This is a genomic window from Inquilinus sp. CA228 (assembly GCF_052078665.1).
In the GTDB taxonomy this organism is placed as follows: Bacteria; Pseudomonadota; Alphaproteobacteria; order DSM-16000; family Inquilinaceae; genus Inquilinus.
The window spans coordinates 1-55014 of sequence record NZ_JBQJIK010000028.1 but is presented as its reverse complement, the minus strand read 5'-3'; the positions used below and the strand labels follow the sequence as shown (position 1 = coordinate 55014).

Below are 55014 nucleotides of genomic sequence, written 5' to 3'. Positions count from 1 at the left end.
GACTATTTCGAGGTCGGCCGCCAGACCGGCGCGGTCGTGGCCCGGGTGCTGAAGGGCGAGAAGCCCGGCGACATCGCGGTCAAGAACGCCAGCGGCACCGACCTGTTCGTGAACACGAAATCGGCCGCGGCGATGGGCGTCACCGTCCCGCAAGCGGTGCTGAGCCGCGCCAAGAAGGTGATCGAGTAAGCGTCCGGAGCCCCCTCTCCCGCCCTCGGGAGGGGGGCTTTCGGTCATGCGCCCCGATGCGGCCGTCCGGACATGACAGATCCGGACGGAGCCCGTATATCGGGACCTTCTCGTTTCCGCGGCCGCCGCCGGCCGCCCCGCAGGACGTGTTGATGAGTCTGTTCGCCTTTCTCGGCGCGATCGAAATCGGGCTGATCTTTGCCCTCGTCGCGCTCGGGGTGTTCCTGTCCTTCCGGGTGCTGAACTTTCCCGATCTGACCGTCGACGGCAGCTTCCCGCTGGGGGCCGCCACCACCGCCACCCTGATCGTCGCCGGCCTCGACCCGGTGCCGGCGACGCTGGTCGGGGTCGCGGCGGGTGCCTTGGCCGGCCTCGTCACCGCCTGGCTCCACGTCCGCTTCGGCATCCTGCACCTCCTGGCCAGCATCCTGACCATGATCGCGCTGTTCTCGATCAACCTGCGCATCATGGGCAAGCCGAACGTCGCCCTGATCAACCAGGACACGGTGATCGGCCTGTTCGCCTGGCTGTCGCCGGTGATCGAAGGCCTCGGCTTGCCCGCTCGGGCGACGCTGAAGGTGGTGGTGCTGGCCATCATCGTGCTGATCGTCGGCCTCGCCCTCGGCCGCTTCCTGACCTCGGAATTCGGCCTGGCCATGCGCGCCACCGGCGCCAACCCGCGGATGGCGCGGGCGCAGGGTATCTCGACCAAGCTGCACATCTATGTCGGCATGGCGCTGTCGAACGCGCTGGTGGCGCTGGCCGGCGCCCTGTTCGCCCAGACCGCCGGCTTCGCCGACGTCACCGTCGGCACCGGCACCATCGTCAGCGGCCTCGCCGCGGTGATCCTGGGCGAGACCATCTTCCGCACCCGCTCGATCGTGCTGATGCTGCTGGCCTGCGTGGTCGGCGCCGTCCTGTACCGCATCGCCATCGCGCTGGCGCTGAACACCAGCTGGCTCGGGCTGCAATCCTCGGACCTCAACCTGGTGACCGCCGTGCTGGTCGGCATCGCACTGATGCTGCCGGGCGTCCGCAATCCCTTGAAGACCCTGTTCCGGCGGAGCGCCTGAGATGATCAAGGTCCAGGACGTTCACGTCACCTTCGGCCGCGGCACGCCGCTTGAGAACCGCGCCCTGCGCGGCCTCGACCTGACCATTCCGACCGGCGAGTTCCTCACCGTCATCGGCTCGAACGGCGCCGGCAAGTCGACCCTCTTGAACGTGCTGAGCGGTGACGCGCCGGCGGAGCGCGGCCGGGTCGAGATCGACGGCGTCGACGTCACCCGCTGGCCGGCGCCGAAGCGGGCCGGCTTGGTCGCCCGGGTGTTCCAGGACCCGATGGCCGGCACCTGCGAGGCCCTGTCGATCGAGGAGAACATGGCCCTGGCCCATGCCCGCGGCCGGGCCCGCGGCCTCGCCGCCTCGCTCGACGGGCCGCGCCGCGCGGTGTTCCGCGACAAGCTGGCGGTGCTGGGGCTGGGGCTGGAGAACCGGCTGGGCGATTCCATGGGCCTGTTGTCCGGCGGCCAGCGCCAGGCGGTCAGCCTGCTGATGGCGACGCTGGCCGGGATGAAGATCCTGCTGCTGGACGAGCACACCGCGGCGCTCGACCCCCGCACCGCGGATTTCGTGCTGCGGCTCACCTGCCAGATCATCGAGGAGCAGCGGCTGACGGCGCTGATGGTGACCCATTCGATGCGCCACGCCCTCGACCACGGCAGCCGCACGGTGATGCTGCATGAGGGCCGGATCGCCTTCGACGTCGCCAATGACGACCGCAGCGGCCTGGACGTGCCGGACCTGCTGAAGCTGTTCAGCAAGGTCCGCGGCGAGCAGCTCGACGACGACGCCTTGCTGCTGGCTTGAGGTCTGCTACTTGCCGTCGGCGTCGAGCGGCCGGCCCCAGAGCAGGTGGCGGATGACCGGCATGAGCACCGCGATGCCGAGCCCGAGCGCCGGCCACTGGACCCAGAGGTCGTAGGGGTTGGTCATCAGGTTGATGACCAGCAGCACGGCGACGACGACGAGCGCGCCCAGGACCCGGCGGCGGAGGCTCTCGAAGGGCGAGTATCGACCCGGCGCCGCGGCCGAAGGCGAAGCCGCCTCCACCCGGTGCGCATCCGGCCCGATCCGCAGCGCATAGACCCGCACCGGGTCGGCGATGTTCTTCATCGACCGCGGACCGAGATCGGCAAAGCCGATCTCGATCTTGCTGCGGACCTGCTCATAGACCGCGCCGGACAGGCAGATGCCGCCCGGCACCGCGACCTCCTGCAGCCGCGCTGCGACGTTGACGCCGTCGCCCAGCAGGTCGTCGCCGCTGACCACGACGTCGCCGAGATTAACCCCGATGCGCAGGCGCATGCGGTCGTCCTCGGGCTGGTCCGAGGCCCAGACGCCGAGCCTGTCCTGGGCCGCGATCGCGGCCTGCACCGCGGCGAGCGCGCTGGGGAACTCGGCCAGCAGCCCGTCGCCCGCCAGGTTGAAGACGCGGCCGCCCTGCCCTTCGATCGCCGTCCGCAGGATCCCGCGGGCCTGGTCGAGCCGGGCCAGCGTGCCGGTCTCGTCGCGCCCGACCAGCCGGGAATAGCCGACCACGTCGGCGCAAAGGATGGCGGTCAGGCGGCGTTCCGGCGGGGACATGGACGGTCTCGCGGCGAGTCAGGGGGGCGGATCATACTGCACTGCGCGCCGCACCGCGAGACCCCCATGAACATTCCATGAACATGAACAGATGTTGCGATCTCCGAGGGCGATCGCCAATTCTGTAATCAGCATTCCATAAATGGCTTGACCGTCCGGCCGGTCTCCGACAGAAATTCTGTATCGTCGATTACAAAATAGAGATTGATGATGGACATCCGCAGCGTCGCCACCCGCACCGGCATGGTGGCAATCCCGGCCGAGCTGCAGGCCGATGTCGACCAGTTCCACTACGCGCCGGCGCGCCGGGCTGGGGATTTCGTCTTTCTCTCGGGCATCGTCGCCTGCAGCCGGCAGCCGCAGCCCCTGGACGCGGAGGGCTTTCGCGAGGAGCTGCGCCGGGTCTTCCGGCAGATCGAACGGCTGCTGCACGCCTGCGACGCGCGCCTCGAGGACGTGGTCGAGCTGCAGATGTTCCATGTGTTCGGCAGCGGTCGGCTGGCGCTGGGCAAGGCCGGACAGCTGGCGGCGATCGCGGCGGTGCGGGACGAGTTCTTCGCCGCCCCCTACCCCGCCGCGGTCGAACTGGCGGTGGCGGAGCTGAACCCGGATGGCGGGCTGGTCGAGATCAAGGCGACCGCCTTCGCGCCGCTGGGATCGCAGGACGGCCGGTAGCGGTCAGCCGACCTCGCCCTGCCGCCACAGCCAGGCGGCGCCGCGCACGCCGCTGCTGTCGCCGTGCTTCGCCTTCAGGATCGGCGTGGCGCATTCCCGGCCGAACACGATCGGCGGCAGGCGGCGCGGCACCTCGTCATAGAGCCGCGCGACGTTCGACATGCCGCCGCCGAGCACGATGGCGTCGGGGTCGAGCAGGTTGACGACATGGGCCAGGCCGCGGGTCAGCCGGCTGATGTAGCGCTCCAGCGTGGCCGAGGCGATCGGGTCGCCCGCCTCGGCCCGCGACACCACCTCATGCGTGGAGATCTGCTGCCCGGTCGCCCGGACATGGTCCTTGCCGAAGCCGGTGCCGGAGATCCAGGTCTCGAGGCAGCCCTGCTTGCCGCAGTAGCAGTCCGGGCCCGGCAGCTCCTCGGGCGTCGCCCAGGGCAGCTGGTTGTGGCCCCATTCGCCGCCCACGCCGTTGCCGCCGCGATGGGCGCGGCCGTTGACGGCGATGCCGGCGCCGGTGCCGGTGCCGATGATCACGGCGAAGACCAGCCCCTTGCCGGCCGCGGCACCATCGGTCGCCTCCGACACCGCCAGGCAGTTGGCGTCGTTCTCGCAGCGCACCTCGCGGCCGAGGGCGGCGCTGAGGTCCTTGTCGAAGGGCTTGCCGTTCAGCCAGGTGGAGTTGGCGTTCTTGACCAGGCCGGTCTGCGGCGACAGCACGCCGGGCATGCCGACGCCGACCGTGCCGCGCTCGCCCACCGCGGATTCGACCGCGCCGACGAGGTCGCGGATCGCCTGGACCGTGCCGTCATAGTGGCGCGGCGTCGGGATGCGCTGGCGGTGCAGCTCCGTCCCGGCATCGTCCAAGGCGATCGCCTCGATCTTCGTGCCTCCGAGATCGACGCCGATCCGCATACCCGCCTCCGCCCGCCATCAAGCCAAGAAAAGGGCCCTGCACCCGGGTGCAGGACCGCACCGTCCGCATGTGCCCGCGGCTACTTCGCCGCGAGCACCATGATCATCTGCCGGCCTTCCATCTTCGGCATCTGCTCGACCTTCGACAGGTCCTGCAGCTCGTCGCGCACCTTGACCAGCACGTTCATGCCGATCTCCTGGTGCGCCAACTCTCGCCCGCGGAAGCGCATGGTCACCTTGACCTTGTCGCCCTCCTCGAGGAAGCGCCGCGCGCTGCGCATCTTCACATTATAGTCATTGTCGTCGATGTTCGGGCGGAGTTTGATCTCCTTGACATCGATGACCTTTTGCCGTTTCCGCGCCTCGTTCTTCTTCTTCTGCGCTTCGAATTTGAACTTGCCGTAATCGAGAATCTTGCAGACCGGCGGCTCGGCATTCGGCGAGATCTCGACAAGGTCCAGCCCGGCCTGCTCCGCGGCCCACAGGGCCTCGCGCAGGGGCACGACCCCGATCATCTCGCCATCCGCACCGACCAGCCGCACCTGCGCCGAATCGATCTCGCGGTTCACCCTGGGCCCGTCGCGGGTCGGCAGGGCATTCGTTGGTAGTCTAGCTATGGATAGCCTCCGTCAATTGCTGCGACCCCGTCTGCACCTGCCCCCTCACAGATGTCAACGGGGATCGCGCCTCTGCCACAAGTTTATGAAGCGCCTCGCCCAGGGCAAGGACTTCCTGCGCCTCGCCGCCCAGGCGGCGCAGCGCCACATTCCGGTTCTCCGCCTCACGTTTTCCGACCACCAGCATCAGCGGCACCTTCTTCAGGCTGTGCTCGCGGACCTTGTAGTTGATCTTCTCGTTGCGCAGGTCGATCTCGGCGCGGATGCCGGCGGCGAGCAGCGCCGCATGCACCTCCTGCGCGTAGCCGTCGGCCTCGCCGGTGATGGTCGTGACCACCGCCTGGACCGGCGCCAGCCACAGCGGCAGCTTGCCGGCATAGTTCTCGATCAGGATGGCGATGAAGCGCTCCAGCGAGCCCAGGATCGCCCGGTGCAGCATCACCGGCCGGTGCCTGGCCCCGTCCTCGCCGACATAGGTGGCGTCCAGCCGCTCCGGCAGCACGAAGTCAAGCTGCAGCGTGCCGCACTGCCACGACCGGCCGATCGCATCCTTCAGGTGGAACTCCAGCTTCGGGCCGTAGAAGGCACCCTCGCCCGGCGAGTATTCGAACTCCCAGCCGGCCGCGGTCACCGCGTCGGCCAGGCCCTTCTCGGCCTTGTCCCAGATCGCGTCGGTGCCGGCGCGAACCTCCGGCCGGGTCGCCAGCTTGACCGAGACGTCGTCGAAGCCGAGGTCGTCATAGACCTCCTCCAGGAGCTCGCAGAAGCGCCTCGCCTCCTCCGTCACCTGGTCCTCGGTGCAGAAGATATGGGCATCGTCCTGGGTCATCTGGCGCACGCGCATCAGCCCGTGCAATGCGCCCGAAGCCTCGTTGCGGTGGCAGCAGCCGAACTCCGCCATCCGGATCGGCAGGTCGCGATAGCTGACGATGCCCTGCTTGTAGATCTGCACATGGCAGGGGCAGTTCATCGGCTTGATGCCGTACATCCGCTCCGGCGAGCCGTCCTCCTTCTGGCCGATCGCCACCTTGAACATGTTGTCGCCATACATGTCCCAGTGGCCGGACGCCTTGAACAGGCTGGAATCGACCAGCTGCGGCGTGCGCACCTCCTGGTAGTCGGCGGCATCCAACTTCGCCCGGATGTAGGATTCGAGTGTGCGGAACAGGGTCCAGCCCTTCGGGTGCCAGAACACGCTGCCGGCCGCCTCCTCCTGCAGATGGAACAGGTCCATCTCGCGGCCCAGCTTGCGGTGGTCGCGGCGCTCCGCCTCCTCCAGCTGGTGCAGATGGGCGTCGAGCTCCTTCTGGTCACGCCAGGCGGTGCCGTAGATCCGCTGCAGCATGGCGTTGCGGTGGTCGCCGCGCCAATAGGCGCCGGCCACCTTGGTCAGCTTGAAGCCCTGCCCGACCCCGCCGGTGGTCGGCATGTGCGGGCCGCGGCACAGGTCCAGCCAATCGCCCTGGCGGTAGACCGAGATCGGCTCGCTCTCCGGCAGGTCCTCGATGATCTCGGCCTTGTACTTCTCGCCCTTGGCCTTGAAGAACTCGATCGCCTGGTTGCGGTCCCACACCTCGCGGGTGAAGGGGGCGTTGCGGCCGATGATCTGGCGCATCTTCGCCTCGATCGTCGCGAGATCGTCGGGCGTGAACGGCTCGTCGCGGGCGAAGTCGTAGTAGAAGCCGTTCTCGATCGCCGGGCCGATCGTCACCTGGGTGCCGGGATACAGCTCCTGCACCGCCTCCGCCATGACATGCGCGGCGTCGTGCCGGATCAGCTCCAGCGCCTCGGGCGAGCTGCGGGTGACGATGCCGATCTTCGCGTCCCGGTCGACCACGGTCGACAGGTCCGACAGCTTGCCGTCGATGGTCAGAGCGATCGCCGCCTTGGCCAGGCTCTTGGAGATGTCGCCGGCGATGTCGGCGCCCGACATCGGGCGGTCGAAGCGGCGGACCGCGCCGTCGGGCAGGGTGATGGCGATGCCGCCAGGGCTCGACAGCTCGGCCATGAGTCTATCCACGTTCTTTCGTCCGGAGAGGGCGAGGCACTGTAAGGGTCGAGGAAGGCCTGTCAAGCGGCCCGGGCAGCAGGATGCTCATGCGGCCTGCGATGGCGACGACTGGCGCATCACCCGCGGCGGCTTGATCGGCCGCTTCGGGGTCAGGCGCCAGCGCTTGTGCAGCCACAGCCACTGCTCGGGCCGGGCGCGGATCCAGCCCTCGACCACCCGGTTCAGCCGGATCACCCCCTGCTCCACATCGGCCTTGCGGTCACCGGTGCGGGGGATGCCGAGCGGCGGCTCGATCACCGCGCGGTAGCGGGCGCCACGGGTGCGCTCCACCCGCATCGGCAGCAGGGCGCAGTTGAAGTGGTAAGCCATCTCGACCGCCGCCGGCGAGGTCAGGGCGTCCTGGCCGAGGAACGGCACCTTCAGCCCGCCGGTGTAGCGCTGGTCGACCATCACCCCCAACACCCCGCCGTTGCGCAGGATGCCGAGCGCCCGGCGGGCGTCGTTGCCGGCCATGCGCTTCTCCAGCAGCTCGGACCCCAGCGACAGGCGTGTGCCGCGGACCAGGCGGTCGACCAGCCGGTTGTTCAGCGGCCGCACGAAGATGGCCAGGGGGGCGCCATGCCGGGTGGCGACGATCGGGCCGGCCTCCCAATTGCCGTAGTGGGCCAGCGCCATGATCACCGGCCGGCCGCCGGCCCGCGCGGCCTCGTAGTGCTCGACACCCTCGACGGTGATCCGGTCGGCCCGTCGTGCCTCCGCCCGGCCGAGCGCCGGCAGATGCGGATATTCGCCCATCACCCGGCCGAGATTGTCCCACATGCCGGTGAGGATCGCGCGCCGCTGCGCCGCCGTCAGCTCCGGCATCACCAGCTGCAGGTTGCGGTCGCCGTGCCGGGTGGCGCCGATCCGCATGCCGATGGTCCGCGCCGCCCAGGAGCCGAAATTCGAGGCGACGTCGATCGGCATGCAGCGCAGCAGCCCGTAGACGACGTAGACCAGGGCCGCCTGCAGCGGATGGATGACATAGCTCCGGACCAGGCGGGGCCATGCCTTCCGCAAGGGGTTCAGTCTGTCGCGCAGTCCGCTCATCGGAGGAAATCGGGGATCGGGATTCGCTCAACGCGAAAATTTGGGAATGTTGCTGGAAAAAGGCAAGTTCGCGGCGGGCGGTGGGAGCCATGCGAAGACGGCCGGTCCGCCGGGCGCGGCGGCACGTCGCTTGAGCCGGACCGGACCCGCATGCTAACCCGGCGGTCAAGCGAACGGAAACACTCCCCGATGGTCAACGTCATCTGCGCGAAATGGGGCCCGAAATACGGGCCGGAATACGTCAATCGGCTGAAGTCGATGGTCAGCCGCAACTTGGCGCGGCGGCACCGTTTCGTGTGCTTCACCGACGACCCGACCGGCCTCGACCCCGATGTCGAGCACTTCCCGATGCCGGTGCTGCAGGTGCCGGAGCCGCACCGCAACCTGCCCTGGCGCAAGGTGACGCTGTTCGGCCAGCCGCTCGGCGACCTGGAGGGGCCGACGCTGTTCCTCGACCTCGACATCGTCATCGTCGACAGCCTGGACCCGCTCTTCGACCATCCGGGCCGGTTTTGCGTGATCCACAACTGGACCCATCCGGACCGCCGTGTCGGCAACACCTCGGTCTACCGGTTCGAGATCGGGGCGCATCAGGACGTGCTGGACAACCTGGTCGCCAACCACCGCCAGATCTTCGCCCGCTACCGCAATTCGCAGACCTATGTCTCCGACCACATCGGCGAGATCACGTGGTGGCCGGACGCCTGGTGCGTGAGCTTCAAGAAGCACTGCATGCCCGGCGGCCCGTTCGGCCTGTTCAACTGGTTCATGACCCCGCGCCGCCCGGACGGGGCCCGGATCGTGGTGTTCCACGGCGACCCGAAGCCGGAATACGCGATCAGCGGCCATTGGCCGGGGCGCTGGTCCAAGCATGTGCGCCCCACCCCCTGGGTGGCCGAGCACTGGGGTTGAGAGACCGTCCGGAAACGGGCCGATGATCGGGCCGGCCGACATCTCCGCGCTGCGCTGCTGGATCGTCAGCGAGAGCAAGGCCGGAACCATCGCCCAGTGCCGCGGCGTGGCCGAGAAGCTGGGTGTCGCCACCGAGACCCGGCTGGTGCGGCGTCCCGATCCGGCGAAGTCCGGGCTGGCGCGGCGCCTGAACCGCCGCTGGATCCATATCCGCAATGTCCATCTGAACCGGATCCGGCCACCCTGGCCGGACCTCGCGATCTCCTGCGGCCGGCAGGCGGAACCCGCGGTGATGGCGGCGACGCGCCGGTCCCGCGGCTCGATCTTCACCGTGCATCTGCAGATCCCGACCGTCGGCTTCGACGGGTTCGACCTGTGCTTCGTCGGCCGGCACGACTGGCGGCCGGAGTTCGACGGCCGCGACGACGTGCTGCCGATGGTGGGCGCGCCGCACCGCGTCGACGCGGCGCTGGTCGCCGGCCACCGCGCCGCGTCGGAGCAGCGCTTCGGCGCCCTGCCCGGCCGCCGGGCGGCGGTGATGATCGGCGGCCCCAACCCCGGCTACGGCTATTCCCCCGCGCGCATCGACGCCCTGGTCGCCCAGCTGCGCGGGCTCCAGGCCGAGGGATGGAGCCTGCTGGTCACGACCTCGCGCCGCTCCGATCCCGCCGTGCTGCCACGGCTGCAGCAGGCGCTGGCCGGCGACCGCGGTTTCGTCTGGGACCGCACCGGCGAGAACCCGTATTTCCAGTACCTGGCGATCGCCGATGCCGTGCTGGTGACGGTCGATTCGATCACCATGACCTGCGAGGCGGCCTCGACCGGGATGCCGGTGTTCTCGATCCCGCTGGACGAGACGCCCGGCCCCTATCTCGGGAAGTTCCACCGCTTCCACCGCGACATGCAGGAGACGCTCGGGCTCACCCGGCCCTTCACCGGCACGATCGAGCCCTACGCCTATGCCCCGCTGGACGAGGCCGGCCGCATCGCCGGCATCATCCGCGAGCGGATCGCCGCCGATCGGCAACGCCGCGGATCATAGTCAGCCCTTCCACCGCGCCAGGCGGCGGCGCCAGCGGCGGCGCGCATGGTCCAGCTGCTCGCGCAGCACCCCGCGCGGTGTCACCGCGGCCGGCAGGATGAAGGGTTCCGCGATCGCCTGCGGCACCCGGTCGTGCGGCAGATCGAGCAGCCGGGCGAAGGGCTCCCCGGTCGCGATCTCCTCCGGCGTCCACTGGCACCAGGCCAGGCGCTCGAACACCGGGTCGCGCTCCGGATAGGCCGGGTGGTCGACATCGGTGCCGCGCCGGCACAGCTCGTGGCAGATCACGGTCGGCCCGCAATAGAAGGCCGGCACGCCGGCGATCAGACCCTTGATCGCGGCCGTGCTGGTCCAGGTCACCGTGCACCAGGCGCCGCGCAACTGCTCTTCCAGCGGCACCGCCGTCTTACGTGTCCGGCGCAGCACCGGGCGCTGGGTCGGCAGGGTCAGGCTGTAGTCCCAGCCTTCGGGCATGCGCCGGAAATCCTGGTCGGCCCCCTTCAGCTTCTGGCCGATCACCAGGACGTGGTTGCCGCCGCGGCTCCAGTCGCGCATCGGCACGTCCCAGCCGCGCCACCGCTCCGGCCCGCCCGGCGGGAACCGCCCCTCCCCGTTCCAGCCGTCCAGCGCCACCTGGAAGAAGCGCCGCGGGCCGATCGGCGACAGCCAGCCATTTTCCATCACGATCGCCCGGCCGCCGACCGCCTTGATGGTGCGCAGCGCCGCCAGCCGGTCGGTGCCGAGGAAGGGCGACCAGCATATCAGGACGTCGTCCGGGCCGGCGTCGCGGTCGGGCATGCCGATCGTGACCGGGCCCAGCCGGCGCGCCCCGGCCGCCACCTCGTCATAGGGCTTGACGTTGGCCTGGCCGGGGGACGGCGGGTCGCCGAGGACGATGAAGATGCGCATGCGCCCCTACCCCGGCGTCAGGACATGCCGAGCCGCCGGCGGACCGGATGGTCCCCCGGCAGGCGGAGGGCCAGGTCGCGCACGCGGCCGAGCAGCGTGTAGCGCGGGCGGACCGCGGCCGGTTCCTCGAGCCGCACCGGGGCGCCGTCATGCGGCAGGTCCAGCAGCCGCCCGAGCGGCTCCCCGGTCGCGATCTCCGCCGGGGTCCACTGGCACCAGGCGAGGCGCTCGAACACCGGCTGGCGGTCGGGGTAGATCGGCGCCTCGACGTCCAGGCCGGACTTCGACAGCTCCGGGCACAGCGTGTTCGGGCCGCAATGGAAGGCCGGGATGCCGGCGACCAGCCCCTGGATCGCTGCCGTGCTGGTCCAGGTCACCGTGCACCAGGCGCCGCGCAGATCCTCCGCCAGCGGGCGCGCCGCGCCGGGCATGCGGCGCAGCACCGGCCGGCGGGTATCGAGGCGCAGGCTCTGGGCCCATCCCGGCGGCATGCGCCGGGCATCGCTGATCGACTGCGCCTTCTGGCCCAGGACCAGCACATGCCCGCTCTGCCGCTGCCAATCCAGCAGCCTCACGCCCCAGGCGGCCCAGCGCGACGGTCCGCCATCCGCAAACCGGCCGGTGCCGTTCCAGCCGTCGAGCGCGAACTGGAAGTGGCGGACGCCGCCCGGCGGCGACAGCCAGCCATTCTCCAGGATCACGGCCCGGCCGCCCGCCGCGCGCACGTCGCGGACCGCCGCCCAGCGCTTGGACAGCCGGAACGGCGACCAGGTGATCAGCACGTCCCCGGGCTCGAAGCGTTCCGGCAGCTCCGCCGCGGTCGACCCGAAGCGCTCGCAGGCGGCGATGCATTCGCGCCAGGGCTTGCGGTCGCCCTGGGGCAGATAGACGAAGAAACGAAGCGCGGCTGGCATGTTACAAATTTGTATCCGACAACTCGCCGGCCGGGGCAAGCCCCGCGCTCAGGTGCCGGGGCCGGAGACGGGGCGGCGCCGGATCCCGACACCGGTCCGCTCGATCGCCGCCATGATCAGCGCCCGGTGGATCTCGCTGTATTGCGGCCGACGGGAGGGGATCACGTGATCCTCGGAATCGCCGACATCGGGCCGCGGCATGCAGACCGGCGTTCCGGCGACCGGGATCAGCCCGGTCTGCCGGGCGACATCGGCGATGGCCGCGGCATAGCCCTGGGACTCCATGCATTGCGGGTTCAGATAGGGGCCGCTGGCGTAGAGGCAGGTCAGGCTCTGCTCGCGGCAGAATTCGCCGATGCGGCGCAGCGATGCGGCCGCATCCTTGCGCACCGCGCGAGGCTCGTAGGTCCGCGGATACAGCGGCGCGCCGAACCGGGCCGGATTCTGCGGCACATAGTCGAGCCGGGCGATGGCGGGGTCGATCGCCTCGCCGGTCGCCGCCGCCTGCAGCATCCCGGCCGGGATGTCCCAGGTCGCCAGCGAGGACAGCATCTCCTGCGGCGGCACGTCGGCGAGGTCGCCCAGCGTCTCGGCGGTGTAGAGCGCGCCGGGCCAGGACGGCCTGCGCCGCATCATGTCCAGCGTCTGCATCACCACGACGACGCGCGGCCGGGTCTCGCGCACCGCGCGCTTCAGCATGTTCAGCGTGCCCTCGAAGCCATAGGTGCCGACCAGCGGCAGCGACATGACCGAGAGGCCGAGCCGCCGGCTCCAGTCCCGCGCATCGATGCCGTTGCCGAGCGAGCTGTCGCCGACCAGCAGGATGTCGACCTGCCGGGTGTCCTCGATCTTCTCGATCTGGTACCGCAGCAGCTCGGATTCCCGCCATTCCGACAGGCCGTTCTGCATGCCCCACAGCGACAGCGCGCAGATCGCCACCACCAGCGCCACGGCGGCCGCGGCGCCGGTCAGCAGGTAGCGGCGCGCGTCAGAAGCGGAAATAGATGAATTCGGAGACATCGTTCAGCTTGAGGATGCAGGCGGCGAGCAGGAGGCCGATGGTGGCCGCGGCGACCGGATGCGGCCGCCAGGCCGGGACCAGGCGGCCGAGCGCCGGCGGCTCGATCCCGTCGGCATAGCCGCGGGTGGGCAGGCCGACGCCGTAGCGCCGGAACAGCGTCTGGATGTTGGGCAGGCACAGGCACGCCACCAGGCCGGCCGCCCCGGCCGCCAGCGACAGCCAGACGTTCCACGCCGTGCCGGGAAGCAGCGCGCCGAGAATCGTCTCCAGCGTCGCCGAGGGGGCATAGTCCAACGCCGGTTCGTGCAGATCCCCGGCGACACCGAACAGCCCGGCATAGATCCGGCCGGCGGTGGCGATGTCGGCGGCCCGGAACGGCACCCAGGCCAGGATCACCGTCACCGTGGTCAGCAGCCAGGCCAGGGCGGCCGGCAGCGGCACGTGGAACCGGCTGCCCCGCCAGGTCTGGCAGGCGACGATCAGCAGGCCGTGCAGCGCCCCCCACAGGATGAAGGTGAAGCCGGCGCCATGCCAGATGCCGCCCAGCAGCATGGTGATGAAGACATTGGCATAGCGCCGCGCCGGGCCGTGCCGGTTGCCGCCGAGCGGGATGTACAGATAGTCGCGCAGGAAGCGGGACAGGGTGATGTGCCAGCGCCGCCAGAACTCGACGATCGACAGCGACCGGTAGGGCGAGGCGAAGTTGATCGGCATCTGGATGCCGAACATCCGGCCGAGGCCGATCGCCATGTCGGAATAGGCCGAGAAGTCGAAATAGATCTGCAGCGCATAGGCCACGGCCGCCGCCCAGGCGTCCAGCAGCCCGGGCTGTGCCCCCTGCGCCGCGGCGTTGAACACCGGCGAGGCGATCAGGGCGAAGCTGTCGGCGACCAGCACCTTCTTGGCCAGGCCGATGGTGAAGATCGAGAGGCCGACCGCCAGGTCGCCGAGCCGCGCCGTCCTGGCGCCGCTGGCGAATTGCGGGATCAGCTCGCGGTGGTGGACGATCGGGCCGGCGATCAGATGCGGGAAGAAGACGACGAACAGCGCATAGCGCGGCAGCGGCCAGGGCTCGCCCTCGCCGCGGGCGACGTCCACCAGATAGGCGATCTGCTGGAAGGTGTAGAAGGAGATGCCGACCGGCAGGGCGATGTGGATCGCGATCCCCGGCCAGCCGAAGGCGTCCGCCGCGGTCTGGGTGACGAAGCCGGTGTATTTGAAGACGAACAGGAACAGCAGGTTGCCGCCCACGGCCAGCCGCATCCAGGCCCGCCCACGCGGCGTCAGGCGGTGGCGGTAGATCACCCCGGCGAGATGGTGGTTGAGCACGATCGCCGCGAGCAGCAGCAGCAGTTGCAGCTGGGCGGAGGCCCCGTAGAACACCAGCGAGGCGGCCAGGAGGGCGGCGATCGCCCAGGAGATTCCGGCAAAGCGGCGCGCCGCCATCCACAGCGCATAGGTCAGCGGCAGGAACAGAAGAATGAAGGCGTAGGAGTTGAACAGCATGGACGGCGGGAGACCTCGGACGGCCCGAGGTCATCCGCTCGGGCGGCCAGATAATGCACAAATCGTACGATTGATCCACCGGGACCGACGATTCGCGGCTTCCCTACCCGATCAGGCCCCTACCCGATCAGACGTTCCGCGATCCGGTCCAGCGGCTTGCGGCCGGCCACGGCCGCCCGCACCCGTCCGGCCATGGTCCAGGCCGAGGGCACCGCATCCGGATCCAGCAGGATCTCGGGCCGGCCGTCATGCGGCAGCGACAGCAGCCGCGCGAAGGGTTCGCCGGACCGGATCTCCTCCTCGGTCCATTGCATCCAGGCATGGCGGCGGAACACCGGCTCGCGGTCGGGATAGATCGGGTTGTCGACGTCGAGGCCGCGCCGCATCAGCTCGCCGCAATTGATGTGCGGCCCGCAGGTGAAGGCCGGGATGCCGCGGATCAGGGACTTGATCGCGACCGTGCTGGTCCAGGTCAGCGTGGCGAAGGCCTCGTCGAGCTGCCGGTCCAGCGGCGCCTCGGTGAACCGCGTCCGTCGCACCACCCTGCGGCTGGTCCTGGGCGCGACGCTCTGCGCCCAGCCGGGCGGCATGGCGCGGGGGTCGAGGTTGATGCCCTTCGGCCGCTGCTCCACCACCAGGATGGTCTCGCCGCCGCGGCGCCAGTCGCTCAGCGGCACGTTCCACGAGTCCCAGCGGCTGCCGTCGCCGGCCGGGAAGTCGCCGGTGCCGTTCCAGCCATGCAGCGCGAGCTGGACGTATTTGCGCCCCTGGACCGGCGACAGCCAGCCGTTCTCGCCGATGATCGCCCGCCCCCCGGCCGCCCGGATCTGGCGATAGATCTCGCTGCGGAAGGTGCCGCGAAACGGCGCCCAGAGGATCGCGATGTCGTCCGGCTCGAACCGGGCCGGCGTGCTCATATGGACGGTGCCGAGACGGGCCGCGCCTTCGGCGAGCGCCGCGCCGGGCTTGCCGATCGTCACGCCCCAGAACACGAAGATCCTAGCCATGCGTGCCGTCGCCGCGAGCCTCGGCATAGATCGCGTGGGGCTGATCGAGGTCCAGCGCGTAGCCCGCCTCGACCGCCGAGGTCGCGCGCGAGAACACCGCCCCCTCCTTCAACGCCCCCTTCGCCGACCAGATGAAGCTGTCCTCGCCGAACGCGACATCGACCAGGCCGGCCGGCATGTGCTGCCACCGGATCCGCGGCTTGAGCCGCCGGCGGATGACATAGAGATAATAGATCGCCGGCTGGTCGACATGGTCGGTCGGCCGCATGTGCAGCGCCCGCCAGACGACGGACGCCAGCTTCTCGCAGAAGCCGAGCGATTCCTTGGAATGGCTGACGCCGACGGCACCGGCCATCACCCGGCGCCAGACCCTGCGCTCGCCGAGCCGGAAGTGCAGCGTCACGTCGGCCCGCTCGATCATCCTGAAGACCTGGCCGAGCGGCCGGCGGACGATGCCGTCGATGTCGACGCACAGGATCGGCGCCTTGCAGGCCAGCAGCAGGTGATGCAGGACCAGGAACCGCGCCGCCGAGAAATAGACCGGCCTGGGCAGGGACAGCCGCCGGTAGGAATCGTCCTCCCAGGTGAAGGACAGCCTCACATGGCACAAGGTCCGGCGCATCCGGTCGATATGGTCGAGGGTCTCCTGGCAGGGACCGTACAGATGGATGTGGATGTGGAGCGGCTCCGCCAGCTGTTCGGCGGACAAGAGGAAACTCGGCGCGAATTTCTTGTAGTAGCCGTCGTCACACCCGCAAAACAGAACCCCCGGCGTCCCCATGTCTGGTGTATTGCCGCGAATTCTCAAACGATAGTCCTTGACGGCGTCCCTTGCCTGCGTGTCGGTCAAATTTTCCAGAAGAACGGAAAAGGACAATCGCTTTAGAAACCATCGGGACAATCTCTTGAGTGAATGACCGCTCATGACGTCTTGTCCGAAATCCTGTGTCCTTTGAGGCGGCGGCGATCGTCTGTCACCTCCCGCTGCTGGTGCACCACTCACCGACAGGCTAGCGGCACGAGAAATACCACACTGTGCCCGGCATCACATCCGCTTTGCGGCACTCCGGCCTTCCGCCCATCACCGGCGCATTGTGGGACGGAACTGGGGGCAGGATCATGGCAAGACCGTGAATTTCGCGCGGCCCTCGATCACCCGGACTCGCGCCAATACGCTTCCCGCCGCTCCAGGACCAGATCGGCGCCCCGGCTCCGGCCCTCCTCCTTCCGTCCGCCCTTGAGATGGTCCATGAACCGGCCGAGGGGGGAATTGATCAGCACATGCGGCACTTTCAGGCCCAGCCCGCCGGCGATGTCGTAGGATCTGTGGCCCCGGCGCTCGGTCTGCTTGCGGACGATGTCGAACAGGTAGGAGTCGTGGAACTCGTATTCGTGGAACATCTCGTCCCGGGTGTAGAGCCGCTCGAACTCCGCGAGCATCTCCCGCGTCGCCGGATGTCTCAGATTGTAGGCGACGAAGCCGCACTCGGAATGGATGCGACGGCGCAGATAGCCGACGAAGCAGTCGGCCGGGATGAATCCCTCGATCTCGTCCCGGCCGACATCGGCGAAGAATCGGGTGTCGGCATCGATCCAGATCAGCACGTCGATATCCGCGGCCGCGGCGGCGTGGAAGATGGCGAAGCTCTTATGCGCGAACCGCACCGCATTCCAGCGGTACCCTTCCCCCCAGCGCTTCTCGCCGAGCTTGAAGCGCAGCTTCGCCAGATCGTAGCTCAGCCGGAAGCGGGGGCGCCGGGTCAGCCCATGGGCCAGCGGATTGTCGGCGTGGCGGTGCTTGAACGCCGCCAGATCCGGCGAGCTGTCGATCAGATCGCGCACCTCGATCCGGCGGCCGGAGAGCTTGGGCGCGAAGCCTTCGCTATACAGCAGAAGCGGTACCTCGACAGGCCAGTGGCGATCGAAGCTCTCGACCATGCGCTGCCCATAGGCCTCGTATCCTGCGGCGTTGCAGGTCGTGACCACAGCGAACCTGCGCCCTTGCCCGGCAAGCCGAACAGTCATGCTGCGTGTTTCTTTAAGAACAACCCCAGTTGGCGGCGAGCATAGTGACTCCTGCAAGTTTCAGCGACCCCAATTTTTGCGATTTGAATGGCCGTTAATATCTACTCCGATAACCAACATCACGAGACGGCGCAACTGCGGGTCATCCAAGCGGAAAGCCATCCTAGGCCGCATCGGCGCGCTCGCGCCCGCCGGCACCGTCACGCCACCGGCCCCGGCGTCGCCAGGACCGCGTCATAGTCGGCCCGGTCCAGCCCCATCACCGCGCCGCCGCGGCCGGCATTGCGCAGGATCCGGCCCTCCGCCTCGAAGGCCCGGCGCAGGATGCCGAACTCACGCCCATAGATCTCGTCCTCGGGGCGGACGTACTGATTGGTCTCGCTCTGCCCGGCGGCGTAGAAATAGGTGGTGTCCTGCGCGTAGTCGAGATCGACGCCGAGGATGTAGGCCTCGGCGAAGCCCATGTAATGGGCGATCTGGGCGGCGAACAGGATCACCGTCGAATCATTGCCCAGCCCCTGCCAGGGATGATGCCGGAAGCCCTGCTTGCGCAGGCCGCCGCGATAGCCGGGGAAGGTCACCACACGCTCGGCCGGCGGCCGGAACTCCGGCCGGGCGGCGATGGTGTCGCGCACCAGATAGGTGCCGACCGGCAGGGTCGAGACATCGGCCTTGATCCGGTCCCAGCCGCGCAAGTCGCTCAGCACATAATAGGGAATCGGCGCCGGCAGCCCGCGCTCCAGCGCCTTGTAGCCCTTCTTGACCACGAAGAACTGCTCGCCGGCCAGCTTCGACAGATCGAAGTCGAGCAGCGAGGGCGCATTGCCGAGCAGGAAGCAGCGCTGGCCGCGATGGCGGTCCTTCAGCGCCATGATCCGGCGGGTGCGGCCGGGCGCGGCCAGGGCGCCGGCCAGGGCGTAGGTCTTGGCGAGCAGCGGCAGCATCGCGACCTCCTCAGCCCTCGGCCGCCGCGGGCGCGCCCAGCAGCTCCCGGTAGACCGCCAGGGTCGAGCCGGTCATCGCCTCCTTGGTGTAGTGCGCCGCGACCGTGGCGATCGCCCGCTCCGCCATCCACCCCCGCTCCTCCGGCGTCAGCGACAGCGCATGGTCGATGGTGGCGGCCAGGGCGTCGGGATCGCCCGGCGGCACCAGCCAGCCGGTCTCGCCCTCGGCCACCACCTCGGGCGGGGCGCCGATATTGGTCGCGATCACCGGCCGGCCCAGCGCCATCGCCTCCACCACCACCCGGCCGAAGCCCTCGGGATCGGTCGAGGCATGCACCACCACGTCGGACAGCATGTAGGCGGCCGGCATGTCGTCGCAGTGGTCGACCAGTTGCACCACCCCGTTCAGCCCCTTCGCCGCGATCCGGTCGATCAGCTCCTGCCGGTAGCCGCTGCGGCCCTGGTCGCTGCCGACGATCAGGCAGCACAGGTCGTGCCGGCCGAGCCGGGCCAGCGCGTCGATCACCACGGCCTGGCCCTTCCAACGGCTCAGGCGCCCCGGCATCAGCACCAACGGCCGGTCGTCCGGCACCCGCCAGGCGCGAGCCAGCTTGATCATCCGCTCGGCCGAGACCGCCTCGATCGCGAAGTGCCGCAGGTCGACGCCGCGCGGGATGGTGCGGATCCGCGCCGGATCGGTGCCATAGCTGTCGACGATGTAGCGGGCGACATAGTCGGAGATCGCGATCACCCGGTCGCCGCGCCCCATGATCGAATTGTACAGCCGCTTGGCCGCGCTGTGCTGGTTGTAGGGCGCGTGCACGGTGGTGACGAAGGGGATGCCCAGGCGCCGGCAGGCGGCATGGGCGCTCCAGGCCGGGGCACGGCTGCGGGCGTGCACCAGGTCGATTCCGCGATCGCGGATCAGCGCCTCGAGCCGGCGGATGTTGCGCCAGATCGTGACCGGGTTCTTGCCGGCGAGCGGCAGCGCGACATGCTCGGCCCCGGTCCGCGCCAGGTCGCGCAGCAGGGCGCCGCCGGCCGAGGCCACCAGCGCCTTACCGCCTGCCGCCTCGATCGCCGCGGCGACATCGACGCAGCCGCGCTCCGCCCCGCCGGTGCCGAGCGCCGGCAGCACCTGCAGGATGGTGCGTCCGCGCAGGTCGACCGGGGCCGCTGCGTCGGTCGCGTCGTCATGTGGCAGGAGTTGAGTGGTCACGGGATCCGATGGTACCGGGCGAACGGGGCGCGCACCCTACATCAGCGGCCGGGGGCGCGCCATGACCCCGCTGCGCGATCAGGCCTGTCTCCAGCGCAGGGACATGCAGGACAGGCCGGCGTCGAGCTTGCCGGTCTCCGCGACCTGCAGCGGCACCACGCGGTAGCCGAGCCGGTCGAGCGCCTCGGCGGTGCGCGGGAAGGCGGCGCCGACCAGCACCACGTCGTTGACCCGGAGGGCGTTGGCGGCCGCGTCCTCCCCCTCCGACACACGGACCACGCGCATCCCGGGGAAGAAGCCGGCCAGGGCCTCGGTCGCCAGCACGGTCTCGCTATCGAGCAGCGAGCACGCGGTCTTGAAATGCAGCACGCCGGCCGGCGGCGTCACCACCTCGGCTTTGCGGCCGAGCTCGGCGAGCAGCGCCGCCAGCGCCCCGGCGCCGCGGGCGTCGGTGCGGGCGGACAGCCCGATGATCACGGCGCGCGGCGTCACCAGCACGTCGCCGCCCTCGGCGAAGCCGGCCTCCAGCGCCAGCACCCGCTCGAACCGGGCGGCCAGGGCCGCGGCGATCTCCGCCGCCTCGCCCAGCCGCGACGGCGCGCCGGGGCGCAGCAGGATGGCGCCCTCGGGGAAGGTCAGCGCCGGATCCTCGACGAAGACGGAATCGGGGAAGCCCTCGAGCGGCGGCAGCACCTCGACCGCCACGCCCGCCTGCTCCAGCGCCGCGACATAGGCGGCATGCTCGGCCCGGAACCGGGCCATGTCGGGCGCGCCCCGGTCGACGGCGCGCAGCCCGTCCACCGCGGACCCGGCAGGCTGGCGCGCCAGGGCGCGATCGAACCGGAACACCTCGGCCATGCTCAACTCTCCCAGCTTCCCTGCCCTTCCGGCGGCACCGACTCTATCGCGCCGCCCGGCCGGTCGCCATGCCGGAAGCGGTGTAAAAAATCGCGCATTTGCCCGCTTGCCGAAGCGGGGCCTCATGGTTATTGTCCCGCCTCCAGCGGAGGGGTGGCCGAGTGGTTGAAGGCGCTCGCCTGGAAAGCGGGTATACGGTGTTGAGCCGTATCAAGGGTTCGAATCCCTTTCCCTCCGCCATCCTGCTTCGCGCTCACGCGCTTCGCAGGACTATCGCCTCTCCTCATCGCGAAGCAGGATGCCCTCCGTAGCTTCAGCGAAGGAGGGCCGCCGATGTTTTATGTCTACCTTATCGAAAGCATTTCAACACAGGGGCAGCGCTACGTCGGAGTGACCGCCGACCTCAAGCAGCGTCTTCAAGACCACAATTCTGGAAAGTCGATCCACACTTCAAAATTCAAGCCGTGGCGGTTGACGACCTATGTCGCGTTTAGCAATCGAGCCAAGGCAGAAGCTTTTGAGCGCTATCTCAAGTCTGGTTCTGGTCACGCTTTCGCTAACAAGCGCTTGTGGTAGTATACTCCGTCGTCGGAACGAAATATGCATGCTTAAGTGCATATGAACCATTTTTCATCGGCTGTCGACGTCGCGCAGTGAGAACCACACGCCAATCGCCTAATGAAAGATAGTCTCTATTTTCATAGGTAGATTCTGGCAAGGAGGAAGCAATGGACCTTAGCACTCGTCTTGTCGATCTTCAGAAAAAAGTCACCGCTCATAGAGAAATTTTACTAACAGAAGAGGCAGCGAAGACAGCTCTTGTCATGCCATTTATTCAGGCGTTGGGTTACGATGTATTCAACCCTGGGGAAGTTGTGCCGGAATTCACTGCGGACGTCGGAACAAAAAAGGGCGAGAAAGTTGACTATGCCATTTGCAATGGCGGAAAAGTTTCCATTCTGATCGAATGCAAGCCTTCCAGCGCAGAGCTAAGCCTCAATCACGCTAGCCAGCTCTTCCGGTATTTCAGCGTCACAGATGCGAGATTAGCGGTCCTGACCAATGGTGTCGTGTATCATTTTTACTCGGATATAGATCGTCCTAACAAGATGGATGAAAAGCCATTCTATACTTTTTCTATCGAAGCCATCAAACCATCAGACGCAAAAATACTTGAGAAATTTGGAAAATCTTCGTTTGATATCGACCAGATCGTCCAGGAGGCAGGCAATCTAAAGATGCAGTCTCAGCTCAGAAAGGAGCTGGAAAAGGAGTTTAACGAACCCTCGGAGGATTTCGTCCGCATACTGGCCTCACGCGTTTATGGCGGACGGCTAACACCAGCAATCAAGGAAAGCTTCAGCAAGATACTGCCGGCAGTGATCGCCAGCCTGATCCGCGATCTGGTGAATGAGCGACTTTCTTCTGCCCTCAATGCCGCGGCTCCTGAAATCCCTGACGTTGTTGACAGCAACCCGGACGAAGCTGTGATGACAACACAGGAAGAAATTTCAGGCTTCCACATTATTCAAGCAATCGCCTCGCGGCTCACCAACCCAAAGCGCGTCGTGATCAGAGATGCGAAATCCTACTGCGCCGTGTTGCTGGACGACAACAATCGCAAGACCATCGCACGGCTGCACTTTAATGGGGTGACGACCAAGCTCCTTGGGCTATTCGACGGCAAGGAAGAGACCAGGCATTCGCTCTCCGATCTGACCGAGATCTACCAGTATATGCGCCAGATCGAGGCGCGGATTCGGGAGTTGGATCCGAGCATTCCAGTGCCATCTCAAGGCTGATAACCTCTTCCGGCAACCACGTTATCAGCCGACCGGAGCGCCAAGGATGCCCCGCACTCTAGAAGGCCGTTGCGCCTGCGGATCCGTGCGGTATCGGCTGCTGTCGCCGCCGATGTTCGTGCATTGCTGCCACTGCTGCGACTGCCAGCGGCAGACGGGCAGCGCCTTCGTGCTCAACGCCCTGATCGAGGCCGACCAGGTCGAGCTGCTGTCGGGAGAGCCTGAGCCCGTCGCCGTGCCGACCGACAGTGGCAAGCCGCATGTCATCCATCGCTGCCCCGCCTGCCGCACGGCGCTGTGGAGCACCTATAGCGGCCGCACCGCAGTGCGCTTCGTCCGCGTCGGCACGCTGGACGACCCGGCGGCGCTGCCGCCCGACGTGCACATCTTCACCCGGTCGAAGCTGCCCTGGGTGGTGCTGCCGGAGGGTGTCCCCGCCTTCGAGGTCTACTACGAGACGGAGACGCTCTGGCCCCAGGCCAGCCTGGACCGTCGGCGCGCCGCCCTCGGCGGCTGACCAGCCCCGACGGCCTCAGGCAAAAGCCGGCCGGGCGCCCTCGCCCATCCCGCGCGGCAGCGCCGCCACCGGCAGTTCCACCGGCGCCGGGGCGAACAGCAGGTCGGCGCGCGCCGCGGCCCAGGCCTTGTCCTTGGCCAGCGCCGCCGGGCGGTTGTCGGTGCGGCACAGCATCAGGGCGCCGGAGGGGTGCCGCCACAGGTCGAAGCCGAGCAGGTCGGGGAACTCGCGCAGCGCCGCCTGCAGCAGCGCCGCCGGGCCCTCCGCCGCCAACAGCCGCCGTGACAGGGTGTTGCGGTAGAGCTTCAGGCCATCCCGTTCCCGGACTTCCCGCGTGACCGCCATTTCCGGTCCCTCCTCTGCCCAGGGCCGCAACGCCTCGCGGCCCGATGGAGAGAACATAGTGCGAACACGGCAGGACGTCCAGCAAAAAGGAACATTTCGGGAACTGGCCGTTTCGTTCAAGCCGCGCGGCCCGGTCTGGCGCAAAATGCCGGGCCATCAATCCCGGAGGTCCGTCATGAGCCGAGCCCTTCCCTCCCGCACCCTCAGCGTCTGGATCGACCGCGACCCCGACGCCGTCTATGCCTTCCTGTCGGTCCCCGAAAACTTCATGCAATGGGCCAGCGGCCTCGCCGACTCGCTCGAGCGCGACGGCGACGGCTGGGTCGCCGACACGCCGGAGGGCACCGTGCAGGTCCGTTTCACCCCGCCCAACGCGTTCCGCATCGCCGACCACTGGGTCATCCCGCCGAGCGGCGCCGAGATCGCCCTGCCGATACGGGTGCTGGCCAATGGCGGCGGCAGCGAGGTGACGTTCCACCTGTTCCGCCAACCGGAGATGGACGACGCCCGCTTCGCCGCCGATGCCGAATGGGTCGAGCGCGACCTGGCGACGCTGAAGCAGGTGCTTGAGAGCGCATAGACGAACGTCGAATACGTCCCGCGGCGGCGCGGCTGCTAAAGTTGCACGATAGCGCGTCGTACTATAGGGGCGTTCGTCCTCACAAAAATCGGCGCGTCGACCACAATGATCAGGGAGGATGCGCCGATGACCGCTGTATCAGATGGCGAACTTCGAATACCGATCCGAACCCTCAGCAGAGCCGAGGAACGGAAGGTCATATTCGCATCGTCGCTGGGAACGGTGTTCGAGTGGTATGACTTCTACCTCTACGGTGCGCTCGCCACGTCGATCGCCAAGAACTTCTTCTCCGGCGTCAACCCGACCGCGGCCTTCATCTTCACCCTGCTGGCCTTCGCCGCCGGCTTCTTCGTCCGGCCGTTCGGCGCGCTGGTGTTCGGACGGCTCGGCGACCTGGTCGGCCGCAAATACACCTTCCTGGTCACCATCGTGATCATGGGCGTGTCGACCTCGGCGGTCGGCTTCCTGCCCGGCTACGAGGCGATCGGCATCGCCGCGCCGGTGATCCTGATCCTGCTGCGGCTGGCGCAGGGCCTGGCGCTGGGCGGCGAATACGGCGGCGCTGCGACCTATGTCGCCGAGCATGCGCCGCAGGGCAAGCGCGGCTTCTACACCGCCTGGATCCAGACCACCGCGACGCTGGGCCTGTTCCTGTCGCTGATCGTCATCCTGGCCTGCCGCATGTCGATGGACGCCGCGACCTTCGACGCCTGGGGCTGGCGGATCCCGTTCCTGGTCTCGATCATCCTGCTGGTGGTCTCGATCTGGATCCGGCTGCAGCTCAACGAATCGCCGCTGTTCCAGCAGATGAAGGCCGAGGGCAAGGGCTCCAAGGCGCCGCTGACCGAATCCTTCGCCCGCCGCGGCAACCTGAAGCTGGTGGTGCTGGCCCTGTTCGGCCTGACCGCTGGCCAGGCCGTGGTCTGGTACTGCGGCCAGTTCTACTCGCTGCTGTTCCTGACCAACACGTTGAAGGTCGACGCCCAGACCGCCAACCTGCTGGTCGCCGGGGCGCTGCTGCTCGCCACGCCGTTCTTCCTGGTGTTCGGCGCCCTGTCCGACAAGATCGGGCGCAAGCCGATCATCATGGCCGGCTGCCTGCTGGCGATCCTGACCTACTTCCCGCTGTTCCAGGCCCTGACCCACTACGCCAACCCGGCGCTGGAGGCGGCGCAGGCGTCGTCGCCGGTGAAGGTGATCGCCGACCCGGCCGAATGCAGCGTGCAGTTCAACCCGGTCGGCACGTCCAAGTTCACCAGCTCCTGCGACATCGCCAAGGCCGCGCTGGTCAAGGCCGGCGTGCCCTACAGCAACGAGGCCGCACCCGCCGGGTCGAAGGCCGAGATCGACGTCGGCAGCACCCGCATCACCGCCTATGATGCGACCGCGGCGGATGCGGCGACGGCGGGTCCCGCCTTCACCAAGGGCCTGGGCGACGCGCTGAAGACCGCCGGCTACCCGCCCTCGGCCGATCCGGAGCAGATCAACCACTTCATGGTGCTGCTGATCCTGTTCGTGCTGGTGCTCTACGTCACCATGGTCTACGGCCCGATCGCGGCGCTGCTGGTGGAGATGTTCCCGACCCGGATCCGCTACACCTCGATGTCGCTGCCTTACCACATCGGCAATGGCTGGTTCGGCGGCTTCCTGCCGGCGACCGCCTTCGCCATCGTCGCCGGCACCGGCAACATCTACAGCGGCCTGTGGTACCCGATCATCATCGCCGGCATCACCCTGGTCGTCGGCACCCTGTTCGTGCGCGACACCAGGCACGTCGATATCCGGGAGACCTGATCCGGCGGGAGACCTGATCCGGAACACTTGTATCGGCCCGGAGGCCGCGCCCAGAATGGCGCGGCCTCTTTCTTTGGACCGATATGACTGATGCGACCGTCGTTCTGATCGCCGACGACCACCCGCTGGTGCGCCGCGCCTTGGCCGAGACCCTGGCCGAGGTGATGTCGCCCGCCCCTGCCGTGATCCAGGCCGGCAGCTTCCCCGAGGTCCTGGTCCTGCTCGGCGACCGCACCGTCGACCTGCTGCTGCTCGACCTGTCGATGCCGGGCATGAACGGCTTCACCGGCCTGGCCGCGCTGCGCGCCGCCTTCCCCGCCGTCCCGGTGATCATGGTCACGGCCAATGAGGAGCCCGCCGTGATCCGGCAGGCGATGGAGTTCGGCGCCTCCGGTTACCTGCCGAAATCGACGCCGCTGGCCGAGATCGGCGACGCCATCGAGAGCGTGCTGGGCGGCGGCGTCTGGTTCCCCGAGGCCGCGACCGGGCCGTCCGGCACCGCGCCGGAACGCAGCGAGATGAGCCGCCGCGTGGGCGAGCTGACGCCGCAGCAGCTGCGGGTTCTCGTCTTGCTCACCGAAGGCAAGCTGAGCAAGCAGATCGCCTTCGAGATGTCGATCACCGAGGCCACGGTGAAGGCCCATCTGTCGCAGATCTTCCGCAAGCTCGGGGTGCAGAACCGGACCCAGGCGGTGATCGCGGTGCGCCGGAGCGGCCTGCTCGACCCCGCCGGCGGTCACTGACCGCTCAGACCGCCGGCATTTGCCGCACCGCCAGGCGCTGCACCAGCAGCGCCCGCAGCGCCGCCGGCTTGAGCGGCTTGTGCAGCAGCGGCAGGCCGCGGGCGCGGGCGGCGGCCTTCAGCGCCTCGGTGCGGTCCGCCGTCACCAGCGCGGCGGCCAGCGGATGGCCGACCGCCGCCTCCAGCGCATCGAGGACCTCGAGCCCGGTCTCCATCCCGGCGAGGTGATAGTCCAGCAGCACCATGTCCGGCGCGCGGCCGAGCGGCAGCAGCGCCTCCTTGGCCCCGGCCGCGTCGGTCGCCGCCAGCACGGTGCAGCCCCAGCCCTCCAGCAGCAGCCGGGTCGCGGTCAGGATGGCGTGGTCGTTGTCGACGCAAAGGACCAGGCGCCCGGCCAGGTCGGTGGCCGGCGATCGCGGCGGGCGCGTCTCGGCCGGCCGGGCCGCGACCGGTGTCTCCGACAACGGCAGCACAACCTCGAACACGCTGCCGCGGCCAGGCCAGGAGCGCACCGCCACCTGGTGGCCGAGCCGCGCCGCGATGCGTTCGACGATGGCGAGGCCGAGCCCCAGCCCCGCCGGCTCGTCCTCGCTGCCGGAGCCGAGGCGCCGGAACTCCTCGAAGATGGCGGTGAGCTGCTCCGGCGGGATGCCCGGCCCGGTGTCCCAGACCTGGATCACCAGGACACCATTCCGCCGCCGGCAGCCGACCAGCACCGTGCCCTGCCGGGTGTAGCGCACGGCGTTGGCGACGAAGTTCTGCACGATGCGGCGGACCAGCGCCGGATCGGTCAGCACGGCCGCGGTCGAGCGCGCGACCTTGAGGCGCAGGCCCCGGCGGCGCGCGATCGGCTCGAACGGCAGCGCGGCCATACGCAGGATCTCGTCCACCGCCACCGGCCGCGGCTGCGGCTCGACCGCGCCGGCGTCGAGCTTCGAGATCTCCAAGAGGGCCTGCAGCAGCTCCTCCACCGTGCCGAGCGAGCTGTCGATATGGCCGACCAGCGCCCCCTCGGGCCGCCGGCCCAGCCGCTCCGCCAGGGTGGCGGTCAGCAGGCGCGCGGCGTGGAACGGTTGCAGCAGGTCGTGGCTCGCCGCCGCCAGGAAGCGGGTCTTGCCGAGATTGGCCGCCTCGGCCGCCGCCTTCGCCGCCGCCAGCGCCTCGTTCAATGCGGTCAGCTCGCTTGTGCGCTCGGCGACGCGGCGCTCCAGCGTTTCGGCGGTCTCGCGCAGCACGGCCTCGGCCCGGCGCTGCTCGGTGATGTCCTGGTACAGGGTGAAGAAACCGATGACGCGGCCCTGCTCGTCCCGGTGCGGGATGTAGGTGCCGCGCGCCAGCTCGGCCCCGGCGGCGGCGAAGCCGATCTCGAACACCTGGCGCCGCCCGGCCAGCGCCGCGTCGATATAGGGCTTCAGCCGGCCGTAGCGGTCCTCGCCCAAAGCGGTGCGGATCGACAGGCCGTTGCTCTGCCCCCGCTCCAGCCCCAGCGCCTGCTCATAGGGGCGGTTGGTGAAGCGGTAGCGCTCCTCCCGGTCGACATAGGCGATCAGGACCGGGACGTTGTCGGTGTAGATGCGGATGCGCCGCTCGCTCTCGCGCAGCGCGTCCAGCGTCGTCACCCGCTCGGTGACATCGGTGCAGACCAGGACGAAGCCGCCATCCGGCATCGGGTTGGTCTGCAGCTCCAGCACCCTTCCGTCGGCGCCGCGCCGCTCATGGCTGTAGGCGCGCCGTCGCCGGTCGGGGTCGCGCTGCTCTTCCAGCAGCACCGAGAGGTCGAGCCCCGGCGCGCCGCCCGGTGCCGCCAGCGCCTGGAGCGGCATGCCGATCGCGACCTTCGGCTCGGCCAGGCCGAGGATCTCGACGAAGCGGCGGTTCCAGCCGGCGAGGCGCAGCTCGCGGTCGAACACGCCGATGCCCTGGCCGATGTTGTCGAGCGTGGCGCTCAACAGGTCGCGGTTGAAGAGGATCGCTTCCGACGCCTGGCGCAGCAGGGTCTGCGACCGGCCGATGGTGGAGCGGTGCCGGCGCATCGTGGCGGCCACCATGATGCGGGCCGAGGCGGCGCCGATCGCCCCACTCAGCAGCCGCTCGGTGTGGTCGGCCAGGTCGCGGTCGCGCAGCGCCGCCACCGGCCCATCGAAAGCCAGCTCGGCCCGGTCCGGGCCGATGAAGCGGGCGACCAGGGTCTTCAGATCGTCGAAGGCCGCGGCGCGGTGCGCGGCCTGCGGCCGCTGGCCGGCTTCGACCGCCGGGCCGATGAAGGCCTCCGCCTGCTCCCGGTCGCGCTCGCCCGCCTGCGCCAGCCGCGACACGCCGACCAGCAGCGCAGTGTTGAGCGCCAGGCTCCAGAAGGCGCCGCGGGTCAGGGCGTCGACATCATCGCCGATCCCCCACAGCGCCCCGTCGATTCCGAACAGCGGCACCGCGGACACCCAGTCGACCCCGGTCAGGGTCGGCGCCAGGAAGACCACGACCCAGACCAGGAAGCCGCCCGCCATGCCGGCGAAGGCGCCGTGGCGGTGCGCGCCGCGCCAGTACAGCCCGGCGATCAGCGCCGGCCCCAGCTGGGCCACGGCGCAGAAGGCGATCAGGCCGATCGAGGCCAGCGGCAGGCGCCCGCCGATCTCGGCGTGATAGGCATAGGCCAGCAGCAGGATGCCGAAGATCGCGATCCGGCGGATGCGCAGCACGGTGGGGCCGAGGTCGCCGTCGCCGCGCGCCGCCATGCCGCCGCGCAGCAGCAGCGGCAGCACCAGCTCGTTGCTGATCATGGTGCTGAGCGCCACGGTCTCGACGATCACCATGCCGGTGGCGGCCGACAGCCCGCCCAGGAACACGGCCAGCGACAGCAGCGGGTCGCCCGCCTGCATCGGCAGGGCCAGCACGAACAGGTCGGGGTCCGTCGTGGTACCGAGCAGCAGCAGCCCGGCCACGGCGAAGGCCGGGACGAACAGGTTGATGGCGCCGAGATAGGCCGGGAACAGCCAGCGCGCCGTGCGCAGGTCGGCCGCCCGGCCGCTTTCGACCACCCCGACATGGAACTGCCGCGGCAGGCACAGGAAGGCCAGCGCCGACATCACCGTGATCGACACCCATTCCGGCCCGACCGAGAAGCCCTCCAGCCGCGCCTGCAGCGCCGGCACCGACAGCAGCCGCGCCGCCAGGTCGCCCGGGCCGTCGAACATGGCGAAGGTGACGAACGCCCCGGCGGCGAGGATCGCGCCCAGCTTGACCAGGGATTCGAAGGCGATCGCCAGGATCATGCCCTGGTGCCGCTCATTCGCCTGGACGTGGCGGACGCCGAACAGGATGGCGAAGACCGCCATGGTCAGGGCGACATGCAGGGCGGTGTCGGTCCACACCGGCGCGCCCCCTCGTCCCCCCGGCCCGGTGGCCAGCGCGCCGAAGCTGAGCGACACGGCCTGCAGCTGCAGCGCGATATAGGGCAGCACGCCGACCAGCGCGATCAGGGTCGCCACCGCGGCGATGACGCGGCTCTTGCCGTAACGGGCGGCGATGAAGTCGGCGACCGAGGTGATGTTCTGCTCGCGCGCCACCCGGGTGATCTTCTTCATCATCGGGAAGCCGAGGGTGATCACCAGGATCGGCCCGACATAGATCAGGGTGAAGTCGAGCCCGTGCGACGCGGCGCGGCCGACACCGCCATAGAAGGTCCAGGAGGTGCAGTAGACCGCGAGCGAGAGGGCATAGACCGCCGGCTCACGCAGGCCGGAGCGCCAATAGGCCGGGCTGCGGTCGCCGATGAAGGCGACGGCGAAGAGCAGGCCGAGATAGCCGAGCGCGATCAGCCACAGCAGCCAGTCAGCCACCGCCCGCTCCCCGCATCCCGTGCTCGTTCCTCCCGGTCATGGCGCCAGCATAAGCCGGCAAGGGCCGCGCGCCGAGCGTTTCGGCGGGACTCAGCCGAAGAAGCGGGCCGGGCGGAAGGTCGCCAGCTCGGGCCGAGTGGCGCCGCGCAAGACCTCGTCGGCCACGGCGGCGCCGAGGACGGCGGCCAGGGTGACGCCGCTATGGGTCACGGCGGCGTAGTAGCCTTCGACCTGCGGCAGCAGGCCGACGGCAGAGTAGCTGTCCCTCGGCAGGGCACGGATGCCGAGGCGCACCGCTTCCAGCTCCACCGGCCCGATCGCCGGCAGGATGGCGCGGGCGCGCCGCAGCAGCTCGCGCATCTCCGGCAGGTCGACGCTGGGGCGCGGCGCCGTGGCCGGGTCGAACTCGTCGTCGTTGCGGCAGACCAGCAGACGGCCGGCGCCGTCCGGCCGGATGTCGCAGCCCGGCGCCTTCAGCAGGCGCTCGAGCCCGACCGCGACCGGCGGGGTGAAGGCCAGCAGCCCGGCGGTCGGCGCCAGCGGGATCCGCAGCGCCGGGTCGAAGCCGGCATCGTCGGCCCAGCGGCCGGTGCAGTTGACCACCAGGTCGGCGCCCTGCATCCGGCCATCCGCCATGGTCACGCCGGTGACCCGGCCGGACCGCAGCTCCACCCGCTCCACCCGGGCGCCGATCTCGACCCGCGCGCCGAGACGGCGGGCGGCGGCGAGCATGGAATGGGCATAGACCACCGGGTCGACCCAGCCCTCCTCCGGGAACCAGGCGACCGGCGCGTCGCCCACCGCCGCCGGATCGATGTCGGGCGCCAGCTCGCGCAGCTGCGCCGCCGAAATCCATTCGGCGGCATAGCCCCAGTCGCGCAGCCGCTCGAAGCGCCGGTGCTGCTCCGCCTGCCCCGCCTCGTCCGCCCATTCCAGGCTGCCGTTCAGGTGCAGCCAGGGCGTCGCCGCGAACTCGTGGCGCAGCGCCGCATGCGCCTTCATCCCGGCGACGTTGAGGTCGTGATAGGCCCGCGGCGTCTTGCCGTGCGAATTGACCCAGGCGAAGCTGGTGCCGGAGGTGCCGGCGCCGATCCGCGTCGCCTCCAGCACCGTGACCGACGCGCCGCCCTGTGCCAGGCCAGCCTGCGCCAGGCGGTACGCCACCGAAGCGCCGATGACCCCCGCGCCGATCACGATGATGGAAGCCATCTTCTCAACCCTCAGTTCTTCTTCGTCTCTTCCAGATAGAACCGGCCGAGCGGGTTCTGGCCGAAATTCTCGATGTTCTTGCGCGACACGCTGAGATACGGGCTGTAGTACAGGTCGATCCAGTGGGCGTCGGCCTTGGCCATCTTCTGCAGGTCGACATACATCGCCTCGCGCTTGGCCGGGTCGGACTCGACCCGGGCTTCGGCCACCAGCGCCTTCACCCGGTCGTTCTGGTACCGGGTCATGTAGTTCAGGTTGGTGTCGTGACCCAGCACGAAGGTCGTCTTCTGGTCGGGGTCGATGATATCGTTGGTCCAGTAGTTCATCGCCATGTCGTAGTCGCCCGCGACCTCCATGTCCCAGGTCTGGCTGGGGTCGACCTTCTGCAGATTGGCGGTGATGCCGACCTTGGCCAGCTGCTGCTGCACCAGCACCGACACCTGCTCGTCCACCGTGTCGCCGGTCTGCACGAGGTAGGTCAGGGTGACGTTGTCGACGCCCGCCTGCTTGAGCAGCGCCTTCGCCTTCTCCGGATCATAGGGCCGGGCGCCGTTCTCCGCGGTGTAGTACAGCGCCCCCTTCGGGATGTAGGAGTTGGCGATGCTGCCGGCACCGAAGGTCACGGTGTCGACGATCGACTTCTTGTCGATGGCGAAGTCGATCGCCTGCCGCACCTCGAGCTTGTCGAGCGGCGGGTGCGAATGGTTCAGCAGCAGGTGGTCCTCGCGGGTCGAAGGGTCCTTGTGGACCATCAGGTTCGGGTCCTTCTCCAGCTCCGCCACCTTGGCGAAGGGCACGAAGATCGCGGCGTCGAGCTCGCCGGCCTGGACCTTCAGCATGCGGGTGTTGTCGTCGGGGATCGAGATCCATTCGACGCCGTCGAGGCTGACCTGGTCGGCCTGCCAGAAGTTGGGGTTCTTCTTCAGCACCACCTTCTCGCCGCGGCGCCATTCCTCGACCTGGAAGGCGCCGGAGCCGACCGGCTTCTCGGCAAAGGCGTCCTCGCCCGCCTTCATCGCCTTCTCCGAAACGATCGAGGCGCCGGGCATCGCCAGCGTCGCCAGGAACGGCACCATCGGCTGGTTCAGCGTGATCACCAGCGTGTGGTCGTCCTTGGCCTCTGCCGTCTTGATCACCTTGTAGGTGTCGCTCCACAGCGACCCGGGGTCGTCGCGGATGCGGGTCAGCGAGAAGGCGGCGTCCGACGCCGTCACCGGGCTGCCGTCGGAGAATTTCGCGTCGCGGATCTTGAGGGTGTAGACCGTGCCGTCGTCGGAGACGGTCCAGCTTTCGGCCAGGCCGGGCACCAGCGTCTGGCCGGATTTGTCGACCCGCACCAGCACGTCGAAGACATTCGAGAACACCCAGAAATCGACGTTCTGCGAGGTCTTGATCGGGTCGAAGGTGGTGCCGTCCTCGCGCCGGCCGATGGTCAGCACGCCTGCCGCCTCGGCCGCCGCGCCGCCGGCGACCAGCGCCGCCAGGAACGCGGCCGACGCGATCCCGAGATGTCTCCTGGTCCTTATCATCGTGAGCCTCCGTTGTTGCCCCGTCTCAGTTTGCGGGGATTGCAGGATAGAGATGGCAGGCCGTGAAGCGCCCGTCGACCGGCCGCAGCGCCGGCGGCGCCCCGGCCCGGCACTCCGCCATGGCGAAGGGGCAGCGCGGATGGAAGGCGCAGCCCGGCGGCAGGTCGAGCGGGCTCGGCGGCTCGCCGCCCAGCAGGTCCGCGGGCAGTGTGCGGTCGGGGTCGATCTCCGGGATCGCCCGCACCAGCGCCTGGGTGTAGGGGTGCTTCGGCGCGGCGAACACCGCCTCGGCCGCCCCCTCCTCCACGATCCGGCCGAGATACATCACCGCCACCCGGTCGCACAGCCGGCGGACCACGGCGAGGTCGTGGGCGATGAAGATCAGCGCCAGGTTCATCCGGGCCTTCAGCTCGATCAGCAGGTTGATGATCTGGGCCTGGATCGAGACATCGAGCGCGGCGACGCATTCATCGGCGATGATCAGCCTCGGCTCGACCGCCAGCGCGCGGGCGATGCCGACGCGCTGGCACTGGCCGCCGGACAGCTCGACCGGGCGGCGGCCCGCATGTTCCGGCCTGAGGCCGACCAGGGTCAGCAGCTCCGCCACCCGCGCCGGGATGCGGTCGCGCGGCACCTTGCGGTGGACCCGCAGCACCTCGGCGATCGCCTCGCCCACCGCCATGCGCGGGTTCAGCGCGCCATACGGGTCCTGGAAGATCATCGCCGTCTCGCGGCGCAGGCGGGCGACGCCGGCACGGCCGCCCGACGCCACGTCGGCGCCGCCGAAGCGGATGGCGCCGCCGGTGATCTCGCCGAGCCGCAGGATGGCGCGGCCGAGCGTGCTCTTGCCGCAGCCGGATTCGCCGACCAGGCCCAGCGCCTCGCCCGGCGCCAGGGTGAAGGAGACGCCGTTGACCGCCCGCACCAGCCGCGGCGAGCGCCCGGGCAGCGGCAGGCCGCCGGCGCGGAAATGGACCTCGAGGTCCTGGACGTCGAGCAGCGTCATGCCGCGTCCCCCAACGCCCGGTGGCAGGCCGCCATATGGCCCGGCTCCGGCCAGGACGGATCCGGCCGCACCGCCGTGCAGCGGTCGAAGGCGCGGTCGCAGCGCGGGTGGAAGCGGCAGCCGGAGGGCAGATCGGCCAAAGCCGGCGGCTGGCCGGGAATGAAGGGTAGCAGGCCGGCGCTGCCGCCATGGGCGGGCTGGCAGGCGATCAGCCGGGCCGTGTAGGGGTGCCGCGGCGCCGCCAGCACGGCCCGCTTGGCCCCCGCCTCGCACAGCGTGCCGCCATACATCACGGCGATGCGGTCGCAGCTTTGCGCCACCACGCCGAGGTCGTGGGTGATCAGGATGATGGCCAGGCCGCGCCGGTCGCGCAGGTCCAGCAGCAGCCGCAGGATCTGCGCCTGCACGGTGACGTCCAGCGCCGTGGTCGGCTCGTCGGCGATCAGCACCTCCGGGTCGCAGGCCAGCGCCGTGGCGATCATCGCCCGCTGCCGCATGCCGCCGGAGAACTCATGCGGATAGCCGCCGGCCCGCCGCTCCGGGTCCGGGATGCCGACCTGGCGCAGCAGGTCCACGGCGGCGGCCCGCGCCTCGCGCTTCGAGGCGCCGCGGTGCAGCCGGATGCCCTCGGCGATCTGGTCGCCGATCCGCATCACCGGGTCGAGATGGCTGGACGGGTTCTGGAAGATCATGCCGATCTCGCGCCCGCGCACCCGGCGCAGCGCCTCCGGCTCCAACGCCGCCAGGTCGCGGCCCTTGAGCCACACCGAGCCGCCGGCGATGCGCAGGCTCCCCGGCAAGAGGCCGATCAGCGCCCGGCAGGTGACGCTCTTGCCCGAGCCACTCTCGCCCACCAGCCCGATCACCTGCCCTGCCTCGAGCGCGAAGGAGACGCGGTCGACGATGGTCGTCACCTCTCCCGCCCGGGTCAGGGCCACCGACAGGTCGCGCACCTCCAAGAGCGGCGCGGTCATTCCTTCACCCCGAGCCATTCGCCGAAGCCGTCGCCGAGCAGGCTGAAGCCGAGCGCGATCACGGCCAGCGCCACGCCCGGGAAGGCGGCGATCCACCAGGCACGGATGATGAAGTTCTGGCTTTCCGCCACCATCAGCCCCCATTCCGCCGTCGGCGGCTGCACCCCAAGGCCGAGATAGCTGATCGAGGCACCGAGCAGCATGGTCAGCACCACGTCGGACATCGAGAACACGATCGAGCTGACCATCGCATTCGGCAGGATGTGCCGGGCCATGATGCGGAGATGGCCGTAGCCGAGGCTGCGCGCGGCGGTGACGAAATCGCTGGCCTTCAGCACCAGCACCTGGGCCCGGACCAGCCGGGCGTAAGAGACCCAGCCGACCAGGGCCATGGCGATGAAGAAGCTGCCGAGGCCGGGGCCGAGGATGGCGATGATCGCCAGCATCAGCACCAGGAAAGGAAAGGCGATGACGATGTCGACCACCCGCATCACCACGACGTCGACCCAGCCGCCGAAATAGCCGGAGACGCAGCCGACCGCGGTGCCGAGCAGGAACGGGATCAGCACGCCGAATACGCCCATCATCAGGTCGATCCGGGCGCTCCAGATCATCCGGGACAGCACGTCGCGGCCGAAATTGTCGGTGCCGAGCCAATGCCCCGGCCCGGGCGGCAGCAGCGCGTTTGCGGTGTCCTGGGCGATCGGGTCGTAGGGCGCCAGTACGGGCGCCAGCAGCGCCGTCAGCACAAAGAAGCCGACGATGCCGGCACCCCACCACAGCGCGCCCGGCACCCGCGGCAGCCTGAGCCTCAGCCGCAGCCGGGCGGTGGGCGTGCCGGCGACGGCGCTCACAGCTTCACCCGCGGGTCGAGGGCGACGGTCAGGATGTCGGCCAGGAAGTTCACCGTGACGCTGGCCACGGCGAAGGCCATGGCCACGCCCTGCACCACCATGTAGTCGCGGGTGAAGATGCCGCGCACCAGCAGTTGGCCCATGCCGGGGATCGAGAACACGTTCTCGATGATCACGGTGCCGCCGATCAGCCAGCCGATGTTGACTGCCAGCAGGTTGATGGTCGGGACGATGGCGTTGGGCACGACATGGCGCCAGAATACCATGCCCTCGGGCAGGCCGCGCGCCCGTGCGGCGGTGGCCTGGTCGGAGCGCAGCTCGGCGATCATCGCGGCCCGCAGCGTCCGGGTCAGCACCGCCGACAGCGCCAGGGCGATGGTCAGCCAGGGCAGCACCAGGTGGTGCAGCCGGTCGGCCCAGTCGTCGCCGTAGCCCGCCACCGGGAACAGGCCCAGCGTCACGCTGAACAGGAGGATCAGCATGATCCCCAGCCAGAACGGCGGCAGGCCGAGCCCGGTGGTGGAGACGATGCGGATGGCGTGGTCGGCCAGCCGGCCGCGGCGACGCGCGGCGATGGCGGCGAAGGGCACGGCGATCAGCAGCGACAGCAGCACAGCGCCGAACACCAGCAGCAGGGTCGGCTCGATCCGCTCGGCGATCAGGCGCAGCACCGGGACCCTGTACAGGATCGACCGGCCCATCTCGCCCTGGGACAGGTTCTGCAGGAACAGGCCGTATTGCGTCCACAGCGGCTCGTCCAGCCCGAACTGGGCGCGGATCCGGGCGATCGCGTCCGGCGTCGCCTTGGTGCCGAGCAGCACCCGCGCCGGATCGCCGGGGATCGAGCGGATCAGCACGAAGGTGATGACGCTGATGCCGAACAGCACCGGGATCAGCTGCAGCGGACGGGTCAGGACGAAGCGGAAGCGGTGCATCGACGGTCAGCCTCTTCCCGCGTTCAGGCGAGGCCGGCTCTCCCCCTCACCCTCCCGCCGCCTTCGGCGTCGGGCCCCGCCCTCTCCCCAAGGAGAGGGAATCTTCACCTCTCTTTGGGGAGAGGTCGAAATCGCGTCAGCGATTTCGGGTGAGGGGGCGGCTCCGGCCCATCCGCCCTGCGGACAGTCCGGCATCAGGCGGCCCGGTTCTGTTCGAGGAAGTCGAGCAGCACCGGGTAATAGGCGTGCGGCTCCTCGTAGAACGGCATGTGGCTGGAGTTGGGGAAGACATGCAGCCGGGCGTTCGGCAGCGCCAGCTTCATGCGCAGCGCGCAGGCCGGCGTCAGCTCGTCATGCTGGCCGCAGGTGATCAGCACCGGCACGGTGATCCGGCGCATGTCGGGCAGCCGGTTCCAGTCCTTCAGATTGCCGGTGTAGAGGAACTCGTTGGGGCCCTGGATGGTGCCGTAGGGGCCCATGTTCCAGTCGTCGAGCGACCGCTTGACCGGCGCCGGCCAGTGGTCCAGCCGGCAGACATGGCGGTGGTTCAGGATGGTGATCGCCGCCTGGTACACCGGGTGGTCCAGCGTGCCCTCGGCCTCGTGCCGCTGCATCATCGCCACGGTCTCGGGGCCGAGCGCCGCGCGCAGCCGCTCCAGCTCGCCGATCAGATGCGGGATGTCGGCGGCGGTGTCTTCCAGGATCACCGTCTTCAGCGCCTCGGGGTGGGTCAGCGCGTATTCGACGCCGAGCCAGCCGCCCCAGGAATGGCCCAGCAGATGCACCCGGCCGAGGCCGAGCGCCTGCCGCACCGTCTCCACCTCTTCGACATAGCGGGTGATGGTCCACAGCGACGGGTCGGTCGGCCGGTCCGACGCGCCGGTGCCGAGCTGGTCGAAGGCGACGACGCGGTAGCCCTGGTCGATCAGGCAGGAATGGGCGTCGCGCAGATAGTCACAGGGCAGCCCCGGGCCGCCGTTCAGGCACAGCACCGTCTCCGGCCCCGAGCCGAAGCTGTAGGCCACCACCTTGTGGCCATCGACACGAATCTCGTCCCGCCGATCCGGCGCGATCTCCCGCCACATCCTGCCATCCCCGTCATGATCTTTTTTGCGTCGCGAAACGCTAGACTGATCGGACAAATCAGACAAGACGGCCGACAGGGAAGATCATGACCCGCGGTCGCCGTGCCGACGCGCTTGATCGGCTCGATCCGACGGCCCGCACGGGCAACGTCGAAAAAATCGCATGGCATCGTCCGTTTGGAGGATGGCGACGTCGCGGAACCGCCCGATGATGTCGGCCTATTCTGCATGGCCCTTTCTCGAGAGCTCATTTCCAAGGAGGCATATCATGATGCTGGACGCCGTTCTGGGGCGCGCGCATTCCGCCGTCGGCCAGGGGATTCGCTACAAGCTGGGCAAGGGCGGCATGAACCCGGGCTCGCCCACCCCGGCCGCCGGCGGGCAATGCGACTGCACCGGCTTCGTCGCCTGGTGTTTCGGCTTCAGCCGGATGATGACCGAGCACTTCTACGTCCGGTTCAACAACGGCTGGTTCGAGACCACCGCGGTCTGGACCGACATCGGCAAGAGCACAGGGATCATGGAGGAGAGCCAGAGCCGGCCGGGCGCCGTGATCGTCTTCCCGGACAGCAACGGCCATCAGGGCCATATCGGGATCATCCTCGACGACACCCACGTCGTTCATTGCTCCAAGGGCAACGACACGAGGTTCGGGGATTCGATCCAGGTCACCGACCTCGCTGTCTTCCAGAAGCCCAATCGCCGGATCGGATGGCTGGTCGGTCTCAACTGAATCGAGATCGAAACCACGTCGGACGGCTCTGGCTCGCCGGGCCTGGCTTCGCCCCGATGATCGCGAGCGCCCCCGGCACCGCTTCGGTCCGGACGGCCTGGAGACCAAAAGCCGCAAGCGACGACCGGATCGTCTCGACGGTTCGGTCCGCCGGCTCGTCGTAAATGATCCAGACCTCCCCTCCCGGGCGCAGGCTGCGGACGACATGCGGCAGGGCCAGGCCGGGACGGGTCCAGAAGCTGTTCGCGCGGATGGCAAAGATCCGGTCGAAGCCGCCCGGCTCCACCGGCCCGTGCTCGATGTCGCCCTTCAAGATGCTCACCCGCCCGGCCGCTATTGCCGCCGCGTTGACGGTCCGCGCCCGCGCCGCGGCGGTGTCGGAGCGGTCGATGGCGACCACGGTCGCGGTCGGCGCGCGGGTCATCACCGCCTGGATCGCCTGGCCGGTGCCGCAGCCGATCTCCAGCAGCCTCTCCCCCGGCCGCGGAGCCAGCAGGTCGACCGCGGCCAGGATGCGCGGAGAGACCGGCCCGGTCACGCCTTGCCGTAAACCGGCACGATCGCGCCACGGCCGACCTTATTGGCCGGCGAGGACAGGTGCAGGATGGTCGCCGCCACCTCCTCCACCTTCGGCCAGGCGGCGGGGTCGGCCTTGGGCATGGCGGCGCGGTTGGCCGGGGTGTCCATGATCGAGGGGGCCACCGCGTTCACCAGGATGCCCTGCCCCGCAACCTCCTGCGCCAGCGCCACGGTCAGGGCGGCCAGCGCCGCCTTGGACGCGGTGTAGGCGGTCATGCCGGCGCCCTGGCGCCATTCCAGCGCCGGCCGGGCCGCGACATTGACGATGCGGCCGCCGCCCTGCCCGATCGCCGCGACAGCGGCACGGCAGCACAGGAAGGCGCTGATCAGGTTGGTGTCGAGCTGCCGCTGCAGCATCGACTTGTCGGTGTCGCCGACCGGTGCCATGGCGAAGCCGCCGGCGACATGGATCGAGGCCCAGAGTCCGGGCAGCGCCCCGTAGAACGCCGCCACCGACGCCTCGTCGGTCAGGTCCGGCACCGGCGACAGCACCACCCGGTCATGGCCGCGATGGGCAAAGCGGCGCGAATCCTTCAGGTCGCGGACCGGGACGTGGCAGGTGGCACCGGCCTCGAGCAGCAGCCCGACCACCGCCGCGCCGAGCGCGCCGGTGCCGCCGGTGATCACGACATGACGATCCTGGAACTCCATGAAACCTCCTCAGCCCGGGCGGCGATCCTCGAGGATCATCGCCGATGCCTTCTCGGCGATCATGATGGTGGGCGCGTTGGTGTTGCCCGAGGTGATGGTCGGCATGATCGAGGCGTCGGCGATGCGCAACCCCGCCAAACCGCGCACCCGCAGCCGCTCGTCGACCACGGCCAGCGGGTCCCGGCCCATCTTGCAGGTGCCGACCGGGTGGAAGATGGTGGTGGCGATGTCGCCCGCCGCCCGCATCAACTCGGCCTCGTCCTGCAGCGCCGGGCCCGGCCGCAGCTCCTCCGGCGCATAGCGGGCCAGGGCCGGCGCCGCGGCGATTCGCCGGGTCAGCCGGATGGCGTCGACGGCCACGAGGCGGTCCGCCTCCTCCGACAGGTAGTTCGGCCGGATCGCCGGCGACGCCGTCGGGTCCGGGCTCTTGATCCGGATCGAACCGCGGCTGTGCGGCCGCAGGTTGCAGACCGAGGCGGTGAAGGCCGGAGTGCTGTGCAGCGGCTCGCCGAACCGGTCGAGGCTGAGCGGCTGGACATGGTATTCGAGATTGGCCGTCTCCTGCGCCGCGTCGCTGCGGGCGAAGGCGCCGAGCTGGCTCGGCGCCATGCTCAGCGGGCCGCTGCGGAACAGCGCGTATTCGACGCCCATGCCGATGCGGCCGAGCAGCCGGTTCGCCCGCTCGTTCAGGGTCGGCACGCCCTTGACCTTGTAGACCAGGCGCAGCTGCAGATGGTCCTGCAGGTTCTCGCCCACCCCCGGCAGGTCGTGCACCGGCTGCACGTCGTGCGCGGCCAGGAGATCGGCCGGGCCGATGCCGGAATGCTGCAGGATGGCCGGGGAGCCGACGGCGCCGGCGGCCAGGACCACCTCCCCCGCCGCGGCATAGGCCTCGGTGCCGTCCGGCCGGCGGAACACCACGCCGGCGACGCGCTTGCCCTCGAGATGCAGCTTCAGCACCTGGGCGTGGGTCTCGACCGCCAGGTTGGGCCGCTTCAGCGCCGGCTTGAGGAATCCCTTGGCCGTGGTCCAGCGGATGCCGCGGCGCTGGTTCACCTGGAAATAGCCGCAGCCCTCGTTGTCGCCGGTGTTGAAATCCTCGGTCGGCGGGATGCCGGCCTCGGCCGCGGCCTGGCGGAAGGCGTCGAGGATTTTCCAGGACAGGCGCTGCGGCTCGACCCGCCATTCGCCGCCGGCGCCGTGGAAGGCCGAGCGGCCCTGCCAATGATCCTCCGACCGGATGAAATGGGGCAGCACGTCGTCCCAGCCCCAGCCGGCATTGCCGAGCTGCCGCCACTGGTCGTAGTCGCGCGCCTGGCCGCGCATGTAGATCATGCCGTTGATGGCGGAGCAGCCGCCCAGCACCTTGCCGCGCGGATAGTTGATCGCGCGGCCGCCCAGCCCGGCCTCGTGCTCGGTCTTGAAGCACCAGTCGAGGCGCGGGTCGCCATGGGTGTAGAGATAGCCGACGGGAATATGGACCCAGATGGTGCCCGGCTTGCCCCCGGCCTCCAGCAGCAGCACCGAGGCCTTCGGGTCGGCCGACAGGCGGTTGGCCAGCACGCAGCCGGCCGAGCCGGCGCCGACGATGACAGTGTCGAACGTTCCGATCGTCCGCGTCATCGGCCCGCCATCTGCTTCAGCACCATCCCAATCCGTCCCGGTTCTTGGCCTTCTGCGCAGATCTTCCTACAAGGCCGGCAGCCATACAATGCGCCCGCGACCCCGGCGAAGCTCGACGGGCCGGGCGGCCCGCGCTAACCATTCGCAAGCGACACTGCGAGAGACAGGCCATGGCCAGCGACGTCGAAACCGTGACCGCCACCCTGGACTCGCCGCCGCGGCAGCGCATGGCGGCGCATCTGGCGGCGATCGGCCGCGGCCCCGGGCGGTCGCGGCCGCTGACCGAGGCCGAGGCGCAGGACGCCTTCGCCATCATCCTGTCCGGCGAGGCCGACCCCATGCAGGTCGGTGCCTTCCTGCTGCTGGAGCGCTATCGCGGCGAGACGGCGGCCGAGCTGGCCGGCATGATCCGCGCCGCCCGCGCCGTGGTCACTGCCGCCCCGGCGACCCGGCCGGCTCTCGACTGGCCGTCCTACGCCGCCGGCAAGACCCGCGGCGCGCCCTGGTTCCTGCTGTCGGCCCTGCTGGTCGCCCGCGCCGGCCATCCGGTGCTGATGCACGGCATCAATGTCCGGGTCACCGAGGGCATCGAGACCGAGGATGCGGTGCGGGCGCTGGGCCTGCCGGTGGGCGAGACCCCGGCCGAGGCGGCCCGGACGCTCGACACCGCCCGCTTCGCCTATCTGCCGCTGCGCGCGGTCAGCCGCACTTTGACCGAGCTGATGGAGCTGCGGCCGGTGCTGGGGCTGCGCAGCCCGGTCAACTCCGCCGCCCGGCTGCTGAACCCGTTCGCGGCCAAGGCCAGCTTCGTCGGCGTGTTTCACCCGGCCTATCAGGATCTGCACCGCGACACTGCGGGCCTGCTGGGCCAGAGCGACCTCTGCGTGGTCAAGGGCGCCGGCGGCGAGGCCGAGCGCACGCCCTTGAAGGCGCTGTCGCTGCAGCGCCTGGTGGCCGGCGAGGCGCTGGACGAGACGGTGCCGCCGATCGTCGGCGAAGGCCGCGGCGAGCGGCTGGCGCGCCACGACCTGGAGCATTTCCGCGCGGTCTGGACCGGCGCCGCGGAGGATCCCGCGGCCGAGGCGACGGTGGTCGGCACCGCCGCCGTCGCTCTGGCGGTGATCGCCGGCGACAGCGGCGACGCCGCCCATGCCCGCCACCTGGAGCGGGCGACGGCGCTGTGGCGGGAGCGGAACGGCTAACCCGCCCGCCCCGCCTTGTACTGCTCGATCGCGCTGGTGATCAGCCGGTGGTCGTCCTCGTGCGGCAGGCCGGAGACGCCGATGAACCCGACCACCTGCGCGCCGATGCGGATCGGGAAGCCGCCGCCATGATCGATCATCGGCGTGCGCACCGACGGGCTCTCGGCCAGGGTCCGGCCGCGCGCCTTGAGCCGGTGGTGCAGCCACAGCGTGCTGTGGCCGAACTGGCGGACGGCGGCCGATTTCAGGTCGAGCCAGATCTGGTTGTCGGCCGCGGTGCCGTCGAGCGAAGCGGCGAACAGCACCCGGTCGCCGAGCTGGATGCGGATCGCGACCGGCGCCGGCGCCGCCTCGACCAGCGTCCGGCCGATCGCCCAGGCCTCGGCGAAGTCGAAGCGGTCGAAGGCCAGCCGCGCCTCCTCGGCCTCCAGCTCGGCGGTGCGGGCGGCATGGTCGGTCATCGGTCCCTCCTCGAATCTCCTGGACCGATCCTGCCACAGCCGCGCCGCCGATGCGCCATGGCGCCGCCGTCAGTCCCCGTCGCGCAGGGTCAGCGAGCCGTCGGTCAGCCGGCAACGCAGCACCGTCGCCGGCCCGACCGGCTCATAGGTCGACGGGTTCAGATGCTTCAGGCTCAGCTCGGCGGTGTTGTCCGGGAAGATCCGCAGCCGGATGTATTCCAGCGACATGGCGCCATTCGCCGCCTCGAAGGCATGGGTCTCGGAGGTGGCGATGAATTGCGGCGTCAGGTTGTAGGTGCTGAAGGTCGGCACCGCGACCACCGGTGGGCCACCGGCGCCGGAGGGGTCGAGGCATTTGGCCAGGTCGATGATCACGCTCGGCTTGTCGCCCTCGCGCAGCTCGCGGTCGAGCTTGGCGTAGTCCCAGCCGGCCCGCGCCGGCGCCGCGGCGGTGAGCAGGACGAGCAGCGCCGCGGCCGAGGCGCGGCCGAACGGATGACGGGTCATCGGCAGCGAGTCCTTCCGGTGGATAGGGCGGCCGGACCTCCGGCCATGGGACGGCGATCCTATCCGATTCGCGCCGATGGCGGGCCGCGGAGGACACGGGCGGCCGGACCTCTGCCCGGCCGCCCGCTGTCGTCAGGCGTCCTTGTCGGGATCGATCGGCCCGAGCTCGATGACGACGTCGGTCGGTTCGGGCTCGTGCGGTGCCAGCGTCGTCCGCTCGGCATCCGCCCAGCTGGCCAGCTTGATCACCTGCCCCGCCGGAGCCCCGGCCGGCGGCAGTTCCACCGCCTCGAGGATGTAGAGGCCCTCGCCGTCGAGGAGGAAAGTGTGCTCGCCGAACATGGTGCTCAGCTGGGACATGGCTGGATGGTTGTCGGGCAGGGCCTGGGCCCCGAACCGGGTCACCGTCCGGTCGACCAATGCGGTGTTGAGCTTCATCGCGTGCTCCTGTCGATGGAGCCGCCCCTCGAGGCGGCCTGTCGATCGGGTCGCGCCGGGCCGCATGCCACGGCGCGTCGCGGGACCTCCCACACTCGGGGTGGTGCGATATCGGCCGTCCGCACGACTTACCTAAGTGCTGCACAGCATCCTGCAACCCCGGCGCAGCATTGTTATGATGGGCGCCATGATTCGATCGAACCGAGACGCAACGCCATGAAGCCGGAGGATCTCGACAGGCTGCCGCGCCATCTCGACCCGCGCCGCGATCCCTGGCGCCCGGCGATCCGGCCGCTGCCGCCGGGCCGCGCGGTGGCCGCGATCGGCGACGTGCACGGCCAGGCTGACCTCTTGCAGGCGATGCACCGGCTGGTGGCGGCGGAGTTCGCGGCCCTGCCCGGCGGTACCGGCTGCACCCTGATCCATCTCGGCGACCTGGTCGACCGCGGCCCGGAGAATCTGCGGGCCCTGGCCCTGGCGCGGCAGGGCGTCGCGGGCGCCGAGACGATCACCCTGCTCGGCAATCACGACGACCGCATGCTGGCGCTGCTGGACGGCGCCACCGATCACAACAGCCTGCAGTTCTGGCTGAGCTATGGCGGCGAGCGGGTGCTGGCCGAATGCGGCGTCACCGATCTCGACGGCGACTGGCGCGCCCGGGTGCGGGCGGCGATCGGGCCCGACCTGTTGGGCTGGCTGCGCGGCTGCCCGGTCACCCATCGGATCGGCGACCTGGTCTTCGTCCATGCCGGCATCGACCCGCAGCGCCCGCTGGCGGAGCAGGACCGCCGCACGCTGCTGTGGATCCGCGACCCGTTCCTGGACTGGCCCGACCCCTTCCCCGAGGGCGTCGCGGTGATCCACGGCCACACCCCGGCCGACCGGCTGGACCTGGACCACCCGCACCGCATCGACGTCGACACCGGCGCCTTCGCCACCGGCTGCCTGTCGGCGGTGCTGATCCATGGCGACCGGATGCGCGGCTTGCGGGTCTGGCGGCTCTAGGGTTCGCCGTCGACCAGCCGCTGCAGCAGCGGCGCCATCAGCCTCGCCAGAGCCTCGGGCTCGGCCTCGGCCAGCGCCGGCAGGCCGATCACCTGGCGCATGATCTGGACCCCGGCGACGAAGGCCAGGATCAGCGCCGCCCGCTGCGGCGCCAGGTTGCCCTGCAGCGCGCCGGCCAGCACGGTCTGGTGGCCCTGCTCGATCTGCTCGCAGGCGATCTCGGCGGCGCGCCGGCTGGAGGCCGAGTGGATCATGATCAGGAAGCCGTCGAGCGGCGTGGCGCCGGTGCGGGTGATGTCGACCAGGGCCTTGGCGATGGTCTCGCCGAGCCGGGGCGACGCCAGATTGGCCGGGGTCAGGATCGTCGGGTCCGCCATGGTCGCCGCGACTACCTCGGCGAACAGCCGTTCCTTCGAGCCGAAATAGCGGTTCACCAGCATGGCGGTGACCCCCGCCCCGGCCGCGATCTCGCGCACCCCGGCGCCGTCGTAGCCCGACCGCGCGAAGGCCTGCCGCGCCGAGGCCAGGATCGCCTCGCGGGTGGCCGCCGCGTTCCGCCGACGCCGGGTGCCGGGTTGAGTGTCCGTCTTGGTCATCGCTAATCACACACTTGTAGACTTATGGCCTCCCTCCAATGTATACGGCCGTAGATTTTGGACACAATGGCCTCCGGAGACGAGATGACCGAGACAGTCCTGGTGACCGGCGGAACTGGCTTCGTCGCCGGCTGGTGCATCGTCGAGCTGCTGAACCGCGGCTATGCCGTGCGCACCACCATCCGCAGCCCGGCGAAGGAGCTCGCGGCCCGGGCGGCCGTGGCCCGCGGCGGCGCTTCGGATGACGGGCTGAGCTTCGCCATCGCCGACCTGACGGCGGAGGACGGCTGGGACGCCGCGATGGCCGGCTGCGATTATGTCCTGCATGTCGCCTCGCCCCTCGGCGGCCCCGACCCGGCCGACCGGAATGCCTATGTCGGCCCCGCCCGCGACGGCACGTTGCGCGTGCTCCGGGCCGCCGTGGCGGCCGGGGTCAGGCGCGTGGTGATGACCTCGGCGGCCGCGACCGCCCGGCCGCCGCTGAGCTCGGACACGGTCAGCGACGAGACCATGTGGGCCGACCCGGACGACCCGCAATTCGACGCCTACCGGGTCTCCAAGATCCTGGCCGAACGGGCCGCCTGGGATTTCATGCGCCAGGAGGGCGGGACGACCGAATTCGCCACCGTGCTGCCCGGCGCGGTGTTCGGCCCGATCCTGGCGGCGGAGACTCTCGGCTCGGTCCGGATCATCGAGGGGCTGACGCAGGGCCGCCCTCCCGTGATTCCGCCGCTCGGCTTCTGGGTCGTCGATGTCCGCGACCTCGCCGACGCCCATATCCGCGCCATGACCACGCCCGAGGCCGCCGGCGAGCGCTTCATCGCCGCCGGCGAGTTCCTGTGGATGGCCGACATCGCCCGGGCGCTGCGCTCCGGCCTCGGCGCGCGGGGCCGCAAGGTGCCGACCCGCACGCTGCCGGCCTTCATCCTGCAGCTGCTGCTGCCGTTCCAGCCGCAACTCAAGCCGCTGGCGCCGCTGCTCGGGCGCCAATTCAGGCTGACCTCGGAGAAGGCCCGACGCGTGCTGGGCTTCACTCCTCGTCCCGCGACCACCACGGTGGTCGACTGCGCCGAGAGCCTACTGGCTACGACGGGTCCGGCTCGAGCGTGAACAATTCCTGCGACATGCGCACGCCGCGCAGGGCGTAGCGGCCGACGCAGACCAGCCCGGCCTCGGCCCCGCCCGCCGCCGCGGCGAAGGCGGAAGAGACCAGCATCGGCTGGTCCGCCGACCGGCACATCTCGGCGATCCGGCTGGTCTCGTTCACCGCCGGGCCGACCACGGTAAAGTCGAGCCGGTGGGCGCTGCCGATATTGCCGAAGAACACCTCGCCGATATGCAGCCCGGCATAGATCTCGGTCACCGGCTGGCCGGCCGCTTCGCGCTGCGGGTTCAGCATCGCGATCGTGGCCCGGGCCCCGCGCACCGCCTCCAGCGCCGCCCGGCAGGCCCGGGCGCGGGCCTCGGCCCCGCCATCCTCCGGCCGGAAGATCGCCAGCACGCCGTCGCCGATCAGCTTCAGCACGTCGCCGCCCGCCTCCTGCACCGCCGAGATCACCGCATCGGCATAGTCGTTCAGCAGCGGAATGATCTCCTCCGGCGGCGCGTTGTCGGAGATGCGGGTGTAGCTGCGCAGGTCGCTGAACCACAGCACCGCGTCGATCCGGTCGGCGACGCCGCGGGCGATGCGGCCCGACCACACCAGGTTGCAGGCGTCGCGGCCCAGATAGGTCTCCAGCAGCGTCGAGGCCATCCGCGCCAGGGTGGCCGCCTTTATCGCCATGGCCAGGCCGGGCAGGACCTTGAGCAGCCCGGCGATCTCCTCGTCGCTGAAGCCGCCGGGCTGGTCCGTGGTCCAGGCCGAGAACAGCCCGTCCCAGTCGGCGATCGCACCCTCGGGCTCGAAGCGGTTGAGGACGCCGAGATAGTCGGTCATCCCCTCCTCCTGCGACGTGGCCACCGCCGGGAACTCGACGCAGCTCTCCGCCGTCACCCGCCGGCGCATCCATTCCTCGCCGGTGTCGATCAGGTGGAAGAACGGGCTGGCGCGCCACTTCTCCTCGCGCTCGCCGGCGGTGGTGCGGCCATAGCCGGTGAAGCTGGCCTCCTCGCCGCGGCGCCAGCGCACGGCGTTGCCCTCATAGATCGGGTGCAGCGTGTCGATCACCAGCAGGCCGCCGGCGACCGGCAGGCCGGCGAACACGGCCCGGGCGCAGAAGCCGGCCAGCAGCTCGGTCTCCGACAGGCCGATCAGCCCCGCCTCGGTGGTCCAGGCGGACAGTGCGGTGAGCTTGGATTCGTCCATCGATTCTCCTCGACCGGAAGCTTTACACGAAGCGGAGGGCCGGTGCAGCGGCGGCACGCTGTCCTCGGGCCGGCCGCCATCCGGCCTTGTTCCGCCGGTCACACCCGGACCGTCATGGCATCATGCCGGGTTGGTATGGGCCAACCCCTGGTGTCCCGCCGATCCTGACCGTATCTCAGACTCGTATCCGAAGATGGAACCCGCGGGACGGCCCCGGCGCGTCGTCGCCACCCGCGCGAAACCATCCTCCCCCCTCAGTTGTGGTCCATCATGGCAAACCGTTCGAAACGGCTGACGCTTGCCGAGTGGCTGTTCTTGGTCACGGAAGCGAATCCCGAGCTCCTGGGAGAGTTCAGGCCCGATCCGCCGGGCAGAGATCTTCCACCCTATGTTCCTCGGCGAGCGCCCAGATACGTGCCGAGCGGACGGCCGCGCGTGAACTTCAATGGCCAGGTGCAGGACGGAGAGAACCCGATCGTCTGCCGCCATTTCGCCTACGCCTACTTCGAATCGCCCGATAAGGCGGACTTCCTCGAAAAGATGCAGGAGGATATCGACATCTGGGCCAACTTCGACGGAAGAACCGAAGAGATCGAAAAGGACACCAATGACCTCGCAAATTCCACCCCCGAGACGGCCAAGCACATCGTCGACTCGGAGAACTTTGGATTCTTCATCGGCGATATCGCGAAGCAGATGCGCACCACCGGCGTCGGATCATCGAACATTCTCCTGACGACGTCGCTCCATCAGATGGCGGTCAACATCTCAATGGATGCGGGGGATCCGGAAATTCACGTCAAGATCTACGATCCCAATATCACGACGGACGACAATGAATTCGTTTTTTACAGTGCAGACGATATGCAGGACATCGTCTTTACGGACCTGGTGCAGGGCGGTGAACAGTATTTTGGGAGGGATGACAGGAGCATGATGGCCATGTGTAAGAACATTGAGCTCGAAGCCCCATCGGCCCTGACCTATATCGACACGGGAGACCGCCCGGCCCCGTCGCAGGCATTCGTTATGACCTGCGCCTTGACCAGCGGCCTGCCGTCAGTCGTGCGCGCGCTCGGCCAAACATGGGCGGGGCATGAGAAGGCCGTGTTGGATCTCGGTCTTCTCCTGGCCCTGAACAGGAACGGCCATCCCGCCCTCGAATTCGCCGCGCAGAACGGGCAGGCGGAGGCGATGAAGGCTTGGGCGGAGATTCTCCGGAATCTCGAGCTGACAAAGGACGAACGGCTGAATCTCGTCCGCCACAAGAATGCCAACGAGGTATCCGCCTTCTTCGTCGCCATGGAGCATGGCGATGAGAACAGTGTCAGAGCCATGGGCGAGATCTGGGAGATGCTGGGATTCCACCGCGACGACATCGTTGCCATGATGAACGAGACGGACACATCAGGAAGATCGGCGCCGCTTGCGGCCATGCACAACGACAAGGACAAGTGCGGGGCCGAATACTTCGAACTGATGAAGCGGTTCGGAATCAAGCGAAGCGAGCTGTCGCTCCTGTAGGGCGGACCCCCGTTGTCCCCGTTCACAGCACTCCGAGCAGCCCGTCGGCCAGCAGCTTCAGCCCGATCGCCACCAGCAGCAGGTGGCACCAGAGGTACAGCTGCGCCTCGTCGATGCGGTCGTGAAAGCGGCGGCCGATCCAGACCCCGACCGGCACCACCGGCGCCGCCGCGGCGATGGCGGCGAGGTTCCGCGGCTCCAGCACGCCGAGATACAGGTAGGGCACCTGCTTGGCGATGTTGCAGAGCATGAACACGATCGCCGAGGTGCCGGCGAACACGGTCTTGTCCAGCCGCTGCGGCAGCAGGTAGATCGCCAGCGGCGGGCCGCCGGAATGGGCGACGAAGGTGGTGTAGCCGGTCAGCGTGCCCCACAGCGCCGCGCGGCGGCCGGACGGGGCGGCGCGCGGCTGCTCGAGCCGGCGGCGGGCGAACCAGCGCAGGGCGAAGATCAGGGTGACCAGCGCGATCAGCAGCGTCACCCAGGCCGGGTCGACCAGGGCGAAGGTCAGCCCGCCGAGGGCGATGCCGCACAGCAGCGGCAGCAGCAGGACCCGCAGATTCGGCCGGCTCCAGGTCCGCGGCGGGAAGGCCCAGACGGTGAACACGTCCATCAGCAGCACCAGCGGCGCGATCACCGCCGCCGCGTCCACCGCCGGCATGACGAAGGACAGCGAGGGGATGCCGAGGATGGCGAAGCCGCCGCCGAAGCCGCCCTTGGTGAAGGCGATCACGAAGATGGTGCCCAGCAGCACGGCGAGGAGGATGGGATCGGTCGGCATCAGCGCGACCATGGCCGGTCCGGCCCGTCCCGCTCAACCACCGGATTGCGCCGAGAGCAATTCATCGGCCGAGGATCGCGGCCAGGCCGAAGCCGAGACCGATCATCGCGGCACCGGCGAACGCCGCGACCAGCACCGTCGCGACGGCAACGCCGGAGCGAGGAGATGGGACAAGGCAGGCATCCGAGGGCTCCATCGATGGATCGCGTGGACGATATGCCGGAGCGAAATCCGGGAGTATCCTGTTCTTCCGGATGACATCCTTCCGGAAACCGCAAGGATCGCCATGGACCGCTTCGAGGCGATGGTCGTCTTCGTCAGGGTGGCCGAGGCCGGCAGCCTGTCGGCGGCGGCACGCGAGCTCGGCCTGTCGCTGACCTCGGTCAGCCGCCAGCTCGCGGCGCTGGAGGAGCGGCTGGGCACTCGGCTGGTGATCCGCACCACCCGGCGGCTGGCGCTGACCGAGGCCGGGCGCCTGTACCACGACCAGGCCCGCCGCATCCTGGGCGAGGTCGAGGAGGCGGAGCAGGCGCTGACCGCGCATCAGTCGGAGCCGGCCGGCCGGCTGCATGTCGCCGCGCCGACGCTGATCGGCCGGCTGAAGCTGGCGCCGCTGCTGCCGGAGTTCCTGGCCCGCCACCCCGGCCTGGCCATCGACCTGACATTGACCGATCGCCCGGTCGATCTCGTCGAGGACGGCGTCGACCTCGCCATCCGCATCGGCCGGCAGCCGGATTCGAGCCTGATCCTCCGCCGGCTCGGCGGCATCCGCATGCGGGTCTGCGCCGCGCCCGGCTACCTCGCCCGCCGCGGCGAGCCGGCGGTGCCCGAGGACCTGGCCGTGCATGACTGCGTGGTCTTCGCCACCGCACCCGGCCCCGTGTCATGGCCATTCCAGACCACGGCCGGGCGGGTGACAGTCCCGGTCGCCGCCCGGATCCGCGCCAACGACCTGGACGCCGCGGTCGCCGCGGCGCTGGCCGGCGCTGGCCTTGTCCGCGCCCCGTCCTGGCAGGTCGCCGACCTGGTGGCCGCCGGCCGGCTGACACCGGTCCTGACCGGCCATGAGCGCCCGTCGGCGCCGGTGCAGGTGCTGTTCCTGCCCAGCCGGCTGCTGTCGCCCAAGATCCGCCTGTTCGCCGACTTCCTCGCCGAACGCTGGGCCGGGCGCGACTTCGGCCATGAGGGGGAGGGGTAGCGGTCAGGCCCCCTCCCCCTGCACCCGGAAGCTGGCACGGTATTGGGCGGGCGTGACGCCGAGGCGTTTGGCGAAGACGATGCGCATGCGGTCGGGGCTGCCGAAGCCGCAATCATAGGCCACGACCTTGAGGGCCCGGTCGCTGCCCTCCAGCAGGTTGCGGGCGGCGTCGACCCGGGCGCGCTCGACGAATTCATGCGGCGTCACGCCGGTCTCCTGCACGAACAGCCGCGCCAGGTTGCGGCTGCTCATGCCCGCCACCTGGGCCAGCGCCTCGACCGTGAAGGTCGCCCCGATGGTCTGCATGACATGCGCCTGCACCCGGGCGAGCGGCGAGTCCAGGTTGGCCGGCGCGGTCAGGAACGGGCTGAACTGCGACTGGCCGCCCTGGCGCTGCGCCACCACCACCAGCCGCTTCGCCACCGCCAGCGACACCCGGGCGCCATGATGCTCCGCCACCAGCGCCAGGGCCAGGTCGATGCCGGCGGTGACCCCGGCCGAGGTCACCAGCGCGCCGTCGCGCAGATAGATCCGGTCGAGCTCGACCTGGGCCCGCGGGAACAGCTCTGCCAGGCGCGGCGCGTTCTGCCAATGCGTGGTGACGCGATGCCCGTCGAGCAGCCCGGCATGGCCGAAGGCGAAGGCGCCGGTGCAGATCGACCCGTGCAGCCCGGCCCGCGGCGCGGCCGCCGCCAGCCAGCCGGACAGCCTCGGGTCGGGCGCCGCCGTCGGCAGGCCGGGGCCGCCGGCGACCAGCACCATCGAGAACGGCTCCGCGGCCTCGCCGAAGCTGCGGTCGGCGATCATCTGCATGCCGTTAGAAGCGCGCAGCGGCGCGGTGTCGGCGGCGACCAGCAGCGTCTCATAGCGGTCGGCGGCGTCGATGAAGCCATTGGCCTCGGCGAAGACATCGACCGGGCCGGCGACATCCAGCGCCTGCACCCCCGGGAAGATGGCGATCGCGACCGTCCGCACCGGCATCCCGTTCCTCTCCTGCTGTCGCCGACCGATCCCATGACCGCCGCCCGGCCGCAATGTCCGATTTCCGCGTGCGCTTGTCCGGAAGCGCCGCCCCCGCCGCGTTGAGGAGGACGGCGTCGGCAGCTCACATGAAGGGCATCGAAACCGACGGAAGGTTCACGACCATGTCCATCGCCGGCATCCGCATTCCCGACAGCGCCATGGCCCGGGAGATCACCGAGCTGGTGCGCGACACCGAGAGCGACCTGCTGTTCCACCACTCGACCCGGGTCTACCTGTTCGGCGCCCTGACCGGGCAGCGCAAGGGTCTGAAGTTCGATCCCGAGCTGCTGTACGCCGGGGCGATGTTCCACGACATGGGCCTGGTGGACGCCTATTCCAGCCCCGACCTGCGCTTCGAGGTCGACGGCGCCAACGCCGCGCGCGACTTCCTGAAGCGCCACGGCATCGCCGATTCCGACATCGACCTGGTGTGGGATTCGATCGCCCTGCACACCACCCCGGGCATCCCGGAGCACAAGCACCCGGTCGTGGCGCTGGTGACGGCCGGGGTGGAGATGGACGTTCTGGGCCTCGCCTTCCACGACTTCACTCAGGAGCAGCGGCGCCAGGTGGTGCACGCCCATCCGCGCGGCCACGACTTCAAGCACGGCATCATCGAGGCCTTCGCCCACGGCACCATCCGCAAGCCGGAGACCACCTTCGGCAATGTGAAGGCCGACGTGCTGGCCCGGATGGACCCGACCTACCAGCGGGTCGACTTCACCGATGTGATCCTGGGCTCGGATTGGGAGAGCTGACGCCCGCCCCTCCCCTTCCTGTCATTGCCGGACTTGACCGGCAATCCAGAGGGTGTCGACGCTCTCTGGATGCCCGGGTCAAGCCCGGGCATGACAGTGTGGGGGGATCCTCACGCCCCAACGCTGGACACTCGCGCCCGGACGGCCCATCTTTCGCCCATCATGACCGTCCCGGGATACAGCATCTGCGCCGCCGACGGCCTCGGCCGGTCGTTGCGGCTGTGGCGCGCACTGCGGCGGGTCAAGCAGGCCCATGCCGCCGAGCTGCTACGCGTGTCGCAGGCGATGGTGTCGCGCTGGGAGGCCGGCACGCTGGTCCCCGATGCCGAGGAGCAGGGCCGCCTGCGCCAGTTGATGAGCGCGCGGCTCGATAGCGCCGCGGACCACGCTTTGGCCCGGCTGGTCACCGACTCCTCCGCCAGCGCCCATCTGGTCTGCGACCTGACGCACCGGCTGCTGGCCGCATCGCGCGGGCGCGACCAGGACTGGAACTTCCGCACGCCGGAGCTACTGGGCGTCTCGCTCTGGCGCTTCGCCACGCCGGAGATCCAGGCCGCCGAGGCCACCCTGACCGACGACGGCTGGTTCGAGCCCGAGTCGCCCGCGGTCGAGCTCGACACCGGGGCCAACGGGTCGCCGATCGTCCCGATCCGCCAGGGCCGCATGCGCTGGACCCGGCTGCAGCTGTCCGACGGCGCCTTCGTGCGCCTGGCCGAGACCATCGCCTGAGCCTCTGGCGGCTGAATATCTTATTCAGCCGCCCTCCCCCGCTTCTTCGCTACGATCGCCCGGTCCTGAACACGGAGTGATCATGTCGTCGCGCGGATCCTGGCTGGCGATCCTGGTGATCTACGCCGCCGGCGTGGCCGCCGCGGCGCAGCTCGGCAAGCTGTCGGCGCTGCTGCCGCCGATGCAGCACGATCTCGGCCTCGACCTGACCGTAGCCGCGCTGCTGGTGTCGCTGCTCGAGATCGGCGGCGCCACGCTGGGGCTGTTCGCCGGGGTGGTGATCAGCCGCGTCGGCGCCCGCCGCGCCCTGCTGGCCGGGCTGCTGCTGATGGCCATTGCCGCCGCCGGCATGGCCGCCACCTCGGCCGTGGCCGGGCTGTTCCTGTGGCGGGTCGTCGAGGCCGCGGCCTATCTCGCCGTGGCGGTCGCCGCCCCGACCCTGACCATCGCCGTCGCCACCCCGGCGCAGCGGGCGACCGCGCTGGCGCTGTGGAGCACCTTCTTCCCGGTCGGCTTCGCCGTCGGCAGCATCCTCGCCGGCCTGGGGGTGGAGGTCGTGCCCTGGCGCTGGGTGCTGCTGGGCAGCGCCGCGCTGACCGCCCTGCTGCTGCTGCCGTCCTGGCGCCTGCCGACGCCGCCGGAGGCCGCGCCACGCCGGGCCGCGAAGAACGGCGCTCATCCGCTCCGGGCGCCGGCTGGCGCTTGGCTGATGGCGGTGGGCTTCGCCTGCTACACGGTGTTCGAGGTCGGTCTGCTGGCGGTGATGCCGGCCTATTTCACCAGCCAGCGCGGCGTCTCGGCCTCGATGGCCGGGCTGATCACCGGGGCGGCCGCCTTCGCTGCGGTGCTGGGCGGCCTGGCCGCCGCCTGGTGGATGCGGCGGGACCGGCCGCTCGGCGGCTTCACCGCTGTCGGAATCATCGTGCCGGCGCTGCTGCTGTTCGCCGTGTTCACCCCGTCGGAGGGATCCTGGCTCTGGCCAGCCGTGGCGGCGATGCTGCTGAACGCGATCTCCGGCGCCGTGCCGGCCGTGGTCTTCGCCCGCCTGCCGGACGCGGTCGGGCCCGGCGGCGACATGGCCACGGCGAACGGCCTGCTGGCCCAGGGCGGCGCCTCCGGGTCGCTGCTGGGGCCGCCGCTGCTGGCCGCCGCGGCGAGCCATTGGGGCTGGCCGGCCGCGGCCGCCGCCGGCCAGCCCCAATG

General features: G+C 69.7%; 55 protein-coding genes and 1 tRNA gene (1 of these 56 only partly in view). 22 read left to right on the top strand and 34 right to left on the bottom strand.

Features of this window, described 5'->3' with window-relative positions; all coding sequences use genetic code 11:
* From ACTOWL_RS15935 to ACTOWL_RS15925, 3 genes are all read left to right on the top strand, one after another.
* Positions 1-189, top strand: partial view of an ABC transporter substrate-binding protein gene (locus ACTOWL_RS15935; protein ID WP_441322229.1) — the end only. Its footprint begins 777 nt before the window's first position; only the last 189 of its 966 coding nucleotides appear in the window; the start codon falls outside the window, past its left edge; its stop codon occupies positions 187-189.
* 152 nt (positions 190-341) lie between these two features.
* Positions 342-1262, top strand: a complete 921-nt coding sequence (locus ACTOWL_RS15930) for an ABC transporter permease (RefSeq protein WP_441322228.1) — start codon at positions 342-344, stop codon at positions 1260-1262.
* Position 1263: 1 nt separating this feature from the next.
* A complete protein-coding gene (locus tag ACTOWL_RS15925; RefSeq protein ID WP_441322227.1) occupies positions 1264-2058 on the top strand; it encodes an ABC transporter ATP-binding protein in 795 nt (264 codons plus the stop codon).
* 6 nt (positions 2059-2064) lie between these two features.
* On the opposite strand, the gene ACTOWL_RS15920 is transcribed toward ACTOWL_RS15925, so the two are convergent.
* A complete protein-coding gene (locus tag ACTOWL_RS15920) occupies positions 2065-2835 on the bottom strand; it encodes an adenylate/guanylate cyclase domain-containing protein (RefSeq protein ID WP_441322226.1) in 771 nt (256 codons plus the stop codon).
* 210 nt (positions 2836-3045) lie between these two features.
* On the opposite strand from ACTOWL_RS15920, the gene ACTOWL_RS15915 reads away from it, so the two are divergent.
* The gene (locus ACTOWL_RS15915) at positions 3046-3510 is read left to right on the top strand and encodes a Rid family hydrolase (RefSeq protein WP_441322225.1); all 465 of its coding nucleotides are present in this window, start codon (positions 3046-3048) and stop codon (positions 3508-3510) included.
* 3 nt (positions 3511-3513) lie between these two features.
* On the opposite strand, the gene mak is transcribed toward ACTOWL_RS15915, so the two are convergent.
* The 4 genes from mak to ACTOWL_RS15895 form a co-directional block, all read right to left on the bottom strand.
* The gene (mak, locus tag ACTOWL_RS15910) at positions 3514-4419 is read right to left on the bottom strand and encodes a fructokinase (RefSeq protein WP_441322224.1); all 906 of its coding nucleotides are present in this window, start codon (positions 4417-4419) and stop codon (positions 3514-3516) included.
* An 80-nt stretch (positions 4420-4499) separates the two neighbouring features.
* Positions 4500-4988 (bottom strand): translation initiation factor IF-3, encoded by a 489-nt coding sequence (gene infC, locus ACTOWL_RS15905; protein ID WP_342234985.1) that lies wholly within the window; start codon positions 4986-4988, stop codon positions 4500-4502.
* Between the two features lie 40 nt (positions 4989-5028).
* The gene (gene thrS, locus ACTOWL_RS15900; RefSeq protein WP_441322223.1) at positions 5029-7044 is read right to left on the bottom strand and encodes a threonine--tRNA ligase; all 2016 of its coding nucleotides are present in this window, start codon (positions 7042-7044) and stop codon (positions 5029-5031) included.
* An 87-nt stretch (positions 7045-7131) separates the two neighbouring features.
* A complete protein-coding gene (locus ACTOWL_RS15895) occupies positions 7132-8136 on the bottom strand; it encodes a lysophospholipid acyltransferase family protein (RefSeq protein WP_441322222.1) in 1005 nt (334 codons plus the stop codon).
* 189 nt (positions 8137-8325) lie between these two features.
* Here ACTOWL_RS15895 and ACTOWL_RS15890 point away from each other — a divergent pair, with 189 nt between their 5' ends.
* Positions 8326-9048, top strand: coding sequence for a hypothetical protein (locus ACTOWL_RS15890; RefSeq protein WP_441322221.1), 723 nt, complete (start codon positions 8326-8328; stop codon positions 9046-9048).
* Positions 9049-9070: 22 nt separating this feature from the next.
* Positions 9071-10090 (top strand): mitochondrial fission ELM1 family protein, encoded by a 1020-nt coding sequence (locus ACTOWL_RS15885; protein WP_441322220.1) that lies wholly within the window; start codon positions 9071-9073, stop codon positions 10088-10090.
* On the opposite strand, the gene ACTOWL_RS15880 is transcribed toward ACTOWL_RS15885, so the two are convergent.
* The 10 genes from ACTOWL_RS15880 to ACTOWL_RS15835 all read right to left on the bottom strand — a co-directional run bounded on the left by ACTOWL_RS15880 (position 10091) and on the right by ACTOWL_RS15835 (position 20493).
* The gene (locus ACTOWL_RS15880; RefSeq protein WP_441322219.1) at positions 10091-10999 is read right to left on the bottom strand and encodes a hypothetical protein; all 909 of its coding nucleotides are present in this window, start codon (positions 10997-10999) and stop codon (positions 10091-10093) included. It abuts the gene before it with no gap.
* 17 nt (positions 11000-11016) lie between these two features.
* Positions 11017-11913 (bottom strand): hypothetical protein, encoded by an 897-nt coding sequence (locus ACTOWL_RS15875; protein WP_441322218.1) that lies wholly within the window; start codon positions 11911-11913, stop codon positions 11017-11019.
* Between the two features lie 48 nt (positions 11914-11961).
* Entirely contained in the window at positions 11962-12933 is a 972-nt protein-coding gene (locus tag ACTOWL_RS15870) for a hypothetical protein (protein ID WP_441322217.1), read from the bottom strand.
* Positions 12902-14440, bottom strand: a complete 1539-nt coding sequence (locus ACTOWL_RS15865) for an MBOAT family O-acyltransferase (RefSeq protein WP_441322216.1) — start codon at positions 14438-14440, stop codon at positions 12902-12904. The genes ACTOWL_RS15870 and ACTOWL_RS15865 overlap by 32 nt, the downstream gene beginning before the upstream one ends.
* Before the next feature lie 119 nt (positions 14441-14559).
* Complete coding sequence (locus tag ACTOWL_RS15860) at positions 14560-15447, bottom strand: hypothetical protein (protein WP_441322215.1); 888 nt, start codon at positions 15445-15447, stop codon at positions 14560-14562.
* Positions 15440-16156 carry a hypothetical protein gene (locus ACTOWL_RS15855; protein WP_441322214.1) on the bottom strand — a complete coding sequence of 239 codons (717 nt, stop codon included), beginning with the start codon at positions 16154-16156 and terminating at the stop codon, positions 15440-15442. Before ACTOWL_RS15855 ends, ACTOWL_RS15860 begins: the two co-directional genes overlap by 8 nt.
* A gap of 443 nt (positions 16157-16599) precedes the next feature.
* Complete coding sequence (locus ACTOWL_RS15850; RefSeq protein WP_441322213.1) at positions 16600-17433, bottom strand: hypothetical protein; 834 nt, start codon at positions 17431-17433, stop codon at positions 16600-16602.
* Positions 17434-17672: 239 nt separating this feature from the next.
* Entirely contained in the window at positions 17673-18416 is a 744-nt protein-coding gene (locus ACTOWL_RS15845) for a hypothetical protein (RefSeq protein ID WP_441322212.1), read from the bottom strand.
* A gap of 10 nt (positions 18417-18426) precedes the next feature.
* Positions 18427-19635 carry a glycosyltransferase family 4 protein gene (locus tag ACTOWL_RS15840; RefSeq protein WP_441322211.1) on the bottom strand — a complete coding sequence of 403 codons (1209 nt, stop codon included), beginning with the start codon at positions 19633-19635 and terminating at the stop codon, positions 18427-18429.
* Between the two features lie 78 nt (positions 19636-19713).
* Entirely contained in the window at positions 19714-20493 is a 780-nt protein-coding gene (locus tag ACTOWL_RS15835; RefSeq protein WP_441322210.1) for an arginine deiminase family protein, read from the bottom strand.
* A gap of 147 nt (positions 20494-20640) precedes the next feature.
* Between ACTOWL_RS15835 and ACTOWL_RS15830 the strand changes: the two genes are divergently transcribed.
* The 4 genes from ACTOWL_RS15830 (at position 20641) to ACTOWL_RS15815 (ending at position 22812) form a co-directional block, all read left to right on the top strand.
* Positions 20641-20733, top strand: a tRNA-Ser gene (locus ACTOWL_RS15830).
* 93 nt (positions 20734-20826) lie between these two features.
* Positions 20827-21069, top strand: a complete 243-nt coding sequence (locus tag ACTOWL_RS15825; RefSeq protein WP_441322209.1) for a GIY-YIG nuclease family protein — start codon at positions 20827-20829, stop codon at positions 21067-21069.
* A 152-nt stretch (positions 21070-21221) separates the two neighbouring features.
* Positions 21222-22295 (top strand): type I restriction endonuclease, encoded by a 1074-nt coding sequence (locus ACTOWL_RS15820; RefSeq protein WP_441322208.1) that lies wholly within the window; start codon positions 21222-21224, stop codon positions 22293-22295.
* A 46-nt stretch (positions 22296-22341) separates the two neighbouring features.
* Positions 22342-22812 carry a GFA family protein gene (locus ACTOWL_RS15815; RefSeq protein ID WP_441322207.1) on the top strand — a complete coding sequence of 157 codons (471 nt, stop codon included), beginning with the start codon at positions 22342-22344 and terminating at the stop codon, positions 22810-22812.
* 15 nt (positions 22813-22827) lie between these two features.
* Here ACTOWL_RS15815 and ACTOWL_RS15810 read toward each other — a convergent pair whose 3' ends face one another.
* Positions 22828-23157 carry a hypothetical protein gene (locus tag ACTOWL_RS15810; RefSeq protein ID WP_441322206.1) on the bottom strand — a complete coding sequence of 110 codons (330 nt, stop codon included), beginning with the start codon at positions 23155-23157 and terminating at the stop codon, positions 22828-22830.
* A 175-nt stretch (positions 23158-23332) separates the two neighbouring features.
* On the opposite strand from ACTOWL_RS15810, the gene ACTOWL_RS15805 reads away from it, so the two are divergent.
* The 3 genes from ACTOWL_RS15805 (at position 23333) to ACTOWL_RS15795 (ending at position 26274) form a co-directional block, all read left to right on the top strand.
* The gene (locus tag ACTOWL_RS15805; protein WP_441322205.1) at positions 23333-23737 is read left to right on the top strand and encodes a hypothetical protein; all 405 of its coding nucleotides are present in this window, start codon (positions 23333-23335) and stop codon (positions 23735-23737) included.
* A 126-nt stretch (positions 23738-23863) separates the two neighbouring features.
* A complete protein-coding gene (locus ACTOWL_RS15800; RefSeq protein ID WP_441322204.1) occupies positions 23864-25531 on the top strand; it encodes an MFS transporter in 1668 nt (555 codons plus the stop codon).
* An 83-nt stretch (positions 25532-25614) separates the two neighbouring features.
* Positions 25615-26274, top strand: coding sequence for a response regulator transcription factor (locus ACTOWL_RS15795; protein WP_441322203.1), 660 nt, complete (start codon positions 25615-25617; stop codon positions 26272-26274).
* 4 nt (positions 26275-26278) lie between these two features.
* Here ACTOWL_RS15795 and ACTOWL_RS15790 read toward each other — a convergent pair whose 3' ends face one another.
* From ACTOWL_RS15790 to ACTOWL_RS15755, 8 genes are all read right to left on the bottom strand, one after another.
* Entirely contained in the window at positions 26279-30106 is a 3828-nt protein-coding gene (locus tag ACTOWL_RS15790; RefSeq protein WP_441322202.1) for a NahK/ErcS family hybrid sensor histidine kinase/response regulator, read from the bottom strand.
* Positions 30107-30196: 90 nt separating this feature from the next.
* Positions 30197-31315, bottom strand: coding sequence for an NAD(P)/FAD-dependent oxidoreductase (locus tag ACTOWL_RS15785; protein ID WP_441322201.1), 1119 nt, complete (start codon positions 31313-31315; stop codon positions 30197-30199).
* Between the two features lie 11 nt (positions 31316-31326).
* Positions 31327-32844: an ABC transporter substrate-binding protein gene (locus ACTOWL_RS15780; protein ID WP_441322200.1), complete on the bottom strand. Its 1518-nt coding sequence runs from the start codon at positions 32842-32844 to the stop codon at positions 31327-31329.
* 25 nt (positions 32845-32869) lie between these two features.
* Positions 32870-33850 carry an ABC transporter ATP-binding protein gene (locus tag ACTOWL_RS15775; RefSeq protein WP_441322199.1) on the bottom strand — a complete coding sequence of 327 codons (981 nt, stop codon included), beginning with the start codon at positions 33848-33850 and terminating at the stop codon, positions 32870-32872.
* The gene (locus ACTOWL_RS15770) at positions 33847-34824 is read right to left on the bottom strand and encodes an ABC transporter ATP-binding protein (RefSeq protein WP_441322198.1); all 978 of its coding nucleotides are present in this window, start codon (positions 34822-34824) and stop codon (positions 33847-33849) included. Before ACTOWL_RS15770 ends, ACTOWL_RS15775 begins: the two co-directional genes overlap by 4 nt.
* Positions 34821-35678: an ABC transporter permease gene (locus tag ACTOWL_RS15765; RefSeq protein WP_441322197.1), complete on the bottom strand. Its 858-nt coding sequence runs from the start codon at positions 35676-35678 to the stop codon at positions 34821-34823. Before ACTOWL_RS15765 ends, ACTOWL_RS15770 begins: the two co-directional genes overlap by 4 nt.
* A complete protein-coding gene (locus tag ACTOWL_RS15760) occupies positions 35675-36613 on the bottom strand; it encodes an ABC transporter permease (RefSeq protein WP_441322196.1) in 939 nt (312 codons plus the stop codon). Before ACTOWL_RS15760 ends, ACTOWL_RS15765 begins: the two co-directional genes overlap by 4 nt.
* Before the next feature lie 194 nt (positions 36614-36807).
* Positions 36808-37698 carry a proline iminopeptidase-family hydrolase gene (locus ACTOWL_RS15755; protein ID WP_441322195.1) on the bottom strand — a complete coding sequence of 297 codons (891 nt, stop codon included), beginning with the start codon at positions 37696-37698 and terminating at the stop codon, positions 36808-36810.
* A gap of 268 nt (positions 37699-37966) precedes the next feature.
* Between ACTOWL_RS15755 and ACTOWL_RS15750 the strand changes: the two genes are divergently transcribed.
* On the top strand, positions 37967-38431 hold the full coding sequence (locus tag ACTOWL_RS15750; protein ID WP_441322194.1) for a CHAP domain-containing protein: 465 nt from the start codon (positions 37967-37969) through the stop codon (positions 38429-38431).
* On the opposite strand, the gene ACTOWL_RS15745 is transcribed toward ACTOWL_RS15750, so the two are convergent.
* The 3 genes from ACTOWL_RS15745 to ACTOWL_RS15735 are packed head-to-tail and all read right to left on the bottom strand — an operon-like array spanning position 38424 to position 41284.
* Positions 38424-38969, bottom strand: a complete 546-nt coding sequence (locus tag ACTOWL_RS15745; protein ID WP_441322193.1) for a class I SAM-dependent methyltransferase — start codon at positions 38967-38969, stop codon at positions 38424-38426. The two genes, ACTOWL_RS15750 and ACTOWL_RS15745, sit on opposite strands and share 8 nt — an antisense overlap.
* Complete coding sequence (locus ACTOWL_RS15740; protein WP_441322192.1) at positions 38966-39661, bottom strand: SDR family NAD(P)-dependent oxidoreductase; 696 nt, start codon at positions 39659-39661, stop codon at positions 38966-38968. Before ACTOWL_RS15740 ends, ACTOWL_RS15745 begins: the two co-directional genes overlap by 4 nt.
* A 9-nt stretch (positions 39662-39670) precedes the next feature.
* Positions 39671-41284 (bottom strand): GMC family oxidoreductase, encoded by a 1614-nt coding sequence (locus ACTOWL_RS15735; protein ID WP_441322191.1) that lies wholly within the window; start codon positions 41282-41284, stop codon positions 39671-39673.
* Between the two features lie 170 nt (positions 41285-41454).
* On the opposite strand from ACTOWL_RS15735, the gene ACTOWL_RS15730 reads away from it, so the two are divergent.
* The gene (locus ACTOWL_RS15730; RefSeq protein WP_441322190.1) at positions 41455-42486 is read left to right on the top strand and encodes a glycosyl transferase family protein; all 1032 of its coding nucleotides are present in this window, start codon (positions 41455-41457) and stop codon (positions 42484-42486) included.
* Here ACTOWL_RS15730 and ACTOWL_RS15725 read toward each other — a convergent pair.
* From ACTOWL_RS15725 to ACTOWL_RS15715, 3 genes are all read right to left on the bottom strand, one after another.
* A complete protein-coding gene (locus ACTOWL_RS15725) occupies positions 42483-42947 on the bottom strand; it encodes a heme-binding protein (protein ID WP_441322189.1) in 465 nt (154 codons plus the stop codon). The two genes, ACTOWL_RS15730 and ACTOWL_RS15725, sit on opposite strands and share 4 nt — an antisense overlap.
* Positions 42948-43016: 69 nt before the next feature.
* Positions 43017-43454: a VirK family protein gene (locus ACTOWL_RS15720; protein ID WP_441322188.1), complete on the bottom strand. Its 438-nt coding sequence runs from the start codon at positions 43452-43454 to the stop codon at positions 43017-43019.
* Positions 43455-43586: 132 nt separating this feature from the next.
* Positions 43587-43892 (bottom strand): hypothetical protein, encoded by a 306-nt coding sequence (locus tag ACTOWL_RS15715; RefSeq protein WP_441322187.1) that lies wholly within the window; start codon positions 43890-43892, stop codon positions 43587-43589.
* Positions 43893-44108: 216 nt separating this feature from the next.
* Between ACTOWL_RS15715 and ACTOWL_RS15710 the strand changes: the two genes are divergently transcribed.
* The gene (locus ACTOWL_RS15710) at positions 44109-44897 is read left to right on the top strand and encodes a metallophosphoesterase (protein WP_441322186.1); all 789 of its coding nucleotides are present in this window, start codon (positions 44109-44111) and stop codon (positions 44895-44897) included.
* Here ACTOWL_RS15710 and ACTOWL_RS15705 read toward each other — a convergent pair.
* The gene (locus ACTOWL_RS15705; protein WP_441322185.1) at positions 44894-45493 is read right to left on the bottom strand and encodes a TetR/AcrR family transcriptional regulator; all 600 of its coding nucleotides are present in this window, start codon (positions 45491-45493) and stop codon (positions 44894-44896) included. The two genes, ACTOWL_RS15710 and ACTOWL_RS15705, sit on opposite strands and share 4 nt — an antisense overlap.
* Positions 45494-45577: 84 nt before the next feature.
* On the opposite strand from ACTOWL_RS15705, the gene ACTOWL_RS15700 reads away from it, so the two are divergent.
* Positions 45578-46603, top strand: a complete 1026-nt coding sequence (locus ACTOWL_RS15700) for an SDR family oxidoreductase (RefSeq protein WP_441322184.1) — start codon at positions 45578-45580, stop codon at positions 46601-46603.
* Here the strand turns inward: ACTOWL_RS15700 and ACTOWL_RS15695 are convergent.
* The gene (locus tag ACTOWL_RS15695) at positions 46578-47798 is read right to left on the bottom strand and encodes an adenylate/guanylate cyclase domain-containing protein (protein ID WP_441322183.1); all 1221 of its coding nucleotides are present in this window, start codon (positions 47796-47798) and stop codon (positions 46578-46580) included. The two genes, ACTOWL_RS15700 and ACTOWL_RS15695, sit on opposite strands and share 26 nt — an antisense overlap.
* A gap of 270 nt (positions 47799-48068) precedes the next feature.
* Between ACTOWL_RS15695 and ACTOWL_RS15690 the strand changes: the two genes are divergently transcribed.
* Complete coding sequence (locus ACTOWL_RS15690; protein ID WP_441322182.1) at positions 48069-49322, top strand: ShET2/EspL2 family type III secretion system effector toxin; 1254 nt, start codon at positions 48069-48071, stop codon at positions 49320-49322.
* A 22-nt stretch (positions 49323-49344) separates the two neighbouring features.
* On the opposite strand, the gene ACTOWL_RS15685 is transcribed toward ACTOWL_RS15690, so the two are convergent.
* Positions 49345-50115 carry a sulfite exporter TauE/SafE family protein gene (locus ACTOWL_RS15685; protein WP_441322181.1) on the bottom strand — a complete coding sequence of 257 codons (771 nt, stop codon included), beginning with the start codon at positions 50113-50115 and terminating at the stop codon, positions 49345-49347.
* A gap of 274 nt (positions 50116-50389) precedes the next feature.
* Between ACTOWL_RS15685 and ACTOWL_RS15680 the strand changes: the two genes are divergently transcribed.
* Positions 50390-51301 (top strand): LysR family transcriptional regulator, encoded by a 912-nt coding sequence (locus tag ACTOWL_RS15680; RefSeq protein WP_441322180.1) that lies wholly within the window; start codon positions 50390-50392, stop codon positions 51299-51301.
* Between the two features lie 3 nt (positions 51302-51304).
* Here the strand turns inward: ACTOWL_RS15680 and ACTOWL_RS15675 are convergent, their stop codons facing one another.
* Positions 51305-52282: a GlxA family transcriptional regulator gene (locus ACTOWL_RS15675; protein WP_441322179.1), complete on the bottom strand. Its 978-nt coding sequence runs from the start codon at positions 52280-52282 to the stop codon at positions 51305-51307.
* A 164-nt stretch (positions 52283-52446) separates the two neighbouring features.
* Between ACTOWL_RS15675 and ACTOWL_RS15670 the strand changes: the two genes are divergently transcribed.
* From ACTOWL_RS15670 to ACTOWL_RS15660, 3 genes are all read left to right on the top strand, one after another.
* Positions 52447-53082 (top strand): HD domain-containing protein, encoded by a 636-nt coding sequence (locus ACTOWL_RS15670; RefSeq protein ID WP_441322178.1) that lies wholly within the window; start codon positions 52447-52449, stop codon positions 53080-53082.
* Positions 53083-53244: 162 nt separating this feature from the next.
* Positions 53245-53811 carry a helix-turn-helix domain-containing protein gene (locus ACTOWL_RS15665; RefSeq protein ID WP_441322177.1) on the top strand — a complete coding sequence of 189 codons (567 nt, stop codon included), beginning with the start codon at positions 53245-53247 and terminating at the stop codon, positions 53809-53811.
* A gap of 82 nt (positions 53812-53893) precedes the next feature.
* Positions 53894-55014 (top strand): MFS transporter (locus ACTOWL_RS15660; protein ID WP_441322176.1); only part of this gene is annotated, 1121 nt, incomplete at its 3' end.

Bases quoted from the DNA above. Each gene is read 5' to 3' on its own strand.
- ACTOWL_RS15930 (WP_441322228.1), top strand. From the start codon at position 342: ATGAGTCTGTTCGCCTTTCTCGGCGCGATCGAAATCGGGCTGATCTTT.
- ACTOWL_RS15925 (WP_441322227.1), top strand. From the start codon at position 1,264: ATGATCAAGGTCCAGGACGTTCACGTCACCTTCGGCCGCGGCACGCCG.
- ACTOWL_RS15920 (WP_441322226.1), bottom strand. From the start codon at position 2,835: ATGTCCCCGCCGGAACGCCGCCTGACCGCCATCCTTTGCGCCGACGTG.
- ACTOWL_RS15915 (WP_441322225.1), top strand. From the start codon at position 3,046: ATGGACATCCGCAGCGTCGCCACCCGCACCGGCATGGTGGCAATCCCG.
- mak (WP_441322224.1), bottom strand. From the start codon at position 4,419: ATGCGGATCGGCGTCGATCTCGGAGGCACGAAGATCGAGGCGATCGCC.
- thrS (WP_441322223.1), bottom strand. From the start codon at position 7,044: ATGGCCGAGCTGTCGAGCCCTGGCGGCATCGCCATCACCCTGCCCGAC.
- ACTOWL_RS15895 (WP_441322222.1), bottom strand. From the start codon at position 8,136: ATGAGCGGACTGCGCGACAGACTGAACCCCTTGCGGAAGGCATGGCCC.
- ACTOWL_RS15890 (WP_441322221.1), top strand. From the start codon at position 8,326: ATGGTCAACGTCATCTGCGCGAAATGGGGCCCGAAATACGGGCCGGAA.
- ACTOWL_RS15885 (WP_441322220.1), top strand. From the start codon at position 9,071: ATGATCGGGCCGGCCGACATCTCCGCGCTGCGCTGCTGGATCGTCAGC.
- ACTOWL_RS15880 (WP_441322219.1), bottom strand. From the start codon at position 10,999: ATGCGCATCTTCATCGTCCTCGGCGACCCGCCGTCCCCCGGCCAGGCC.
- ACTOWL_RS15875 (WP_441322218.1), bottom strand. From the start codon at position 11,913: ATGCCAGCCGCGCTTCGTTTCTTCGTCTATCTGCCCCAGGGCGACCGC.
- ACTOWL_RS15870 (WP_441322217.1), bottom strand. From the start codon at position 12,933: ATGTCTCCGAATTCATCTATTTCCGCTTCTGACGCGCGCCGCTACCTG.
- ACTOWL_RS15865 (WP_441322216.1), bottom strand. From the start codon at position 14,440: ATGCTGTTCAACTCCTACGCCTTCATTCTTCTGTTCCTGCCGCTGACC.
- ACTOWL_RS15860 (WP_441322215.1), bottom strand. From the start codon at position 15,447: ATGGCTAGGATCTTCGTGTTCTGGGGCGTGACGATCGGCAAGCCCGGC.
- ACTOWL_RS15845 (WP_441322212.1), bottom strand. From the start codon at position 18,416: ATGCTGCCGCTGCTCGCCAAGACCTACGCCCTGGCCGGCGCCCTGGCC.
- ACTOWL_RS15835 (WP_441322210.1), bottom strand. From the start codon at position 20,493: ATGGCCGAGGTGTTCCGGTTCGATCGCGCCCTGGCGCGCCAGCCTGCC.
- ACTOWL_RS15825 (WP_441322209.1), top strand. From the start codon at position 20,827: ATGTTTTATGTCTACCTTATCGAAAGCATTTCAACACAGGGGCAGCGC.
- ACTOWL_RS15820 (WP_441322208.1), top strand. From the start codon at position 21,222: ATGGACCTTAGCACTCGTCTTGTCGATCTTCAGAAAAAAGTCACCGCT.
- ACTOWL_RS15815 (WP_441322207.1), top strand. From the start codon at position 22,342: ATGCCCCGCACTCTAGAAGGCCGTTGCGCCTGCGGATCCGTGCGGTAT.
- ACTOWL_RS15810 (WP_441322206.1), bottom strand. From the start codon at position 23,157: ATGGCGGTCACGCGGGAAGTCCGGGAACGGGATGGCCTGAAGCTCTAC.
- ACTOWL_RS15805 (WP_441322205.1), top strand. From the start codon at position 23,333: ATGAGCCGAGCCCTTCCCTCCCGCACCCTCAGCGTCTGGATCGACCGC.
- ACTOWL_RS15800 (WP_441322204.1), top strand. From the start codon at position 23,864: ATGACCGCTGTATCAGATGGCGAACTTCGAATACCGATCCGAACCCTC.
- ACTOWL_RS15795 (WP_441322203.1), top strand. From the start codon at position 25,615: ATGACTGATGCGACCGTCGTTCTGATCGCCGACGACCACCCGCTGGTG.
- ACTOWL_RS15785 (WP_441322201.1), bottom strand. From the start codon at position 31,315: ATGGCTTCCATCATCGTGATCGGCGCGGGGGTCATCGGCGCTTCGGTG.
- ACTOWL_RS15780 (WP_441322200.1), bottom strand. From the start codon at position 32,844: ATGATAAGGACCAGGAGACATCTCGGGATCGCGTCGGCCGCGTTCCTG.
- ACTOWL_RS15775 (WP_441322199.1), bottom strand. From the start codon at position 33,850: ATGACGCTGCTCGACGTCCAGGACCTCGAGGTCCATTTCCGCGCCGGC.
- ACTOWL_RS15770 (WP_441322198.1), bottom strand. From the start codon at position 34,824: ATGACCGCGCCGCTCTTGGAGGTGCGCGACCTGTCGGTGGCCCTGACC.
- ACTOWL_RS15760 (WP_441322196.1), bottom strand. From the start codon at position 36,613: ATGCACCGCTTCCGCTTCGTCCTGACCCGTCCGCTGCAGCTGATCCCG.
- ACTOWL_RS15755 (WP_441322195.1), bottom strand. From the start codon at position 37,698: ATGTGGCGGGAGATCGCGCCGGATCGGCGGGACGAGATTCGTGTCGAT.
- ACTOWL_RS15750 (WP_441322194.1), top strand. From the start codon at position 37,967: ATGATGCTGGACGCCGTTCTGGGGCGCGCGCATTCCGCCGTCGGCCAG.
- ACTOWL_RS15740 (WP_441322192.1), bottom strand. From the start codon at position 39,661: ATGGAGTTCCAGGATCGTCATGTCGTGATCACCGGCGGCACCGGCGCG.
- ACTOWL_RS15735 (WP_441322191.1), bottom strand. From the start codon at position 41,284: ATGACGCGGACGATCGGAACGTTCGACACTGTCATCGTCGGCGCCGGC.
- ACTOWL_RS15730 (WP_441322190.1), top strand. From the start codon at position 41,455: ATGGCCAGCGACGTCGAAACCGTGACCGCCACCCTGGACTCGCCGCCG.
- ACTOWL_RS15725 (WP_441322189.1), bottom strand. From the start codon at position 42,947: ATGACCGACCATGCCGCCCGCACCGCCGAGCTGGAGGCCGAGGAGGCG.
- ACTOWL_RS15720 (WP_441322188.1), bottom strand. From the start codon at position 43,454: ATGACCCGTCATCCGTTCGGCCGCGCCTCGGCCGCGGCGCTGCTCGTC.
- ACTOWL_RS15715 (WP_441322187.1), bottom strand. From the start codon at position 43,892: ATGAAGCTCAACACCGCATTGGTCGACCGGACGGTGACCCGGTTCGGG.
- ACTOWL_RS15710 (WP_441322186.1), top strand. From the start codon at position 44,109: ATGAAGCCGGAGGATCTCGACAGGCTGCCGCGCCATCTCGACCCGCGC.
- ACTOWL_RS15705 (WP_441322185.1), bottom strand. From the start codon at position 45,493: ATGACCAAGACGGACACTCAACCCGGCACCCGGCGTCGGCGGAACGCG.
- ACTOWL_RS15700 (WP_441322184.1), top strand. From the start codon at position 45,578: ATGACCGAGACAGTCCTGGTGACCGGCGGAACTGGCTTCGTCGCCGGC.
- ACTOWL_RS15695 (WP_441322183.1), bottom strand. From the start codon at position 47,798: ATGGACGAATCCAAGCTCACCGCACTGTCCGCCTGGACCACCGAGGCG.
- ACTOWL_RS15690 (WP_441322182.1), top strand. From the start codon at position 48,069: ATGGCAAACCGTTCGAAACGGCTGACGCTTGCCGAGTGGCTGTTCTTG.
- ACTOWL_RS15685 (WP_441322181.1), bottom strand. From the start codon at position 50,115: ATGGTCGCGCTGATGCCGACCGATCCCATCCTCCTCGCCGTGCTGCTG.
- ACTOWL_RS15680 (WP_441322180.1), top strand. From the start codon at position 50,390: ATGGACCGCTTCGAGGCGATGGTCGTCTTCGTCAGGGTGGCCGAGGCC.
- ACTOWL_RS15675 (WP_441322179.1), bottom strand. From the start codon at position 52,282: ATGCCGGTGCGGACGGTCGCGATCGCCATCTTCCCGGGGGTGCAGGCG.
- ACTOWL_RS15670 (WP_441322178.1), top strand. From the start codon at position 52,447: ATGTCCATCGCCGGCATCCGCATTCCCGACAGCGCCATGGCCCGGGAG.
- ACTOWL_RS15665 (WP_441322177.1), top strand. From the start codon at position 53,245: ATGACCGTCCCGGGATACAGCATCTGCGCCGCCGACGGCCTCGGCCGG.